Below are 56055 nucleotides of genomic sequence, written 5' to 3'. Positions count from 1 at the left end.
CCGCGACCGTGCGCTCCGCCTACCGCGCCGTTCACCCCGACCCCGCCCGGCGGACGACGACCTCCGCGACGCAGGGCGCGTCACCGGCAGGGGCCGGCTGGTTCGACCACCGACCAACCCCAGCCCGCTCGGTCGTGCCGCTGAGGGGGTTGTGATGGCGAGGCAGATGGGGAGGCGGTGGGCGGTGGTGACCGCGGCGGGCGGGACGGTGTTCATCGCCGCGGGAGCGTTCTGGCTGTCGTTCACCGCTCTGGCGGACCTGGCCCGCCGCTCCGGGATCGAGGAGGGGCAGGCGTGGGCGTGGCCGCTGATCGTGGACGGCATCATCGTCGTCGCAACCGTCGCCGTGGTCGCCCTGGCCGGGCACCGGCAGGCCTGGTACCCGTGGGTGCTGCTGGCCGCCGGCGCGGTGGTGTCGGTGACAGCGAACGCGATCCATGCCGTCGTCGCCGCCGACGCCGACGTGCCGGCGGTGCTCGCCGCGTCCGTCGCGGCGGTGCCCCCGCTGGTATTGCTGGCGATCACCCATCTCACCGTCATCCTCACCCGCCCCACCCCTGCGCCCGCATCCGATCTGCCTGTCGAGCCGCCGACAGCGCCTGTGGCCGGCCCGGGCCACGCGGTGGTGGCGTCCGTCCCGGTGGCGACGGCGGCGGTGTCGCGGGGTGAGGGGCGTGAGGCGGCGGTGCTGCTGCGGGAGGCAGAGGGGTGGTCGAACAAGCAGATCGCCCGCCACCTGGGCGTGCACCCGTCCACGGTGGGCCGCTGGTTCGCCCGGCCGGCGCTGACCGGCCCCGACTCGGAGGAGAGAACATGAACGACGACAACCAGACCCCTGCCACGCACGAGCAGCATCCCGTTCCCGTCCGCCAGGGACACCGCGATGAGCCGGCGGCGCCGACCGAGGAGCCGAGGCGAGGCGGGGACGGGGAGGTGTCGGAGCTGGGCCGGCACGGCGACCCGTCCGTGACGAAGCCGAAGGCGGGCGCGGGGGCGGGGTGGCGACGATCGGGGGTGGAGTGGGTGCGGCCCACTGATCTGCTGGCGGCGCGGACGGGCAGGGTCGCCGGGCAGGGCATCGACTTCCATGCCGAGCTTGCCCGTCGTACCCGCCAAGCACCCGGGCAGGCATACCGGGGTGCGCGCACCGTCGCCCGCTCAGGGGCACGGGTGGTGAGCGAGCGGGCACGCCGCCTGCCTCCGGTGACCGCGTTCGGTCGCGGCGGGAGCCCCCGGCACTCGTGGGTGTCGCGGTCCGGGATCGGGTTGGGGTAGCCGTGTCCGCCCCGGATCGGTCAACGCGTCGATCCCCGCAGCGAGGAGCTCTTCGACGTCCTGCCAGCGTTTGTCGTTCTTCGATCCGGGCGCGTTGGTGTGCGCGAGCTCGTCGACAAGGGCGATCTCGGGGCGACGGTCCAGCACCGCCTGCAGGTCCATCTCCTCGAGCGTGACGCCGCGATGCTCGCTGCGTGTGCGCGGGACGGCCGGGATTCCCGCGGTCATCGCCGCCGTTGCGGCGCGGCCGTGGGTCTCCACGATCCCGATGACGACATCCTTCCCGCTCCCGAGGAGGCGTCGCCCGTCTTCCAGCATGGTGAAGGTCTTGCCGACGCCGGGGGCAGCGCCGAGCAACACCCGAAGCTGCCCCCGTTTCGGCATGATCAGCCCTCCAACTCGTCCAGGGCGAGGTTCAGTTCCAGAACGTTCACCCTCGATTCTCCCAAATACCCGGCGTCCGGGCCCTGGGTGTGTGCCGCGACGAGCTCCCGCACCTGCTCCACGGGGATCCCGCGCGCGTCGGCGACCCGCTGGATCTGGATCTGCGCGTAGGCGGGGCTGATGTGCGGGTCCAGTCCCGACGACGACGCGGTGACCGCGTCCGCGGGGACTTCGGCCTCGGTGACGCCGTTGAACTCCGCTATCTGAGCCTTACGCTCGGTGATCGCCGCGATCAGGTCTTCGTTCTCCGGGCCCCAGTTCGTTCCGGACGAGGAGCGCCCGTCGTAGCCGTCTCCGGCAGCGGAGGGCCTGCTCTGGAAGTACTCCGGCAAGGGGTTGCCGTCGGAGTCGGTGAAGGACTGGCCGATGAGCGAAGACCCGACGACATCGCCCTCATTGTTCGTGAGGGATGATCCGTTGGCCTGGGCGGGGAATGCGAGTTGTCCGATCCCGGTGATCAGCAGGGTGTAGCCGATGCCGAGGACGGCGGTGAACATGAGCAGCGCACGGGTAGCGACCCACAGGGTCCGTCCGCTGCTGCGAGTAGCAGTGTTCATGGGGTGTGTTCCTTTTCGAAGGTCAGAATCCGGGGATCAGGCGCACGAGGAGATCGATGAGCCAGATGCCGATGAAGGGGGTGATGATGCCGCCCAGGCCATAGACGGCGAGGTTGCGGCCGAGGATCTTCGACGCGTTCATCGGCCGGTACTTCACGCCGCGCAGGGCGAGGGGCACAAGGAACACGATCACGATCGCGTTAAAGATCACCGCGGACAGCACCGCCGATGCGGGCGAGTGCAACCCCATGACGTTCAGCACCGACAGGCCCGGGAACACGCCCATGAAGATCGCCGGGATGATCGCGAAGTACTTCGCGATATCGTTCGCGATCGAGAACGTGGTCAGCGCGCCGCGAGTGATCAGCAACTGCTTGCCGATCGCGACGATGTCGATGAGCTTGGTCGGGTCGGAGTCCAGGTCGACCATGTTGCCGGCCTCTTTCGCCGCCGACGTGCCGGTGTTCATCGCGACGCCCACGTCGGCCTGCGCGAGGGCGGGTGCGTCGTTGGTGCCGTCACCGGTCATCGCGACCAGGCTGCCGCCCTCCTGCTCCTTGCGGATGTAGGCGAGCTTCTGCTCGGGAGTGGCCTCGGCGAGGAAGTCGTCCACGCCGGCCTCCTTCGCGATCGCCGCTGCGGTGAGCGGGTTGTCGCCGGTGACCATCACGGTGCGGATACCCATGGCGCGCAGTTCGGCGAACCGTGTGGTCAGGCCCTCCTTGACGACGTCCTTGAGGTGGATCACCCCGAGCACCCGGTGCTCTCCTGTTCCGGTCTTGACCGCCACCACGAGCGGGGTGCCACCGGAGGAAGAGATGTGCTCGACGTGCTCATCCAACTCGGCCAGTTCGCTGCTGGGAAGGCGTGTGCCGTCCTCTTCTAGCCAGGCGGTGATCGCCGAGCCGGCGCCCTTTCGGATCTGTGTCCCGTCGGGAAGGTCCAGTCCGGACATGCGGGTCTGCGCGGTGAACGGCACGATCTCCCCGTTTCCCGCGGCTTCCGCGTCGACTCCCTCGGCGTGGGCGAGATCGACGATCGACTTGCCCTCCGGGGTGGGGTCGGCCAGGGACGAGAGTGCGGCGGCCTTGATGAGCTCCTGCTCGCGGACGCCGTCCAACCGGACGAACGCGGTCGCGCGGCGGTTGCCGTAGGTGATGGTGCCGGTCTTGTCCAGCAGCAGCGTGGTCACATCTCCGGCCGCTTCCACGGCCCGCCCGGACATGGCCAGGACGTTGCGTTGCACGAGACGGTCCATGCCCGCGATGCCGATCGCGGACAGCAACGCTCCGATCGTGGTGGGGATGAGGCAGACCAGCAGCGCCACCAGTACGGTGATGCTCGCCGGGCTCGCCGGGTAGGAGGCGATCGGGTTCAGCGTCAGCGCGACGACGACGAACACGATCGACAGCGACGCGAGGAGGATGTTCAACGCGATCTCGTTCGGGGTGCGCTGCCGGGCCGCGCCTTCCACGAGCGCGATCATCCGGTCCACGAACGTCTCGCCCGGCTTGGAGGTGATCCGCACCACGATCCGATCCGAGAGCACCCGGGTGCCGCCGGTGACGGCCGATCGGTCACCACCGGACTCGCGCACCACGGGGGCCGACTCGCCCGTGATTGCGGACTCGTCCACGCTCGCGATGCCCCACACGATGTCCCCATCGCCGGGGATGAGCTCACCGGCGGACACCACGACGATGTCGCCCAGCCGCAGATCCGCCGAAGATACGTCCGCCGCCGGGGTCTGCTCCGCTGCCGGGTCGGTGCCGGGGTGGTAGCTGACCACCCGGTGCGCGGTGGTGCTGGTGCGGGTCTTGCGCAGCGTGTCGGCTTGCGCCTTGCCGCGGCCTTCGGCGATCGACTCGGCGAGGTTCGCGAACAGCACCGTCAACCACAGCCAGACGGCGATGATCCAGGTGAACGACCAGGGCACGCTCGTGCCGCCCGACTCCGCGGGGCCGCCGAGGAAAGGCTCGGCGACGGCGAGCAGAGTGGTGAGCGCGGCGCCGACCCACACGATGAACATCACCGGGTTGCGCCACTGGGCGCGAGGGTCGAGTTTGCGCAGCGCACCGGGGAGCGCGGCCTGGATCTGCGCCCAGGTCAGGGTCTTGCGCCGTGCGGGCGCCGACGATTTCGGCGCCTCGGGAACAGGGGTGTGTGTGAGAGTTGACATGGTTTACAGCAGCCCTTCCGCCAGGGGAGCCAGCGTGAGAACGGGGAAGAAGACGAGTGCGGTCACCAGGACTGCGGTGCCGACAGTGAGCCCGACGAACAGCGGTCGGTGCGTGGGCAAGGTTCCTGCGGTCGCGGGGATCTTGTCCTGCGCGGCGAGGGAGCCTGCCAGGGCGAGGACCAGCGCGATCGGGATGAACCGGCCGAACAGCATCGCGACACCGATCGCGGCCGTCAGCCACGGGGTACTGGCGGTCAGTCCCGCGAACGCGGACCCGTTGTTGTTCGCGCCCGACGCGAACGCGTAGATCACCTCGGACAGGCCGTGCGATCCGGTGTTCGTGAGCGACTCGTTGACGATACTGTCTCGCAGCGCGGGGATCGCGAAGCTGAGCGCGACACCACCGAGGACGAGCAGCGGCATCACCAGGATGTACAGGCTCGCCAGCTTCATCTCCCGCGGGCCGATCTTCTTGCCCAGGTACTCGGGAGTGCGTCCCACGAGCAGTCCCGCGACGAACACGGCGATTACCGCGATGATCAGCATCCCGTACAGACCCGCACCGACACCGCCGGGAGCGATCTCGCCCAACAGCATGTTGACCATGGGCATCATCCCGCCCAGAGCCGTGTACGAGTCGTGCATGGAGTTCACCGACCCTGTGGAGGTGAGGGTGGTCGTGCCGGCGTAGATCACGGACTGCGCGAGCCCGAAACGGGCCTCCTTGCCTTCCATGGCGGCGCCCGCCAACTGCGGGGCGGTGCCGTTGCCGGCGAACTCGAACGCGGCCAGCGCCGTGACCGAGGCGAGGTAAAGCGTGCCCATCGCGGCGAGGATGGCGTACCCCTGCCGGTTGTCGCCGACCATCTTGCCGAAGGTACGTGGCAGCGAGAACGGAATCAGCAGGATCAAGAAGCACTGGAAGAGGCTGATCCACCCGGTCGGGTTCTCAAACGGGTGTGACGCGTTCGCGTTGTAGAAGCCACCGCCGTTAGTGCCGAGCTCCTTGATGACTTCCTGGGACGCTACCGGCCCACCCGGAATCGTCTGCGTGCCCCCGGTGATGGTGGTGACATCGACGTAGCCGTTGAAGTTCTGCACCACGCCGCCGGCGATCAGGACGATCGCCCCGACGATCGAGAGCGGAAGAAGAATACGGAAGGTGCCTCGGACCAGGTCGACCCAGAAGTTGCCGATGGTGCCCGAGCGGCGGTACGCGAACCCGCGCACCAGTGCCACGGCCACGGCGATACCCGTCGCCGCAGAGACGAAGTTCTGCACCGCCAGGCCGGCGAACTGCACGGTGTACGACAGGTCCTCACCGGAGTACGCCTGCCAGTTGGTGTTGGTGACGAACGAGATGGCCGTGTTGAAAGCCACCCCCGAGTCGATGTTCTCGTTCCCCAGGGAATACGGCAACCACTGCTGCGTGCGCTGCAGCAGGAACAGCAGCAGCACGCCGACGACCGAGAAGTACAGCACCGACCGCAGATAGACCTGCCAGGACTGCTCCTTCGACGGGTCAACGCCGATGACCTTATAGATCCCGCGTTCGACCTTCCAGTTCTTCCGGGTCGTGAACACCCAGGCCATGTAATCGCCGACGGGCCGGTACAGCAGACCCAGGGCGAGGGCGAGCGTTGCGGCGCTCGCGATCAGCATCCACCACTCCATCAGAAACGCTCCGGCTTCACGAGAGCGAACACGAGATACACGATCGCCGCGACCCCGAGACCGGCGGCGAGAAGTTCAAAAACGATCACAGCTTCTCCACCGCCTTCCCCAGCAGCCCGACGACGACGAACAAGGCGATCACGCCGAGCACGTAGACGATGTCAAGCACAACAAGCTCCATTCGGATAACAAGCGACAGCAGGACCACTAGCCGCGCAACCCGAAACAGCGGGCGCAACTCACGATCAAACACCCACCCACACCACCGAAACAGGTGTCCTAACAGAACCCATACGAGGATCGGGCGGACTCTGACGGACCGCTAACACGACAGGCCCGCAAAGCGCGCCGAGGGCACGGACGCGGGTCGCTACCCTCCTCTGCGTGGTGCTGTTAGCGGCAGGCCGGGAAGGCGCATGAGTTCCGTGAGGGGCTGTTCCCTGCCCGGTGGTTGCCGCGTAGAAGTGGAGGCATGACCCTCACCGCCATCCTCCCCACCCTCAGACGCAGCATCCCCGACTCTCTCCAACCCCGACATTGGCCCGAGCACACCGTCCCCACGGTCTCGGATGTCGTGATCGGCGGAGTGTCCCTGAGGCGACTGGTGGAGATCAGCGGCACGCCGGCGCTCCTCACCGGGGACCTGCCGCACCCGAAACCGGCCCAGGCGCGCGCCCAGGGGATCGGCAACGATGTCACCGTCCTCGTCTTCCAGGTCACCCTCCGCATCGACACTGACAGCGATAAACGCGTTGCCCTCACCGACTGCGGATTTGACCGGGTAACACCGTACTGGGACGAGTGCCGACTCATCGGCCGCACCTCGACGGCGAAGAACACCACCATAGAACTCATCCCGGGCGAAACCGGGTCTGCGCCCTGGCCGTACCCGATCGTCATCCTTCCCGCAGACATCCACCAAGGCGACCTTCTCACCGTCCCCTGCGCCGGAGCGGTCACACTCAGCGATGTGCGCCCGCGTCCGCAGGAAGCCTTCGTACCCGCAGAACAGGCACGGGAACTCGCGGTGGCCAGATGAGCATCATGCACACCTTGATCTCTTCCCGTGCGATGGCGCTTGCTGCCCTGTACGAGGACTGCGCACCCTGGCCCGCAGACACGACGTTCGCCGACCGCGACATCAGCATCGGCGCGCAATCACTCACCACCCTCGCCGCACAACGCGGCACCCCCTGCCTCCTGATCGCGCCCAGCAGCGCGTCGGCGCGAGGAGAGGATTACCGCAGCGTCGTCATTACGGCAATCCTCGCCCGCACACCGCGCCGCGGGCTGCGGCATCCCATGAAACTGACGGTCGACTGCGACCTGTCCGCCCTCGATTCCCGCGTCCTTGACGTCCTGCCCGCGCAGTGCCCGAACGCGCGGCACCGCAAGACGACCCTGCTGCGCTCCCCGCACACGCAGACCGCCATCAGGGTGCTGCTTCCGCAGACCTGCGCCCCCGGTGACCTCCTCGCCCTCACCTGCGATGGCACCATCGCCCTCGGACAAAACACCAGCCGCCACGCCCGCATCCGCCCGGGCAGTGAGGACGAGCAGTGGCAAGGCAGGTGCCTCAAATAATGGACACCATCCGACACGCCACACGCTCGATCCCGGTAGGCCCGCAACCTGGGCCGGGTCGTTTGCTCCTCTACGGCGACTCACTCGACAGCCTCGAGTACCTTGCCGTACCGGTCCCTCACGAGCACGGCACACTCGACGACCGGAGGGCGCGAACCAAGATCGTGGGCATCCGCGTGCCCGACACGAACCACCCTCGGCAAACGCTCAGGTCGGTGGCTGACGCACCTGAAGCATGCGTCGATTATCGGCGCTGGTACACGTCGGGGATACCGCCTCCGTCCTCGTCTACGACTTCGGCCTGCGCGATCCGGCGGTAGCGGCGATTTCGGCTGGTGAGCAGGATCGACGCGATCGCGGCGGCAAGCACGGAGGCGAGCAGGATCGCGACCTTGGCGTGATCGTGGTGCGGATCGGCCGCGGTGAAGCTGAGCTCGGTGACCAGCAGCGACACCGTGAACCCGATACCCGCGAGCAGACCCACACCGACCAGGTCGATCCATCGCAGGGCCGGGTCGAGGCGGATGCCCCGGATGCGGGTGGTCAGCCAGGTGACCGCCACAATGCCGACCGGCTTCCCCACGACCAGCGCGAGAACGATGCCGATCGTGACCGGGTCAGTCAGTGCCGACAGGAACCCCTCGAGGCCGCCGAGGGCGACGCCGGCGGAGAAGAACGCGAACACCGGGACCGCGAACCCGGCCGACAGCGGCCGGAACCGGTGCTCGAACACCTCCGCCAGTCCCGGCTCGGTGTCGGCGACACCGTCGCGGCGGCGGTGCAGGACGGGGATCGTGAAGCCGAGCAGAACCCCGGCGATGGTCGCGTGGATGCCCGAGGCGTGCACGAATGCCCAGGCGACGCCACCGAGCGGCAGCAGGATCAGCCACGCCGCGGCGGGCTTGAGGCGGAAGAACTGCCGATACCGCTGGGCGAGCACCGCATACACCGCGACCGTGAGAAGGCCCAACAGTATCGGGACGATCTCGATCGTGTCGGTGTAGAAGACGGCGATGATCGTGATCGCGATCAGGTCATCCACGACGGCGAGAGTGAGCAGAAAGATCCGCAACGAGCTCGGCAGGTGCGAGCCGATCAGCGCGAGCACCGCGACGGCGAACGCGATGTCCGTCGCCGTGGGAATCGCCCATCCACGCATCAGCGCCGGGTCCTGCCCGACGACCGCGAGGTAGAACAGCGCCGGCACGGCCACCCCGCCGGCCGCGGCCGCGACGGGGACAATGGCGGTGGAGAAGCGGCGCAGGTCCCCGGCGACGAACTCTCGTTTGAGTTCGAGGCCGACGAGGAAGAAGAAGACCGCGAGCAGCCCGTCCGCCGCCCACGTCCCCAGGCTCAACCGCAGGTGCCAGGGCTCGTACCCGATCTCCAGGTCACGCAGCGCGAAGTACCCGTCCGCCCAGGGCGAGTTCGCCCAGACGATACCGATCACGGCCATGAGCACGAGCAGCCCACCGCCAACGGTCTCCTTGCGCAGCAAGGACGCGATGCGCCGAGCCTCAGTGTAGGTTCCGCGGGCGGGGAATGTGGCACGCTCCGGCGTGCGGCGGGCAGGTCGACGAGAAGTCATAGGCAGGTCCGATCAGGGTCGACAAGAGACAGAATGTGTCGACCAGACTTCCCGACGCGCCACACCCAGCCTACCGTGCTGTGGCCCACCGCACCTTGGGCGGCCGCTCAGATGTACTCGCTGCTTGCCGCGTTGCGAATGCTCTCGTTGCGGATGTCGTTCCAGCCCAAAGCGGCAGCTCCGGCGAGCCCAGCCGGTTGCCGCGTCATCTCCTCCAGACGTTCCCGCAGAAGTTCCTGGTCGTCGAGATCAGAGATGTCGAGAAGAACGACATCGACATCGCATCCCACCCGTAGCTCGATCTCCGTGTGCAGCCGGATCGCGACCGACCCAGCAAGACGCTGCAAGGCCAGGCTCATGGCCGGCTCGGCCCGGTACGCCAGAAGCAGGTGGCGGATGCCCGGCCGGCCCCGGCAGGCATCGAACGCCACGCGGGCTGCGGTCTTCAACGCCGCCCGTGCGGCACGTCTGCCGCCCGTGTCGCGAAGATCGCTCACCCACACGATCGTTCGGGCCGGCTCCGACCGCCAAGGTTTGACGACGGGCGGTGGGAGGAACGAATCACCCAGAAACAGAACGGCGCCCGTCACGACCCACCCGTACTAGCCGTGATCCGGGCAATGACGGCGGCGGCTGTGGCTGGGCCGTTCTCGGCGCGCATCCGCTCGGCGACACGGTCGACCACTGGTCGACGATCGGCCGCATCGGCGATCGCCGCGTGCACCCGGTCCGCGGTGAGGCGATCTCGATCAAGTGGTAGACCGGTGAGCCCGAATCGGTGCAGAAGCCGAGCCCAGAACGGCTGGTCCGCGAGAAACGGGACCAGAACCGAGGGTGTGCCGGCGCGGGCGGCAGCGTGCACGGTGCCGGCTCCACCGTGGTGGATCGCGACCGCCGCCCGAGGAAGCACCACGTCATGCGGCACCGACGACACGACCAGCACGTCGCCCCCCAGACACCGCTGCGGAGGCTCCAAGCCACCCCAGCCCGTCGCCAGCAGAACCCTTAGCCCTGCCCGCCGTCCGCCGTCGACGATCGCTTCGGCGCGTGTCGCAGCGTCCCCGCCCCGCATCGACCCGAACCCGGCATACAGGTACGGGGCCTCACCGGCGGCGAAGTCCCGTACCGCCGTATCCAGGTTGCCCTCAGGAGACGGCTGGCGTGGCCAGTCGCCCGTGAGATGGGCCGTGGCCGGCCAGTCCGCCGGACGCGGCAGGAGCGTCGGGCTCACCGCGACCAGCGACCCCGAAGGCGGAGCGAGGTTCTGCGTGCCGGAGAGGCCAAGGCGCTGCCGCGCCGCGCGGATGTCCGCCCTGAACATGCGCTCGCCCACCGCGGCGGCCCGGTAGCTGAGCCGGTTGATCGCCGGTCCGAAGGAGCGGTTCAGCACCCCGGCGGCAGGGAACTCACCCGTCGGAGTCAACACAGGGGCCAGCTCAACCGTGAGATACGGGACTCCCAAATGCTCGGCCACGACGGGCACCGTGAGGAGCTTTGGGTGGGCGACAATCACATCCGGCTGCCAGTTGACAGCCTCATCCACCACGCGCCCCAGCATCGTGCGCATCGCCGGACGGATGTGCTCCCGAAACGCCCGCATCCCGCCGATATCGGCAACAGCCCGCCCGAGTTCAGCGAAGCTCACCCCGAGACTCACCACGTCAACATCGCGCCCCGCGTCCGGGTCCTCGGGCGCGGCGACCCGCACAACGTGCCCAGCTTCACGCAACGCCGACGCCAGCGAGAAGAAGGGCTCCACATCACCACGACTGCCGGCCGTCGCCAGGAGAACGCGCATTGACCGTCCCTCTACCAGCGCCTCAGCCATCGCAGTTCTCTCTGAGGCACCGAGCTGCCAAGCGCTTCGTCCATCCTCCGGAGGAGGAGCGAAGACAATGCGGTTCTACAGCGGTATTGCACGTCATGGTTCTCCTCTGGAAGTACCGCCGACCCGACAGGCCGGCGTCGATGTCGACCAGACTTCCCGACGCGCCGCCGCCAGCCTACGCCAACAGCACCCCAGATTCGGAAGCCGTCTTGACGGCGAGTCGAGCCCGAGGGCACGACGGACCGGTATCTCGTCGCAGAACGCGGGTCGGCCGAGGGTGGCGGTGTAGCGCATCGCAGTTTCGATGCCAACGCCGAACAGATCGCAGATGCGGCGGCCGTCGCCGCCGGTGGCGTGGCTCTCCGCAAGGATGCGGTCGGCGCGCAGGGACTGCGGGTTCAGGCCGGCTTTCCTCCAAGGGAAGGAATGGCCGGGGCTGCGAGGCGGCGCGCGGTGTCCTGGAAAGCGCGGGTCTGCGCGTTGGTGAGGACGCGAAGCATCGACACTCGATCTTCCCAGCCTCGCGAACCCATCAGCCTGGTGGCACGGCGCACCTACCCCACATGAGGACGCCGGAAGAATTCGTAGCCGTAGAGACAGAACCGCGAAAGGTCATTGAGGCTGACGAACCGTCACCCTCACCGACGGTTCCAGCGACGGATGGTGAGGCATGATGGCCCGCCCCCGCTACAAGCGCACCACCCCCGACCGTGGCCGCGAGAGCGAGACACCGCCGGTCCCGGTCGTGCTCCCGCAGGTGGTCATCACCGTCGCCGCCACCGGGACGATGACGGTCACCGTGGACGGGGAGCAGGTGGAGCCGGAGCCGTTCGCGCCGGCGTGGCGGCGGGAGGACTTCGCCCGTGTCCTCGACCAGCTCACCGACACGCACCGTTCGGCGGTGCGGGTCGAGGTCCGTGAGGCGGACGGGACCGTGTTCACCGACATCATCACCCCCAGCACTCGCCGCCGCCGTCCCGCACCAGAACCCGCCCCCGACCGCCCCGCACGGCGGATGATGCCAGAGCTGGTCGTGATGCGCGGCGAGGGGTTCGTGCCCGGTGAGGATGTCGCGGTGGCGGTGGTGATCGCGCACGGCGATGCCGCCCCGGACGGCACCATGCGTGCTCTGCTCACCGCCGAGCAGGCCGGCGCGAGTCCGACCCGCGAGGTGGTCCTGCTCGGCCGCGTCTCCGGCACCCTCACGATCGGGCACCCCGAATGAGCGCCCCCAGACCTACCGGGTCCCTCGGCGACGAGCTCAGCAACCTCGGCATCGGCATCCTCATCTCCGCCGCGATCCTCGCCGGCCTCCTCCGCGGCGCCGGGTCCGTCGCCGCATGGATCACCGGCACCACCCAACCCGCCGGTGGTGTCGAAGCCGGCCTGGGCGTGCTGCTGAACCCCGGCGACCCGGCCACCGCACTCGACGCCCCAGGGCTGGGCACGGTCGCGTACTGGATCACCGCGACCGTCCTCATCCTCGCTGCGGGTGCGGTCGGGTGGTGGGTGTGGCGGCTGCTGCGCGAACACGGCCGGCAGGTGAAGACCGACCCGTACCGGATCGCCGGGATCGCCACCCGCGCCGAGGTCGCACGCGCCGCCTCCGAGAAGGCACTGCTACGCCGCGCTGGGCACCTGCGCCCCTCCCTCGACACGCCGCAACCCGCAGACGTCGGCTACCGCATCGGCGCGTCCCGTGGACACGGAGTATGGGCGTCGGTGGAGGACTCGATCCTCCTGCTCGGCCCGCCGCGATCCGGCAAAGGCGCCCATATCGTCATCAACGCCATCCTTGACGCACCCGGCGCGGTGGTGACCACCAGCACCCGCCCGGACAACCTCACCGCGACCCTCCGCGCCCGTGAGCGCCGCGGCGGGCCGGTGGCGGTGTTCGACCCGCAGCACCTCGCCGAAGGCGTCCCCGCCGGGCTGCGCTGGTCACCCATCCGCGGATGCGAGGACCCGCTGACAGCGATGATCCGCGCCACCGGACTCGCCGCCGGCACCGGCCTATCCGCCGGCGGCGTCGAAGGCGGCGGATTCTGGGAGGGGAAGACCCGCACCGCGCTCCAAGCGCTACTCCATGCCGCCGCGCTGGATCGGCGTCCGCCGGGTGAGCTGTTCCGGTGGACGCTGGACCCCTCCGCCGCAGCGGACGCGGTCGCGATCCTGACCGCGAACCCGAACGCTGCGGTCGGGTGGGCGGAGGGCTTGCAGGCGATGATCGACTCCGACCCGAGAACTCGCGACTCCATCTGGCAAGGCGTCTCCCTCGCCCTCGCCGCCCTCGCAGACCCCCGCGTCCTCGACGCCGTATCGCCACGAGAGGGCGAGGACTTCGATCCCGAAGCGTTCCTCCGCGCCAAAGGCACCCTCTACCTCCTCGCGACCGGCGCCGGGGCGAACAACTCCGCCGCGCTCGTCGCGGCGTTCGTAGAGGATGTCGTGGAGGCCGCACGGCGGATCGCCGCGACCAGCCCCGGCGCACGCCTGGACCCGCCGCTGCTACTCGCGCTGGACGAGGTCGGCAACCTCGCCCCGCTCCCGTCGCTGCCGACGCTGATGGCCGAAGGCGGCGGCACCGGGATCACCACCATGCCCGTCCTGCAAAGCCTGGCGCAGGCCAGGGAGAAGTGGTCCGAGAACGCCGCCGGCGCGATCTGGGACGCCAGCATTGTGAAGATCATCCTCGGCGGCGCATCGAACTCCAAAGACCTCCACGACCTCACCACCCTCATCGGGGAGCGCGACGAGGTGACCGACTCCACCACCATCGGCGACCACGGGTCCCGCACCGCGCAACGCTCCATCCGGCGGGTGCCGATCATGCCACCCGACGCGATCCGCACCCTCCCGTTCGGCACAGCGCTGGTGCTGCTCCGATCCGCCCCACCCATCGTCACCAGGCTCCGCACCTGGACCCAGCGACCCGACGCCGCCAGGCGGCACGCGGACCGCACAGAGGTCGAGGCTCTGCTGCAACAGCGACCGTAGCGGGGGTGGGCGGGTGCACCTGCCTGGCATGGAGGCCCCGGACTCTCGGGGCCGTTGATGTCAGGAGGAAGTCTGATGGCTGTCCGCACTCACCAGTCCTTGTCGGGGTATGTCGCCACCGAGCCGTCCACGGACCCGACCCGTGACGGCACGCCCCGCTTCTACGCCCGCGCCGGTCAGCGGCAGGGCCGCCGCGAACCGGACGGCAGTTACACGAAGCTGCCCACCGAGTATGTCCCCATCGTCGCCTACGGTGACGCCGCCGAGGAAGCGGCCGCACTGTTGTCCAAGGGTGCCGGGTTTGTCGCCGAGGGCCGGTTCCGCCCGGTCCGGGACCGCACCGATCCGACCGCGGTCATTGGGCAGGAGTTCGAGATGTGGAAGGTCGGACGCCGCCCCACCGCCACCGAGCAAGCCGCCGCCGTCCACGACGCCCCGAGCGACCAGCCCGCCCGGCACCGGGACCTGCCGGCGCAGTTCACCGCACCACGCAGCACCCGCCCGTCCGCGCCCGCACCGGCGCTGTGAGGCCGTGATGACCGGGCACACCGCTGCCGCGCCTGCACCCGACGACGCGCCAGAGCCGCCCGCCGACATCAACGCCGAAACCGAGGACGCCGCGGAGGCGGGTGAGAGCAGCGAGGGAGAGGGGCTGCCGGAGCCGCCGCATCCGGTCAACTGGAACCTGCTCACCGCCGACGAGGCGAAGATCGAGTGGCGGGAGCTGAACAAGTGGGTGAACTGGTTGCGCCGCACCTACGGGCTTCCCGCCAGCGTCCTCCCGCCGTTCTGGCACCGGCACCCCGAGCTGGTGTGGGAGCTTTCCGCGTTGCATCTGCATTGGCTGTGCGCGTATGACCCGGAGGAGAACGGGTCCGCGCCGCTGGGCTGGCACCGCGACTTCGCCGAGGCCCGAGGGCGGCTGCGGGAGTGGGTCGCCGCGTCCGGTACCCGCCTGGACCGCGACCGCCCCACCCGGCAGACCGCCTGGCCCGGTGAGAAGCCCGCCCCGCCGGTCGAGGACATCGTCATCGCGAACCGCGATGCGGACTTCGCACAGTTCACGGGGGAGGATGTCGCCGCCCGCCGTCAGGCCGAGGACGACTTCTACGCCGGCCTCAACCCGGACACCGGAGAGCTGCCATGACCACCACACGACGGCCCGAGCGCCGCCCGGACACGAGCCCGGACGGGGCTGGCCCGGCCCCGCATACGCCGGCGCTGGCCGGGGACTTCGATGTCCGGGAGTGGACGCGGCAGGCGTGCGAGGCATCCGGGGTGTCCTTCGCCGTCACCGACCCGGTGGCACTCGACCGGCTCCGCGCCCTCGTTGCCCACCCCGGATGATGCCCGCCCGCCCTGCGCGGGCGGCTGCCGGTCAGGCTTTGAAGGTGAGCTGGACCCGTCCGGGCCGGAACCGGGAGCCACTGTTCGGGTCGGGGAGGACGACGAGCGTGTCGACCAGCGCGTTCAGGATCGCCCGCTTCTGCCCGACCGTCCACTCCTCGTACCAAGCGTGCCGCAGGGCGGCCTCGTCGCCGATGGGGAGCCCTTTGAGGGCGTCGCCGCGGTTCAGGGTGCCGAGGGTGGTTTCGGCGTCTCTGACGGCATTCTGTGCCGCGACACGGCCCGCGTGGTACTCGCTGCGGGCCAGCAGTCCCGCGCCGTAGTCGCGGGCGAGGTCTTCCATCCGGTGCCGTGCCGCCATGATCCGCCCCATCGCTTCCGCCACCTGGCCGCCGGTCGTGCTGTCATCGGCGGGCAGGGTCGTTGCCGCGAGCCGGGCGATCACCGCCTCAGACACCACCGTCTCCAACCCGCTCGCCGTCACCGACAGGCCGCCGCGTTCCGGGTGGCCGGGGACGGGCATGCAACGGTAGTAGCGGCGCTTCGCATCCGAGGGGCCGCGGCGATTCTTGCCGGAGACCAGCCCGGAGCCGCACTTCCCGCATGTCGCGATCGCCGACAGCAGGTTGATCGAGGACGCCCCGACCCGGCGGTCCGGGTGGGAGAGCATCGCCCGGATACGGGTCGTCTCCTCTGGAGTGATGATCGCCTCCCAGTTCCCCGGACCCAGAATCTCCCGCCCCGCCGGAGCATCCCCAGCCTTCCGCGCCGGCTCATAGGCGCGTTGGCCCGAGATACGCGCGGACACCAGGATCGATTTCACCGTCGTCGCGTGCCACACCCCGAGCGTCTTGCCCGTGTGCGCCTGCGGGGCCGGGAACCCCGACTCCTCGTTCAGCCACGCCGTGATCGACCGCAACGACTGTCCCGCCAGGAACCTGTCGGCCATTTCGCGGATCACCGCCGCCTGCTCCGGGATCAGCACCCCGCCGGTGCCGTACCCGAACTTCGCCGCCCCGTGCCAATCACCACGCTCGGCCTTCTGCCGGTTCGCGCGCCTGATCCGGTCGGCCTTGTGCCCGGACTCGTACGCAGCCATCGCGACGAGCTGGCGGGCCATCAACCGGCCCTCGTGCGTGTTCAGATCGAACGCGCCACCCATCACCGCCTCGATACGGATCGGGTGAGACTCCACCAAGTCGATCAGGTCTTCCAGCTCGCGGGGACGGCGGTAGAGGCGATCCACATGCCACACCACGACCCGCGACGGACCCTGCCGCACCCGAGCCAGCATCTTCTCGAACTCCGGACGCTTCTTGTTCAGATACGCCGACGTGTCGTTATCCATGAACACGTCCCCCGCGGCCACATCGAGGCCGAGGCGACGGCACAGGGCCAGGCAGTCATCACGCTGCCGCTCGACGCCGGCCTCTTCACCCGTCCGGTCTTCGCTGATCCGCAGATACACCAGCACCTGCTCCGCGACACCAGCAATCTCGCCCGATCTGGGCCTCTCCAACACACTCATCGCCATCTCGACACCTCCACTCGACAGGTGCGTCATTCGCACCAAGTGGAGAAAACCACCCTGTTGGGGTCATTGCTTGCTGCCTGTGCTGAGACACAGCGCATCATCACGGTAGAAGAAACCTTTGAACTGGCCATTGACGCCCCCGACATTGTTGCGCTGCAGGGAAGGCAGGCGAGCCTCGAGGGCACGGGTGAGATCACGCTGCGTCGACTGGTAAAAGAAGCGCTGCGCATGCGACCCGACCGCATCGTTGTTGGCGAGGTGCGTGACGCTGAAGCCCTCGACCTTGTGCTGGCACTGAACACGGGTGTGCCCGGGGCAGGTACAGTGCACGCCAACTCGGCGCAGGAAGCGCTCGAAAAACTCTGCCTTTTGCCGCTGCTGGCCGGACGAAACATTGACCGCTCGTTTATTGCTCCCGTACTGGCCTCTGCCGTGGGACTCGTTGTTCACTGCGTGCGCGACCACACCGGGCGGCGCTGGATCTCTGAGATTATCGAACCCACAGGAGAAGTTGTTGACGGCCAGATTATGTGCCGCCATGTATACCGCGCACCCGATCACGGCTACGCGTCACCACGCCTGCATCCGGCGCTGGCAGGAGGCGCGGCGTGACAATACTGCTCGGTGCGCTTCTTGCCGCAGGGCTGACGCTCACACTCTCGCCGTGGCTGTGGCCACGCACAGAGAAGACATCATCGTCGCTGCCGCGCTCCGGTCGGCTCGAGAAACTTCTCGCTGAATCCGGCTACGCCAGCACCACACAGCCGCGAGCCTTGGCCATCATTGTCGCCGCGACACTGTGTGCAGCCTCGATCGTGTGGCTTGTCACGCAGCATCCGGTATTGGCACTATTGGCCGCCCTGGTGGGAGGCAGCGCACCGATCACCTATCTGCGTGCCCGCCGCCTGCGGCTGCGCAAAGCACGCCGCGCGCTGTGGCCTGACGTGTGCGATTTGCTGGTCGCTTCTATTCGAGTCGGACAATCACTGCCCGATGCGGTTGCGGGTCTAGCCACTACCGCGCCGGTGAGTATGCGAGAAGCATTCGCGCAGTGCTCGCAGCACATTCACTCCACAGGACGCTTCGAAGAAGCCATCGATGCGCTCAAACACGACCTTGCCGACCCCGCCGCCGATCGCATTATTGAGACACTGCGCATGGCCCGTCAGGTGGGCGGAACCGAGCTCACACACGTTTTGCGCTCACTATCAGAATCGGTGCGAGCCGAAGCCACCCTGCGCGCCGAAGTTGAAGCCCGACAATCGTGGATTCGCGGTGCCGCGGTTCTCGGCGTCACCGCGCCCTGGGTCATCATCGGCATGCTCGTCACCCGCCCCGAAGGAGCAGAAGCGTATAGCTCGTGGGGTGGCATCGGTCTCATCCTTGTGGGTGCCGCCGTGTGCGTGATCGCGTTCCGCATCATGCTAAGAATTGGCCAGCTGACAGAGCCCGAACGGTGGTTCGCATGAGCACGTGGACCGACCTGTCTCTCGCCATCATCGTGGGTATCACGCTGGCGGCCGGGTTGTACGCCATGGCAGGTGCACTGCCACGCTGGCGGGCAGCGTCCTTGAATGAACGCGTCGTTCCGTTCATTCGCGACATCGTACCGCTGCACACCACCGCCGACCTCATAGCGGCACCCCGCTGGTCACTGCGCAGCACACTACGCGACCTCCGCACACAGGCCATCACCGCACTCGGTGCCGGTGAGGCACTCCAACGCCGACTCACACTGGCCGGCAGCACACTCGAACCGGCAGCGTTTCGAGCACAACAACTCGTATGGGCAATCACCGGAGTCATCGGAGGCGCAGGCTTTGTTGTGCTCCTCGCCATGCAGGGGCGAATGACACCGCCCACCATCATCATCCCCGTGCTTGCCGGAACCGCAAGCCTCGTGCTCCGCGACGCCCTGCTCACCCGCCAAGCAACACAGCGGCGTGCACGACTGGGCGAAGAGCTCCCCACAACACTCGAGTTCATTGCCCTGTGCCTCGCCGCCGGAGAAACACCACTTGCCGCGTTCGAACGCGTCGCCGACGTCGGCTCCGGCGAACTCAGCCGCGAACTCGCCGCCGTCGTCGTTGCCGTACGCACCGGATCCCCCCTCGAAGACGCACTGCGCAGTATGGCCCGCGCAATCGACCTACCCGCGCTCTCGCGCGCCGTCGACCAGCTCACCGCAGCGATCGAGCGCGGTGCACCGCTAGCGGCCGTGCTTCATGACCAGGCAGCCGACTGCCGTGAAGAAGCCCAGCGCTCCCTCATCGAACAGGCCGGACGCAAAGAACTCCTCATGATGCTGCCACTGGTCTTCCTCATCCTCCCGCTCTCTGTCCTCTTCGCCATCTACCCCGGAGTGCTCATGCTGCGCCTCGGACTCGGATAGCGCCCCGATCGTAACCATCCACTTTCTATTCCCCCGAGAAAGGACCCCCTCATGACAACGACCCACACACCAGGCATCCGGATGCCACGCCTCGCCCGCCGTACCGAACACCTACACACTCCGCCCACACTGATCGAAGACGAACGCGGCGACGTACCCGGGTGGGTGCTCGTGACACTCATGACAGCCGCGCTCGTCATGGTCGTGTGGGGCCTCGCCGGCCCTGCCCTCACCCGTCTTTTTGACCAGGCACTCACAAGCGTTTCAGGAATCGGTTGACCGTGAACGCTTGCGCTCGCAGCGGGGCGCTGGCACCGAACGACCGCGGAGCAAGCCCTGTTGAATTCGTGCTTGTTGGCGCTCTGCTCACAGTGCTCACGCTCGCGGTCGTGCAGCTGGCGCTCGTCGTTTATGTACGCAATGTGGTGCATGATGCCGCTGTCGAGGGCGTGCATCGGGCAGCGCTCGCCGATGCAGAACTAGCAGACGGCGTTGCTCGCACCCACAGCGTTATCGCCCGCGCTGTGGGAGAAAGCTTCGCAGACGACGTCGTCGCATCGACGACGATGAGCCTGGGCGTGCCCACCGTCGAGGTGACAGTAACAACAAGCTTCCCCCTCGTCGGACTACTGGGAGTGCCGAGAGCCTGGGAGGTGACAGGGCATGCGCCACAAGAAACCTTCGCAGGCCAGTGACAAGAGCATCGTTCCAGACGAGAGCACCGACAGCGACGAGAAGGGCGCTGCAGCACTCGAATTTGTGATCGCCGGCGTCATCATGCTCGTACCACTGGTGTACCTCATCATTGCCCTCGGTACCGTGCAGCAACAGACATTCGGTGTTGAACAGGCCGCGCGGCAAACCGCCAGACTACTCGCGCACGACGACCCCGCCGTCAGTCAGCACGCCGACGCCGTGGTATCGACCATCGTCAACGAATACGGCATCGACGACAGCACCATGACGGTGGCCATCTCGTGCATCCCTGCAGGAGTAGGCTGCCCGGCACCGGGAACCCTGGCACGTATCACCGTAACCGCACAGGTGTCACTGCCCCTCGTGCCGCAGTGGGTAGGCAGTTGGGCGACGGTACCGGTCGAGGCCTCGGCGGTGCACAGCATCTCACAGACAGGGCAACAGTGATGCACAGCCCACCACCACTCTGCGCCCGCGGTGACTCCACCGAACGCGGAAGCATCCTGCCCCTCGTGCTCGGATACGCCCTTCTCGCCATCGCACTCATTGTGGTGAGCGTATGCGCCACTGATCTCTACATCGCCCAAAAAAGGCTCGACTCTGTCGCCGATGCTGCAGCGCTCGCAGGAGCCCAGGGCTTTGACTCGGTCGAACGGGCAGCTGATACCGCGCGTATTGTGTTGTCCGACAGCGCCGTCGCCCGCGAAGCCAGCTACATCGTTGAGGCTTCGAGCGTCGCTGCGGTGCTAGAAGCAGCCTTCACCCTCGACGGAATCTCTGCCGAGGTGCAGGTGAGTACTGTTTGGAACCCGCCGCTCGTGAGCGCTTTTGTTCCCGACGGAATTGTGCTGTATTCGAACGCTGTCAGTCGCACGGCCCTGTGGTAGCGGAGCACACCGGATGCTACGGCCCGGGTGTGGGCTCGTGCCCTGGCCGCGGCACATAGCGCGGTATATAGCGAATAAAACCGATTGCTCCGGCAAAACCGATGATGCCCACGGCAGCCGACGCTACGGGCAGAGAAAGCAGTGTCGACAGCAGCGACACCAGCAGAGGCGCTGCGGCACCACCGGCATCCGTCAGTGTGCGCCACGAACCCAAGAACGGTGCCGGATCACGCCACGGAGCAAGGTCGGCCCCGAGCGTATATAAGATTCCGCTGGACAGACCGTTGCCCACACCGAGCACGGCCGCCAGCATGCCAAACCACAGCATGGCTGCCGAGGTGTCCTGCGTGAAAGCGAGCACGAAAAACCCTGCACCCATAAGGCCGATTGCCGGGAGAGCAGCCCACAGTCGCCCGAAACGATCCATGACCTGGCCACTGGCATAAAACAGCGCAAAATCAATCGCACCCGAAACACCCACGACGAGTGCAATGGTCGAAGAATCTAGGCCAAGAGAAACTCCCCACAGGGGGAGGATGACTTGCCGGGCCGAGCGTACGGCAGAAAGAGCTGACGCAGACAGCCCCATACGAGCCAAAACTGCGCGGTGCTCCCACATGGTGCGAAAGACTCCCTGGCGTTGCAGCACAGGGATAGCGCCCGAAACAGCCTCGCCCGAATCGTCGGCAACCATATCGGCTGCACGAGTCGAGGAGCGCTCGGCAGCGGCAGCTTTTTCTTCTGGATCAGGACCAAAAGTGACCAGCACAATGAGTGCGACCGTGCACGCAGCAAAAAACCACACCGTCGACATCTCGGTGCGAAAAATTGCGAGAAGCCCGGCAGCAAGAAAAGGGCCCGTAAACATTCCTAACCGGTAGGCGCCCCCAAGAAGTGACAGGGCGCGCGCTCGAAAAGTCAGCGGAACCCGAGTGGTCATGAATGCGTGGCGGGCTAAACCGAACGCCGCCGCTGCGAGACCAATAACAAAAACGGCGACTGTGAGCAGCGCAAGGTTTTTTGACAGTGCCATGCCCACCGCCGCCAGCAGCGCAACGGCCCCGGCAACGATCATGGTCACTCGTTCACCGAGACGGGCAACCGCGTAACCGGCAGGAATATTGCCACACAGTTGACCGACAACAATCGCCGATGCCACAAGCGCTGCAAGGCCCACATCGGCACCCATGTGGGTGGCGATAACAGGAATAAGGGGGAGTACGGCACCCTCACCCACCGAGAACAGCAGGGTGGGTAAATAAACCATGGGGCCGTACTGACCCAGCACCTTGCGGGCAGTTTCGGGCATTCCTTCACGTTACCGTGCGACACGAACGTCGGTGATCACGGCGCGGCGCGCTAGGCTAGACGAGCCATGCTCGAACTCGATCTCTCCGAAGATATCCACGCCCTCCGCGTCACCTACGGTGACATACGCGAGGTTGTCAATGTGCCTGCGCTGCGCGACGAGATTGCGCGTTTGAGCGAAGAAGCGGGAGCCCCCGATCTGTGGGACGACCCCGAACAGGCGCAGAAAGTCACCAGCGCGCTCAGTCACCGGCAGTCAGAACTCAACCGGGTTGAAGCTGTCGCGCAGCGACTCGACGACCTCGAGGTGCTCATTGAATTAGCCAATGAGATGGGCGATGAAGATTCCGCTCACGAGGCCCGTGCCGAGCTGACCGCGTTGACCGACGTCATTAACCAGCTTGAGGTTCAAACGCTGCTCGATGGCGAATACGATAATCGCTCCGCGGTCATCACGATCCGGTCGGGTGCTGGCGGCGATGACGCTACCGATTTTGCCGAGATGCTGTTGCGCATGTACTTGCGTTACGCCGAACACCACAGCTATCCCGTCAAAGTGCTCGACACCTCGTACGCCGAAGGCGCCGGTATTAAGTCGGCAACTATCGAGATCGACGCACCCTACGCTTTTGGCACGCTGTCGGTAGAGGCAGGAACACACCGTCTCGCTCGCATTAGCCCCTTTGGCTCAGCCGATAAACGCCAAACGTCTTTCGCAGCCGTCGAAGTCTTGCCCGTGATGGAAGAAGCGACCGAGGTAGAAATACCCGAAAACGATATTCGAGTCGACGTTTTTCGATCGTCCGGACCCGGCGGCCAGTCGGTGAACACGACAGACTCTGCCGTGCGCATCACCCACATTCCCACCGGCATCGTTGTTTCTATGCAGAACGAAAAGTCGCAGATTCAAAACCGTGCCGCGGCGCTCCGGGTCTTACAGACACGGCTGCTTCTTATGCAGCGCGAAGAAGAAGCGGCAAAAAAGAAGCAGCTGGCTGGCACGATTACTGCGAGCTGGGGCGACCAGATTCGCTCCTATTTCTTATACGGCCAGCAGCTGGTAAAAGATCTGCGCACCGGTTACGAGTCGACACAGCCCGATCAGGTGTTTGACGGCGACCTCGAAGGGTTTATTTCGGCTGGCATCCGGTGGCGTAAACGCAAAGACGAGGAGTAAGTCGGTGACACTGGCCGAGCAGTTCGATGCCATCACGGTAGAAACCCTGCGCGAGCGTGGCAGCTATAAGTGGACGGCATACCCCAACTCCATTGGCATGTTTGTCGCCGAAATGGACTTTGGTACAGCCCCCGTTGTTGATCGCGCACTGCGGACAGCGCTGGATAACAACCAGTTCGGCTATATTTCGGCACCCATTGCTCGCGAACTGAGCCGTGCCACAGCCGACTACCAGCAGCGGCGTTTTGGGTGGTCTATCGCGCCGCAACGAGTGCATCCCATTGCCGATGTTTTGCGTGGGCTCGAAGTCGTCATCGAACATTTCTCGGCACCGGGTACGCCCGTTATCGTGCCGACCCCCGGTTACATGCCTTTTCTTACTGTGCCGGGGCAGGTGGGGCGCGCTTTTATCGAAGTGCCGCTGCTGAACACCGGCGGGCGTTACGAGTTTGACCTCGACGCTATTGACGCGGCTCTTGCGCAGCATCCGGGAGCCCTTGTGGTGCTCTGCAACCCGTACAACCCGACCGGTCGCGTGCTCACAACACAAGAACTGCTCGCATTCAGCGAGGTTGTTGAGCGCCGCGGTGGGCGCGTGTTTGCCGACGAAATACATGCTCCGCTCGTGTACGAGGGGCACCTGCACGTGCCGTATGCCTCGGTTTCTGAGGCCGCTGCAGCGCACAGTGTCACCGCTGTTTCGGCGTCAAAAGCATGGAACTTTCCCGGACTCAAGTGTGCGCAACTGGTGATTACGAACGATGCCGACGCGCAAATCTGGTCAGAGGTGAAAGGGCGGCTCAACCACGGGCCGAGCACTATCGGCATGATCGCGAACACCGCGGCATACGATCACGGCCAGCCGTGGCTCGACGAAGTGACGGAGTATCTGCAAGGCAACTGGCAGCTCATGCAATCGTTTGCCGCGGAACACATGCCTGCGCTGCGCGTGACACAACCCGAGGGCACGTACATCGGTTGGCTTGACTGGCGTGGCTATGACCTGGGCGACACACCGGCAACACTGCTGCGCGAAAAAGCAGGCGTTGCACTCACCGCTGGCACATCGTGCGGGCAGGCGGGTGCAGGGTTCACCCGCATTATCTTCGCCACACCACGCCCCATTCTGCAAAATGCTCTCGAACAGCTTGCCGATGCCGTTTCGGGGTGTCGCACCGCATAGACCGTCGGTGCACGCCTAGGCTCAAAACGCCATGATCCGATTCGAAAACGTCACCAAGCACTATCGCGGAACACGCCGACCCGCCCTGTCTCAGGTCTCTTTTGACGTGCAGCGCGGTGAGTTTGTGTTCCTCGTGGGGGCTTCGGGCTCCGGTAAATCATCGTGTCTGCAGCTCATTCTGCGCGAAGAGAACCCCACGGCGGGCCGTGTGGCTGTGCTCGGGCACGACCTGCGTACGCTCAGCAACCGCAAGGTGCCGTATTTTCGGCGCAATATTGGGTCGGTTTTTCAAGATTTTCGGTTGTTGCAATCGAAAACCGTCTTCCAGAACGTTGCTTTTACCCTGCAGGTGATTGGCGCTTCGCGCGGGTTCATTCAGCAGGCTGTTCCCGAAGCGCTCGAGTTGGTGGGGCTCGAAGAAAAGCACAAGCGTTTGCCCCACGAGCTTTCCGGTGGTGAACAGCAGCGGGTGGCCATTGCTCGGGCTATCGTCAACCGGCCGCAGGTACTACTGGCCGATGAGCCGACCGGTAACCTCGACCCCGCAACATCCATCGGCATTATGCAGCTGCTTGCGCGTATTAATGCCGGTGGCACGACGGTGCTGATGGCAACGCATGAGGCCGCTTTTGTTGACCAGATGCAGCGGCGTGTGATTGAACTGCGCGACGGTGAGCTTGTGCGCGATGACGCACAGGGCGGTTATGGTGACCGCTCAACGCTGCCGCAGCTTGTGCCCGAGAGTGAACGAGGCGCTGCGGCCACGGCGGCGCTCGGGCAGGTTCGCCGCCTGCACGAAGAGACACTGACAGAAGAATCTGTGGCGCCCTCTGCTGAAGAGCCTGCAGAACCGGATGCTGGCGCAACGCCGACCCCCCGGGCACAGGCGGTGCCCAAGCATCCGATCACTGTTGCCGATGTTGACGTGGCCGAACTGGGTGTTGCTGACAGGCTGGGGCTTGCTGAGACGAATGAAGACGACGAAGTGGGGCCGACATCATGAGGGCCGGGCTCATTCTTTCCGAGGTCTTTACGGGTCTACGCCGCAATGCCTCGATGGTTATTTCGGTGATCTTGGTCACCTTCGTGTCGCTCACTTTTGTGGGGGCCGCGATTTTGATGCAGATGCAGATCAGCACCATGCGCGACTTTTGGGAAGACCGTGCACAGGTGGCCGTATATCTGTGTTCTGAAGTTTCTACGGCCGAAACGTGTCTGGATGGTGCTGCGTCGCAGGAGCAGATCGATGCCGTGCAGGAACAGTTGGAGAGCGATACGCTTGCCCCGCTCATCTCGCAGGTACGTTTTGAAGACCGCGAGGAAGCCTATGAAAAAACGCTGGAGCTGGTGGGCGAAGACTACGCCGACATCATTACTCCCGAGCAGATGAACGAGATCTTCTGGGTGAGTATGGATGATCAGACTCGCTCCGATGTGATCGTTGAGGCTTTCGCTGGGGTTGATGGGGTAGAAGAAGTTCGCGATCAGATGGAATACCTTGATCCGCTCTTTGCTGCGCTCACCATCGCGACCTATATTGCGGTGGGTATTGCCGGGCTCATGCTTGTCGCGGCGGTTTTGTTGATCGCCACGACCATTCGTCTTTCGGCGTATGCGCGGCGGCGTGAAATTGGGATTATGCGTCTCGTGGGTGCTTCGAACCGGTTTATTCAGACGCCGTTTGTGCTGGAGGGCGTTTTTGCTGCCGTGATTGGTTCACTGTTGGCGAGCGGTGCCGTACTGGCGGGTGTGCACTTCGGCGTGCAGCAGTATTTGCGCGACCGGGTGGCTTTTATTAGCACGTGGATCACGATGGGTGATGCGCTGCTGGTGGTGCCCGTGCTCATCGTGATCGGTGTGGTGTTGGCAGCGCTGTCGGCGTGGTTCGCGATTCGCCGCTGGTTACGCACCTAACGCCGTGCACCGTGCACCGAGTGCCGAATCGGTTAGACTGTGGGGCTGCCTGAGTGCTGATAGGCGGCTCAAAGATGGCCGAGACGAGGAGAAACCATGGTTCGCGAACGGGGCGAGAAAGTTATCGCCACTAATCGTCGCGCACGCCACGACTTTAACCTAGAGAAGTCGTATGAGGCGGGTCTGGTGCTCACGGGTACCGAGGTGAAGTCGCTGCGTCATGGGCGGGCGAACCTGACCGATGGTTATGCCTTTGTCAAAGACGGTGAAGCTTTTCTCGATGCAGTGCATATCCCCGAGTATTCGCAGGGGCACTGGACGAACCACTCGGCAAAACGCGTGCGCAAACTGCTGCTGCATCGCGAAGAGATTGCGCGGCTCGGGCATGCTGTAGCTGCTGGCGGATACACGATCGTGCCGCTGCGGCTTTATTTTAAAGATGGCCGGGCCAAGGTTGAGATCGCGCTGGCAAAGGGTAAGCGTGAGTACGATAAGCGTCAGACTCTTCGCGAACGGCAAGATACTCGCGAGGCTGAGCGTGCCATGCGGTTGCGTAACCGCATGGGTGAGTAGCCGGGTTTTTGTCTTTGGCAGCAGGTTTCGGATGCCGCGGTACTCATCCGTTATTCAAGCTCGGGCGTAAACCCAAAGACGCCGCCAAGGAACGTTATCTCTGCTTCAGTGGCCGCGATGATCGTTTCGGCACGACGGAAACCGTGCCCTTCGTGCGGAAAGACAATCATTTCGTGCGGAATGTTGCGTGCGGCCAGCGCGTCGCGAATCGCTTCTGATTGCGATGGTGGCACGACCGCGTCGTCTTCTCCCTGCAGTAGCAGGACGGGCACGGTAATGCGGTCGGCGTGGGTGAGGGGCGAGCGCTCAATATAGATGTGCTCGGCTTCGGGCAGCGGGCCCACGAGCCCGTCGGTGTAGTGCTTCTCAAAATCGTGGGTGTCGGCGGCCAGCGAGCGCAGGTCGGCTACGCCGTAGCGGCTGATTCCGGCAGCAAAGACTCCGCCTCGTACGAGCGAGCACAGTACGGTCCAGCCTCCTGCCGAGCCACCGCGAATGGCGATGCGGCGGGGGTCCGCGGCACCGGATGCTGCGAGCCCTTCGGCTGCGGCGAGCACATCGTCGACGTCGGCAACGCCCCACTGCCCGCTCAGGCGTTCGCGGTATTTTCTGCCGTACCCCGTTGAGCCGGAATAGTTCACATCGAGCACGCCGATTCCGCGGCTGGTGTAGTAGGCAATCGCCAGCGATGCGGCCCCTGCTACGTGGGCGGTGGGGCCGCCGTGAACGAGCACGACATATGGCGGCAGCTCATCGTCGGGCGCGGTTGCTTCGGGGTTGGTTGGCGGATAGTTGAAGGCGTGTACGGGTCCGTGGGGGCCGGGATAGACAACGGGTGTTGCGCGCGGCATCCAGGCGGAGTCCACGCGGTCGCCGCCGCGCAGGGCGACAAAGGTTTCTTCTCCTACATCGATGCACCAGAGTCCGGCTGATACGGTGGCACCCGATCCGGTGACGAGCACACGGCTGCCTGCGGCGTCGGCAATGCTGATGTCGGCCGAGAGCGGCACGGTGAGCACTTCGACGGTGGATGGCTCGGCGGCCGTGTTTTCGTTGTCGGGCTGCGACGCGGTGGGTGTGATGACGGCGAGGGTGTCGGTGCCCTGTGTGCGGACGGCAATAATGCGTCCGTCGTCCAGCGGCCGGTACCAGCGCTGGCCGAGCACCCATAAGCCGCCGCCAGTATCGGCCTGGGCTGGGGCAACCGGACGGGTGTGGTTGATTACTTCGATGCCGTCGTCACCGTCGCGTATCGTCGCGCGGTACAGGTTCCATCGTCCGTTCGGATCATCAATGTAGAGCAGCTCGTGGTTGCTCACCCATTCGGGCTGCAGTCCTGCCTGGGTGGGGAGAGACGTGCTGTAGGCACCCTGATTGTTGCCGATGACGATGGTGGCATGCTGCCACGGCATGCTGGTGGGTTCCCACTGCACCCAGGCCAGTCGCGTGGCATCCGGTGACAGTGCAGGATGCGCAACGAATCCTGCTGTGCGGACCCATGTAGTCAGCGTGTCGTCGCTGGTTGCGGCCGAGGCATCGAGGGGAATTTCTACTATCGAACGCTCGTGCGGTTCGGAGCGCAGGTCTTCCCGTACCGCGAAGAGTCGACCCTGCTGCACCGTGAGTCCGCCGTATCGTGCGCCGGCAGACGTGAGGGCTACGGGATCAGCCTCCGGATGCTGCGCATACACGCGCTGGTCGCTCGCTTCGACGAACAGCAGCGTGCCGTCGGCAGTGGTTGTCCACGATGCGCCGCCATACTCATGTACACGTGAGCGTGCATTCCACGGAGCCCGCAGGATGTCTTCGACGGCGCCGTCGTTGCGAGCGCGGCGCACTGCGTTGCGTCCGCCCTCATGCGGTATCGACTCTGCCCACCACACCTCGTCGCCCACAAAACGGGCACCGTCAATGCGGGAGCCTCCCGCGGCAAGATCCGATGCCGAGAAGGGCGACGACCAGGTTCCGTAGGGCTTCTGCTGCATACCTTGAGCCTACGTGTGACGCCATGTTTCGTGCGTGTGTGCATCACACTCCCGCGTGTCTTAGCGTTGTCGTCAGACACCCGGTTATGAGCCGGGACGGAGCGACAGCCGAGCCCGGCACCCGCCCGCGCGGGCCACACGATGTGGTCGGCACGGTCGATGATCTGCTGTTTTCCGGGAGTATCCATGTCGAGCGACGCATCTCACACTGATGGTCCGTGTACCACCAAGCCGGTGCCGGTTTCTTTTGAGCTCTATCCGCCACGTCAGGCGTCGTCAACGCACGCCCTGCACGAGACTGTGCTGCGTCTGGCCAAGGTCGACCCGCAGTTTATTTCCGTCACCTATGGCGCGGGTGGTTCGACCGGTGGGCGTTCGCTCGAGGTTTTGAAGTTCATTCGTGAAAACACGCACGTCGAGCCGCTGGCGCACCTGACCTGTGCGGGCAACACCTATGCGGGCGCGACGCGGTTGATCCGTGAGTTTCTTGACGCCGGCATCCGGAGCTTTCTTGCTCTGCGGGGTGATCCCCCCATCGGTCACACCGAACCGTTTCTGGGCGATCTGGAATCGTCGGCGCAGCTGGTGCAGCTGATCGATCGCGTGCAGGCTGAGCGTGCCCCCTACCACGAGCAGCCGGTTCCGGGCGTTCCTGGTGCCGCAGTTGTTTCGCCCCGCGAACACGTGAGCATTGCCGTGGCTGCTTTCCCCAACGGACACCCACGCTCTGTACACCGGATGCAAGACGTCGAGGCACTCCTGGCAAAACAGGCCGCCGGTGCAACCGTGGCAATCACACAGCTGTTCTTCCACGCTGACGACTACCTCGCCTTTGTTGAACGTGCACGACGTGAAGGCGTAACGATCCCCATTCTTCCTGGAATTATGCCGATTACTTCTCCTGCGCGCTTACGTCGAGTGCTGGAACTCACAGGAGAAGAGCTACCCGGAGAACTGGCGGTGTCTCTCGAAATCGAACCGACACCCGAGGGACGACGCAGTGTCGGTATCGAATGGGCTGCTCGCCTGTGCCGCGAGGTTGTTGATGGAGGCGCGCCTGGCGTGCACCTGTACGCCTTCAACCAGCACGACACGGTGCTCGACGTTCTGCGACAGGCCGAGCTTCTTCCTGTGCTGCACGGCTGATTCGACTTTTTACACTCCTCACACTTGTCGCGCTGCGGCACCAACGAAAGGAACAACGACCATGACCGCTTTTCCCGCCGGAACAATTTTGGGATACCCGCGGATTGGCCCGCGCCGCGAACTAAAGAAGGCCGTGGAAGCTTTCTGGGCAGGAAAGGTGAACCTGCAGGCGCTCGAACAGACGGCTGCGCAGCTGCGTTCTGCCGTGCGTGCTCGGCTCGAACAGAACGGGCTTCAGCGTCACGACTCATCAATTCCGGAGTCGTTTTCTTTCTACGACCAGGTTCTTGATGCAGCCGTCGCCGTCGGTGCGATCCCGGCGCGTTTTGAGCGTTTGCGTGAAGCCGACGGCTCGATTGGGCTTCCCGCATACTTCACGATTGCCCGCGGTGAGGGCGACGACGCTCCGCTGGAGATGACCAAATGGTTCGACACGAACTACCACTATCTTGTTCCCGAGATCGGGCCCGAGACGGTCTTCTCACTCAGCAGCGAACGCTACGAACAGCAGGTGCGCGAGGCCGCTGCAGAAGGCTTCGCCGTGCGCCCGGTTATCGTTGGCCCGGTCACGCTACTGGCCCTGGCAAAGGCTTCCGATGAGGCGCCCGAAGGGTTTGACCCGCTCTCGCGCCTCGCCGACCTTGTTCCTGTTTATCAGCAGCTGCTGGCACGTCTTCGTGCCGCTGGCGCCGAGTGGGTACAGCTCGACGAACCTGCACTGGTGAGCGAGTCACTGCCTGCCACGACCGAGCAGCTGGGTGCCGCAGCGAAAGACGCCTACACGTTGCTTGGCGAAGCAAACGACCGCCCCGCGATCTTCGTTGCCGCGGCCTATGCCGCGCTCGGCGACAACCTCGCTGCGCTGGCAGCAACGCCCGTGGAGGCCATCGGTCTTGACCTCAGCCGTGGCGCGGTGCCCGCCGCCGTCGCAGGTCTGGAAGGCAAGACACTCGTGGGCGGTGTTATCGATGGCCGCAATATTTGGCGCGGCGACCTGGCCGCTGCCTTCGACAAGCTGGAGCAACTGCGCGGACTGGGTGCGAACGTTGCGGCAGGCACGTCGACGTCACTGCAGCACGTTCCCCACGATGTACGCGATGAAACCGCACTGAGCGAGCAACTGGTGTCGTGGCTGGCTTTTGCCGATCAGAAGGTGCAGCAGGTTGTGACCCTTGCCCAGGGACTGGCTGAGGGCCGAGACAGCATCGCGGCAGAGCTCGGTGCAGCCACCGCTGCCCTGGCTGATCGCAGCAGCGCTCCCGGTGTGCGTGACGGTGCCGTGCGCGAGCGCGCGGCGCAGCTCTCGGCGGATGACTTTGTGCGTGGTGACTACGAAGACCGCCGCGTCGCGCAGCAGGAGCGTCTGCAGCTTCCGGAACTGCCGTTGACCACGATCGGCTCCTTCCCGCAGACCGGAGACATTCGCCGCGCTCGTGCACGCTTCGGCAAGGGCGAAATCACGCAGGAAGAATATGACGCGTTCTTGCGTGCTGAAATTGACGGTGTCATTGCTTTGCAAGAAGAACTCGGCCTCGACGTACTGGTGCATGGCGAACCCGAGCGCAACGACATGGTGCAGTACTTTGCCGAAAACCTTGATGGTTTCGATGTGACCGAACACGGCTGGGTGCAGTCATACGGCTCACGGGCAACACGGCCGTCCATCCTATGGGGAGACGTGTCGCGCCCCGCCCCCATGACGGTGGAGTGGTCGCGCTACGCGCAGTCCCGTACCTCCGCACCCGTCAAGGGCATGCTGACCGGACCGGTAACGATTCTTGCGTGGTCGTTCGTGCGTGATGACCAGCCCCTGGCCGATACGGCAAACCAGGTGGCACTGGCATTGCGCGACGAAATCTCCGACCTTGAAGAGGCCGGAATCGGCGTGATCCAGGTTGATGAACCGGCACTGCGCGAACTACTGCCGCTCAAGAGTGTCGACCAGCCCGCGTACCTCGACTGGTCTGTCGCATCGTTCCGACTGGCGACGGCCGGTGCACACACCGATACCCAGGTGCACACTCACCTGTGCTACTCGGAGTTTGGCGTCGTGATCGATGCCATCCGTGCACTGGATGCCGACGTCACCTCGATCGAGGCAGCACGCAGCCGCATGGAGGTCGTGCACGACATCGCAGCATCCGGATTCAACCACGGAATTGGCCCCGGCGTGTACGACATCCACTCACCCCGCGTGCCCAGTACAGAAGAAATCCAGTCACTGCTAGAAATCGCGGTCGCCGATATTCCTGCGGCACAGCTGTGGGTCAACCCCGACTGTGGGCTGAAGACCCGCGGCTACGAAGAAACCACCGAGTCGCTGCGCAACATCGTCGCGGCAACGCGCGCGGTACGTGAAAACGTGACCGCGGCCGTATAACTCACGGCACATGGTGAAGGCGGTGGCCACGGAACACTCTCATTCCTTGGCCACCGCCTTCGTGCACGGCACTGGTGCGCCTGTTTCGCCTCGTGGTGTGGCTATACCGCGCGCAGTACGGCAACAACCTTGCCCAGTACAACAGCCTCATCGCCCAGGATCGGTTCGAACGCTGAGTTGCGGGGGAGAAGCCACGTGTGCCCATCGCGCTGACGGAAGGTTTTTACCGTCGCTTCGTCGTCAAGCATGGCAGCCACGATCTCGCCGTTCTCTGCTGTGTGCTGTGCGCGCACCACAACCCAGTCCCCATCACAAATAGCGGCATCGATCATCGAATCGCCCGAAACCCGCAGCATAAAAAGTTCGCCATTGCCGACGAGCTGGCGTGGCAGGGGAAAGATTTCTTCTACGTGCTGCTCGGCAGTGATCGGAATCCCGGCCGCAATACTGCCCACGAGAGGAACCAACGCTGCATCTGCTCGGGGAACGACCGTATCGGCGGGGCTTTCGGTGGCCGTGCCCGGCAGATCGATCAGCACTTCGATGGCACGCGTTTTGCCCGGGTCGCGACGAAGATAGCCGCTGAGTTCGAGTTGACCCAGCTGATGAGTCACGCTCGATAGTGATTTCAGGCCGACGGCGTCACCAATTTCACGCATGCTCGGCGGATATCCATATCGCGCAATCGACTGCTGAATCACCTCAAGAATTGCCATCTGCTTGGCGCTCAGGCTCTTGCGGCGACGTGCCCGCGGCGCATCGGCATCCGAAGAGATCGGGACTGGCTCGCTCATGATGCTCCTTCGTCGCGGGAATGTCAGTGGTCCGTGATGAGGTACCCGCATGGTTACCGTATCGGAATCGCCGGGACATTCGGAATATCTGTTCGAGCGTGTCGATGATTTTCGAGCGGAAATTTCGAAAATCAGTTGACTTCGACCCTGATTCGAAGATAAGTTCGGAACAGACGTTCGCACTGCGGGTAGATCTCCACCACCACCGTGTTGCGAACCTAAGAACGCAGGAGGCCAAGATGAGCACCACCACCATGAGCATCGCTGCTCCCCACAGCGCTGAGTCGAGCGCTGTTGCCTCGACGACGCGTCTTCGCCTCACGCAGCGGGGTCGTCGGGTCGTTGCCGCTCTCATCGCGCTTCCGCTCGCGGCGGCACTCGCGGGCTCGGTGCTTGCCAGCGGTGCAGCTCTCGCGTCGGCAGACAGTACCGGTGAGCCTCGCGAGTTCGCCACTCTCACGGTGGTGCCCGGAGACACCCTCTGGGGGATAGCAACAGAGATCGCCCCCGAGCGTGATCCGCGCGACGTGGTCGATGAGATTCGTCGACTCAACCTCTTGCCCTCGGGCGTGCTCACCGTGGGTCAGACAATCTCGATTCCGGTGGAGTAGCGTTCTATTCGCCTCTACCATGGGCAGAGTGAGTATTTCTCTTGACGACCTTCCTCTCCGTGATGACTTAAAGGGCAAGAAACCCTACGGCGCTCCGCAGGCCCCGCTGCCCGTCGCTCTCAACGTTAACGAGAACACGCATCCGATACCCGAAAGTGTCATCCGCGACATCGTCGGCGACATCACCCACGTTCTCGGCGACATCAACCGTTACCCCGATCGCGAGTTCACCACTCTTCGCGAATCCTTCGCTCACTATCTCGGTCATGACCTCACGCCCGACAACATTTGGGCGGGTAATGGCTCGAATGAAGTCCTGCAGCAGATTCTTCAGGCCTTCGCAGGGCCAGGCCGCACCGTGTTCGGGTTTGGCCCCACGTATTCGATGTACCCGCTGCTGACGCAGGGGACAGGAGCCGTATGGACTGAGGGCACGCGAGACGCTCAGTTTCAGCTCACCGCTGAGCACGCAGCGCAGCAGGTGCGCGATGCCCAGCCCGACGTGGTGATCCTGTGTACGCCGAATAACCCGACCGGTACGCCTTTAGCCATTGATGTCATCGAAGCGGTGTACGACGCAGCGCCCGGCATTGTCGTTGTCGATGAGGCCTATCAGGAGTTCGCACCGCACGACGCTGTCTCGGCACTCACGTTGCTCCCTGGCCGTGAGCGTCTCATGGTGTCACGAACGATGAGTAAAGCCTTCGCATTCGCTGGGGCGCGAGTGGGCTATTTGGCGGCGCACCCCGCAGTCATCGATGCCTTGCGGCTGGTGCGGCTGCCGTACCACCTCAGCGCACTCACACAGGCTGCAGCAACAGCTGCTCTACGACACGCGCCGACTATGCTGGCCATGGTCGACCACATCGTGCAGCAGCGTGACCGTATATCGACGACGCTGCGTGAACTGGGTTTTACGCCCTATGAGTCATGGTCGAACTTTGTGCTTTTTGGTGGTGTCGTCGATACCGCACAGACCTGGCAGAAGCTGTACGATCGCGGAGTCTTGATCCGTGACGTGGGTATCGCTGGACATTTGCGAGTGTCGGCCGGTACCGAAGCGGAGACCTCCGCATTTCTTGACGCCCTCGCATCGATAGAATCAGGACTATGACTGCCCGTATTGCCCGTTGCACCCGCTCCACCTCTGAGTCGACCGTTGAGCTTGAGATCAACCTGGATGGAACGGGTCAGAGCACCATCTCTACTTCCGTGCCCTTTTTCGATCACATGCTGACGGCTTTCGCTAAGCACTCGCTGAGCGACCTGACCGTGAAAGCAACCGGTGACACGCATATCGATGCGCACCACACCGTAGAAGACACTGCCATTGTGCTGGGTCAGGCGATCCGTGAAGCACTGGGCGATAAATCTGGTATCTCGCGCTACGGAGACGCCCTGGTGCCACTGGACGAGTCGCTTGCGCAGGCAGTGGTCGACATCTCGGGGCGACCTTTTCTCGTGCACGAGGGCGAACCCGAAGGTTTTGAGTTTCACCTAATTGGTGGGCACTTCACCGGCTCGCTCGTGCGCCACGTTTTTGAAGCCCTCTCGTTCCACGCCGGGCTCACCGTACACGTGCGGCTTCTGGCCGGTCGCGATCCTCACCACATTGCCGAGGCCGAGTTCAAAGCCTTCGCCCGTGCTTTCCGCCAGGCGAAAGCTCTCGATCCTCTCGTGCAGGGTGTTCCCTCCACAAAAGGGGCGCTATGACCGATGCGCCGCGCATTGCGGTGCTCGACTATGGCTCAGGCAATGTTCACTCGGCCGTCAAAGCACTGCAGGCTGCAGGTGCGACGGTACAGCTGAGCGCCGATACCGAGGTCGTGCTGCACGCAGACGGCCTGGTTGTGCCCGGCGTCGGTTCTTTCGGTACGGTTATGCGTGCTTTGCGCGCTCGGCGCGGTGACGAGCTCATTGGCCGCCGACTCGCGGGGGGCCGCGCCGTGCTGGGTATTTGTGTTGGCATGCAAATACTGTTTGAGCACGGCACCGAATCGGCCGAGACTGATGAGGGCATGGGGGAGTGGCCTGGCGATGTGCAGCGCCTGCGTGCTCCGGTGCTTCCCCACATAGGGTGGAACACGGTCGCAGCGGCAGCCGAATCACGCCTCTTTCGGGGTATCGAACAGGAACGCTTCTATTTCGTGCACTCCTATGCTGCAACGCAGTGGACGCTTGATGTTATGCCGCCTTTTCCTGAGCCTGCGGTGACCTGGGCCACTCACGGCGAAAAGTTTGTCGCCGCTGTCGAAAATGGGCCACTGACTGCCGTGCAGTTCCACCCCGAAAAATCGGGAGCCGCCGGAATAGCGCTGCTACGTAACTGGATTCAGTCTCTGCCGCGCACGCAGCGATAAACGCCCATCACTATCTGTATTTGAAGCCGGGGCACAGGCGGACTAGTGTCGAAATCTGTGCCGTAACCGGCGTCTTACTTCTCACCTGAGGATGACATGAACGACTTTACGTCTACACCCGCTCTTACCCTGCTGCCCGCCGTTGATGTTGCCGATGGCAAAGCGGTCCGCCTGACTCAGGGCGAGGCCGGCACGGAAACCAGCTACGGCGACCCGCTCACAGCAGCAGCAGAGTGGGTAGACCAGGGTGCCGAATGGATTCACCTGGTTGACCTCGACGCGGCGTTTGGTCGCGGAAACAACACCTCGATCCTGCGCCGTGTTGTCAAGCAGTTCCGCCACGTCAACATCGAACTTTCTGGTGGTATTCGCGACGATGCATCGCTAGAAGCAGCCTTGGAAAGTGGCGCGGCGCGTATCAACCTGGGTACGGCAGCGCTCGAGAACCCAGAATGGGCTGCCGACGCCATCGCACGTTTTGGTGAGCGCGTTGCTGTAGGCCTTGACGTTCGCGGTACCACGCTGGCCGCGCGGGGCTGGACAAAAGACGGTGGAGATCTGTGGGAGGTTCTCGAGCGGCTAGAAGCTGCCGGATGCAGCCGCTATGTCGTCACCGATGTCACGAAAGATGGCACTCTTCGGGGTCCGAACCTTGACCTGCTGCGTGAGGTGACTGCGCGCACACCCAAGCCTGTGATTGCTTCGGGCGGAGTCGCGAACCTCGACGATATCGCTGCGCTGCGCGAGCTTGTGCCGCTGGGGGTCGAGGGCGCCATCGTCGGTAAAGCTCTGTATGCCGGTGCTTTCACTCTCGCTGAAGCCCTCGACGTCGCCAGCGACTAGTGTCGGCACACCACGAAGCTGCTGAGCCGGGTCATCCGCTGTCTACGGGCGACTCGGCCGGTGTGCCCTGGGAAGGACGCAGCTTTGAAGATAATCCGCATGCACAGGACGACGGCTCTGCCGATCCGGCGCTGTTAGCAGCGCTCACCCGATTTGGTGCCGAGCAGGGCAGCGAAAAAGAGGTTGTTGATGCCTTTCGTGCTGCTCGCGTGCTGATTCCTCTCGTTGCTGAGAAAGGTGACGAGGGGGTCGGTCCCACGGGGCTGCGGGTAGATAAAACCCAGGAGCTATCGATTGTTACTGTATCGGCCCCGGATGGCCGCACAGTACAGCCGGTTTTCTCCAGTGTTCAGACGATGGCAGCGTGGGAGCCCACAGCGCGGCCCATACCGGTTGAGGCTGTGCGTGCGGCGCTTGCAGCGTCGTCGGAGAACACCGATCTGATTGTTCTCGACCCGGGGTCGCCCACGGAATTTGTTGTGCGCCGACCGGCTGTATGGGCCGTGGCGCAGGGAGAACCGTGGGAGCCTAGCTATCTTTCGGCCGAGGTGTATGCCGGACTGCACGAAAGTATTGGCACAGAACTGGCAGTTGTCGATGTGACTGTGGCAGCAGGCGACCCTCGTGCGCGACTGCGCGGGCCTGAGCTTGTTGTGACGCTCGAACTCGTTGCAGGGCTTGAGAAAGAGACGCTCGACGCTGTCCTAGCGCGCCTGGCGCAGCGTTGGTCGGCCGATGAGCGCATTGCCACGCTGGTCGACTCGCTCGCCGTCAAACTGCGGCGTGCAGGCGCCTAGCGCAAGCATCCGGAAGCCACTGATGTAACGAAGAATATCGCCGAAGTTCTCGAGAAACCTCGGCGATATTCTTTGCTCGCTGACGCTGCAGACGCTTAGGTGACAGGACCCGTCCACTTTTCGCCCGGGCCCTTGCCTACCGGGTCGGGAATGGCCGACGCCTCTCGAAACGCCAGTTGCAGTGACCGTAGTCCGTCACGAATAGAGCGGGCATGCACATCACTGATTTCGGGGGCTCCCGCGGTGACCAAGCCGGCAAGAGCGTTGATGATTTTGCGCGCTTCATCCAGGTCGAGCTGGGTTTCGGGGTCGTCGGCGAGGCCAACTTTCACGGCTGCCGCACTCATGAGGTGCACCGCTGTTGTGGTAATAATCTCTACCGCAGGCACATCAGCAATGTCTCGCGTCGCCGCTGTCGCGGCTTCTTCTTGTTCTGCCCAGGCGCGGTGTCGAGGGTCATGTGATGCGGCCGAAGCGGTGGGGAGCGGTTCCTGGGTCGTCACGGGCTGCGCTTTCTGTTAGACTTCTGCGGGCTCTGAAGCATTGTGCTTCGGTACGAAAGAGGATTCCATCCCACCCGCGCTTGCCGCTCTAGGCTACCGGGTCTTACGCTCCGCCGGCGGCAACGCCGGTAGATAGGGCGAACGTCAGTAGCTGATGCTGGCACGGGGGGATTGAGCACTCTTTTGCCCGAACGTTTCACGTTCGGTGGCTCTCCCACTTTTCGTCTAAGGAGCTCCGTATCAGCGATCCCCGCACCAATGAGCGCATCCGCGTGCCCGAGGTCCGCCTCGTAGGGCCAGCGGGTGAACAGATTGGCGTTGTCCCGATTCAGACAGCGCTGCGCCTTGCGCAAGAAGCCGATCTCGACCTTGTTGAGGTCGCCCCGAACTCTAAGCCTCCCGTGGTCAAGATCATGGACTACGGCAAATTCAAATATGAGGCTGCCCAGAAGGCTAAAGAAGCCCGTCGCAACCAGGCCAACACGATTCTTAAAGAGGTTCGTTTTCGCCTGAAGATTGAGGGTCACGACTACACGACCAAGCTCAAGCGCGCCGAAGGCTTCCTCAAGGGCGGCGACAAGGTCAAAGCCATGATTCTTTTCCGCGGACGAGAGCAGTCCCGTCCGGATCAGGGCGTTCGTCTTCTCCGGAAGTTTGCCGAAGACGTGGCTGAGTTCGGAGTCGTCGAGTCAAACCCGACTATCGACGGCCGCAACATGGTGATGGTGATCGCTCCGCTGAAGAACAAGTCTGAGGCAAAGGCCGAGCAGAACGCGCAGCGTGTTGCGCACAAGCAGGCTGCTCGTCAGGCCCGGGCTGATGCACATGCTGATGACTCCTCGACGACAACAGACAGCGCGGAGTAATCCGCGATACCAACTCCCGCGTGATGCGGGTTGCCACCGTCGCCCGTGAGGGGCGCACTACGAAGGAAGAGAAGATGCCGAAGCAGAAGACCCACTCGGGCAGCAAGAAGCGCTTCAAGATCACCGGCACCGGCAAGATCAAGAAGCAGCAGGCGAACATGCGCCACAACCTGGAACACAAGTCGAACCGCCGTCGCCGCCGTTTGAACCAAGACCAGATTGTTGCCGATAGCGACGTCAAAACCATCAAGAAGCTTCTCGGACGCTGACGCGCACCGAACGTAGGAATAGGAATTTACGAAAATGGCTAGAGTCAAGCGCGCTGTCAATGCGCACAAGAAGCGTCGCGTCACCCTGGAACGGGCATCGGGCTACCGTGGGCAGCGCTCACGTCTGTACCGCAAGGCGAAGGAGCAGGTCACTCACTCGTTCGTCTACTCATACCGTGACCGTCGCCAGCGTAAGGGCGACTTCCGTCGCCTGTGGATTCAGCGCATCAACGCTGCCGCACGCCAAAACGGCATGACCTACAACCGCTTCATCCAGGGCCTGGGCCTTGCCGGTGTTGAGGTTGACCGCCGGATGCTGGCAGAACTGGCCGTCAACGACCAGGCCACCTTCACCGCTCTGGTTGATGTTGCTAAGAAGGCTCTTCCTTCCGACGTCAACGCTCCCAAGACTGCAGCATAAGCATTCTTCTTCACGGCAGCGGGCGCTTCAATTATGGGGCGCCCGCTGCCGTTGTTTGTGCTTCATAACTGTCGAGGCCAGAACGGCTCAACGGCGCGACCGCCTAGAATAGGTGTGTGCTGGAGAATCCTCGATCACCCCGCGTCCGTGCTGTTGCCAAGCTTGCTAAGCGCTCCACACGGCAAGATACGGGGCTTTTTTTGCTCGAGGGGCCGCAGGCCGTGCGGGAGGCACTGCACTATCGGGCCGATGCGATCGTCGATCTGTACGCCACGCCCACGGGCTGGGAGAAGCATCCGGATGTCCGTGAGCGTGCCGAGCAGACGGGGCATGAGGTGCAGTTTGTCACCGAAGACGTTCTGCACGCCATGGCCGACACGGTCACTCCGCAGGGAATCATTGCGGTGGCGCGGCAGTTTCCCACCGGTATTCGTGATGTCTTTGCGGCGGAGCCTCGGCTCTTGGCTATCTGTGAAGAGGTTCGTGATCCCGGAAACCTCGGCACGATTATTCGCGCCGCGGATGCAGCGGGTGCCGATGCCGTAATTTTATCCGGGCGCACGGTTGATCCGTATAACCCGAAGGTGGTTCGTTCAACCACCGGCTCACTGTTTCATATCCCTATCGTGGTGGGAGCCGAGCTCAGCGACGTTGTTGATCGAGCACACGCTGCAGGGCTCCACGTGATTGCTGCCGATATTAATGGGGATGACCTGCTGCAGGCACGCGCACAGGGCGTGCTTTCTCGTCCGACAGCGTGGCTGTTCGGTAATGAAGCACGAGGTCTCGACAGCGAAGCTCTCGCGCTGGCCGACCAGGCCCTCAAGCTACCTATTTATGGGCGTGCTGAATCACTCAACTTAGCCACTGCGGCGAGTGTATGCCTGTATGAGAGCGCTTTTTCACAGCGCTAACTGCGCGGTGCTTTTGTGCGGGCCGGGGCTTTATCTCATTACAACTCGGTAACACCCTGTGGAGGATTCCCCGAATTGGTCGCGGACTCATAAAGTGTCCTCTATGGCACAGAGCAATGAAGCGGTGCGCGAGGCCCGTCAGCCCCTTGTGATCGTTAAGGACGTTCAGAAGCACTACGGTGATTTTCAAGCTCTCACCGACGTGAATCTTACGGTGGGTGCTGGCGAGGTCGTCGTCATTATTGGCCCGTCTGGTTCCGGTAAATCGACCCTGTGTCGCACGATTAACCGACTGGAAACCATTACGAGCGGTTCGATCAGCATCGACGGTAAAGAATTACCGGCCGAGGGGCGAGGCCTTGCCCAGCTGCGTGCCGAGGTGGGAATGGTGTTTCAGTCATTCAACCTGTTCTCGCATTTGACGATTCTAGAAAACGTCACGCTCGGACCCATTAAGGTTCGCGGTATAAAAAAGGCCGCGGCCGAAAAAGAAGCCATGCAGTTGCTGGAGCGGGTGGGTGTAGGCGCGCAGGCGGCGAAGCTCCCGGCTCAACTGTCTGGTGGCCAGCAGCAGCGTGTCGCTATTGCTCGGGCGCTGGCGATGCGGCCCAAAGTAATGCTCTTTGATGAGCCCACGAGTGCGCTCGACCCCGAAATGATTAACGAGGTGCTCGATGTGATGGTGCAGCTGGCCAAAGATGGCATGACCATGATTGTCGTGACACACGAGATGGGCTTTGCCCGCAAAGCGGCTGATCGCGTGGTGTTTATGGCTGATGGCCACATTGTTGAAGAAGCAGAGCCAGAAGAGTTCTTCAGCAACCCACAGAGCAACCGAGCCAAAGACTTCCTGTCGAAACTGCTCACACACTGAGCAGCGCAACACTGTTCTTTCCACACCAAGAACATCACAGAAGGAGAATCACATGCGACGCACACGCACACTAGCGGGGCTTGGCATTGCAGCCGCCGCGCTTCTCGCGCTGACGGGGTGCAACAGCGGTAGCCCCAGCAACCCGAGCGGCGACACGGGCGGCGATACAGGAGACAGCGGCGATAACAGCGCTCTCTTCGAGGTGGCCGACGACGTTCAGCTTGATGGCAGCCCGACGTTTGATGCGATGACCAAGCGCGGCAAGGTCGTTGTTGGCGTGAAGGAAGACCAGCCGGGTCTGGGCTTTTTGGACGTCACTTCGGGCGAACGCAGCGGTTTCGATGTTGATATCGCGCGGTGGGTTGCGGCATCGCTTGGCTTTGACGAGAGCAACATCGAGTACAAGGCAATCGCCTCGGCCAACCGTGAGCAGGCAATTGTCAACGCCGATATTGACTACTACGTGGGCACCTATTCGATTACCGATAAGCGTAAAGAACTGATTGATTTTGCTGGACCCTACTTCATTACGGGTCAGGGTATTCTCGTCGGCGCCGACAGCGGCATTGATGACGTCAGTGACCTTTCGGACCTCAATGGCAAGAAGGTATGTTCGGCAACCGGCTCGACTCCGATTCAGAACATCAAGGCAAACTACCCCGAGATTGACACGGTGGAGTATGACCTGTATTCGGCCTGTGTCGAAGATCTGCTGAACAATGCTGTTGATGCCGTCACAACCGACCAGGCCATTCTTATTGGTTATGCCGCGCAGTACCCCGACGAGCTCAAGGTCGTCGGTGGCCTCTTCACCGAGGAGCGCTATGGCGTGGGTCTGCCCAAGGGTGACACGGTGTTGCAAGACCACATCAACCAGCTCTTTACCGACGGCGGTTCGGTGTGGCAGGCGATCTTCGATAAGAACCTCGGTTCTTCGGGAATCACTGTCGATCAGCCCGCTGTCGACTAGTTACTCATGGTGAGGCAGTTCCGGATGCTGCGGGGCTGCCTCACCCCCTCGTGATCAACGACGATTAACCAGAAGGGGAGGGTTACGTGGACGTCATCTTCGGCAACCTTGACCTGTGGGGAGAAGCGCTCGGCAATACGCTGATTGTTTTCTTCGCGGGCGGGGTTATCGCCCTCATTGTGGGCACGCTGGTGGGTGCGATGCGAGTCTCTCCAGTGCCTATCGCGCGAGCTGTGGGTACGGCCTACGTCACTCTTATTCGCAATACACCGCTGACGCTCGTATTTTTTATTTTTGTTTTTGGTTACCCGCAGCTGGGATTACCCGAGCTATCAAAATTGGCTCTGGGTATTTTGGCGATTGGTATCTATACCGCCACGTATGTTGCCGAGGTGCTGCGGGCGGGTATTAGCACGGTGCCGACGGGGCAGGCGGAGGCGGCTCGGGCGATTGGTCTGCCCTTTGGCCAGGTCATGACGCTTGTGGTGTTGCCGCAGGCTTTTCGCTCTGTTGTGCCGCCGATGATGAGCGTTTTTATTGCACTGCTCAAGAACACCACGGTTGCCGCGGGTTTTGCTATTGCCGAGCTTGCTGCATTGCGGGCAGCAATCTACGACGGCCATGATCGGCCGGGTAACCCGATGGAAGTTTTGCTGTGGGTTGCGGTGGTGTTTGTGGCGCTGGTGATGCTGCTCAGCTGGGCGCAGCGCGGTCTTGAGAACAAGTGGAGGATCACACGATGAGTACGTCTGTTCTCTATGATGTTCCTGGCCCTCGCGCGATTTTGCGCAACCGGATGCTGGCGGTGCTCACCGTTGTGGTGGTGCTGGGTGCGATCGGGTTTGTGGTCTACCGGTTCTGGGTAACCGGACAGTTTTCTGCCAGCCGCTGGTATGTCTTTACCTTCACGAGTGTGTGGGAAGGCATTTTCGGTGCGCTGGGTAAGACGCTGGGGGCCTTTGCGCTGTCGGCAGTGTTGAGTCTTGCGCTCGGCTTTATTCTTGCCGTTGGTCGTCTGTCTGACCACGCATGGGTGCGTGTTCCGGTGACGGTGATTACCGAGCTGCTGCGTGCTGTTCCTGTGCTGGTCATGATGATGCTGCTGTACTACGGACTTCCCGTGCTGGGCGTGAAGATGACTCCGTACTGGGCTGTTGTGCTCGCCCTGATGGCCTATAACGGATCGGTGCTTGCCGAGGTGCTTCGCGCCGGAATTGAGGCGCTGCCGAAGGGGCAAAAAGAGGCGGGTTACGCGATCGGTCTGCGTAAGAGTGGCGTTATGCGGCTGATTCTGCTGCCGCAGGCTCTGCGGGCTATGCTGCCGGTTATTGTGGCGCAGCTGGTTGTCACTCTGAAAGACACCGCGCTCGGGTTTATCATCACGTATCCCGAACTTTTGTACTACGCCAAGCAGCTCACGTCGCAGCAGGGCAGGCCGATTTTGCAGTCGGCGATTGTTATCGGTGCGATTTACATCGTGCTGTGCATGATTTTGTCGGGCTTTGCGCGGTGGTTAGAGATTCGTACGCGACACTCCATTAAGGTGCGTGTCACCGATGGTGATGAGCAGCCTGCCGATGATGACGACCCTCGTTTTCACGGCGGAACAACTGNAGATTCGTACGCGACACTCCATTAAGGTGCGTGTCACCGATGGTGATGAGCAGCCTGCCGATGATGACGACCCTCGTTTTCACGGCGGAACAACTGTCACCGAGGTCATCGCACTGCAAAAAGACACCAAAAAGGCAGGAAAACCTCTGCCATAGATTGCCAGTTGTCGCCGGCGCGCTTAGCCATAGAGGCGGGCGCGCCGGTAGACTCGGTTCTCGTGTCTGAGCAACCACAAATCTCACCCGAAGCGGTACAGGCCGCTGTCGATGCCGCTGTGGCGGCAATCACCGCTGCGCAGGACTCCGCGCAACTGAAGCAGGCCCGCCACGAGCACCTGGCCGAGGGGTCTGCCCTCGCCGTGCTGAATGCGTCGATGCGGCACGTGGCCCCCGAAAACAAAGCGGAGTTTGGCAAGCTGATCGGCCAGGCACGAGGCCGAGTTAATAAGGCCTTTGTTGCTCGCGAGGTCGAGGTTGCCGAGGCCGAGCTGGCTGCTCGCCTTCAGAGCGAGACGGTCGACATGACCGCCGTTGCTACGCGTAATCGCGTGGGTGCGCGGCATCCGTTGTCGGTTCTACAAGAGCAGATTAGCGACATTTTTGTTGGTATGGGTTGGGAGATTGCCGAGGGACCCGAGCTTGAGCACGAGTGGTTCAACTTCGACGCGCTGAACTTTGATGAGGACCACCCGGCGCGACAAGAGCAAGATACGTTCTACGTCGACCCGGTGGCTCGGCACCTGGTAATGCGCACACACACGAGCCCCGTGCAAGTGCGTTCGATGCTTGACCGCGAGTTGCCGCTGTATGTTTTGTGTCCGGGTCGCGTGTACCGCACCGATGAGTTTGACGCCACGCACCTTCCGGTGTTCACCCAGGTCGAGGGGCTTGTGGTCGACCGTGGGATCACCATGGCGCACTTGAAGGGCACGCTCGACCATCTGGCGCGCCAGCTGTTTGGCGACGAAGCGAAAACTCGTCTGCGCACCAACTATTTTCCGTTTACCGAACCTTCGGCCGAGTTCGATCTGTGGCATCCGACGTTTAAGGGTGGTGCGCGCTGGATCGAGTGGGGCGGCTGCGGAATGGTAAACCCCAATGTGTTACGTGCCGCCGGAATTGATCCGGAAGAATACAGCGGTTTTGCCTTTGGAATTGGCGTCGAGCGGGCATTGATGTTCCGCAGCGACGTGCAAGATATGCGAGATATGGCTGAGGGCGATGTGCGTTTCAGTGAACAGTTCGGGATGGTGGTGTGATGCGCGTCCCTCTATCGTGGCTGCGTGAATACGTTGAGGTTGCTCCGGATGCTTCTGCAGAAGACATCCTTTCCTCCTTTGTTTCTGTCGGCTTTGAAGAAGAAGATATTCACGGGTTTGAGATTTCGGGCCCGGTCGTTGTCGGCGAAGTGCTCGAATTTGTCGAAGAGCCGCAAAAGAATGGCAAGACGATTCGCTGGTGTCAGGTTGATGCCGGCGAAGATGAGCCGCGTGGAATCGTGTGCGGTGCGAACAACTTTGCCGTGGGCGACCGGGTGGTTGTTACTCTTCCCGGTTCAGTTTTGCCCGGGCCGTTTCCTATTGCGGCACGAAAAACCTATGGGCATGTTTCTGATGGCATGATCGCTTCGGCGCGGGAACTGGGACTCGGCGATGAGCACGACGGCATTATCGTGCTGGCCGACTGGGGCGTTGACGCCCCGTCGGGCACCGATGCGATCGCTCTTTTGGGGCTCGACGATGTTGCTGTCGAGGTCAACGTGACACCCGACCGCGGTTATGCTTTCTCGCTGCGAGGATTAGCGCGTGAGTATTCGCACGCTACCGGCGCTCGGTTCACCGACCCGGCAGATCGCGATTTTGTTGAACTGCAGCCGGGCGAGGGGTTCGGGGTGCAGGTTGATGACGCACGGCCGCTGCGCGGACACCAGGGTGCTACGGAGTTCGTCGCTCGTGTCGTGCGTAACGTTGATCCAACCCGACCCACGCCGCCGTGGATGGTCGCGCGGCTGGTGCTGGCGGGCATGCGACCGCTGGGGATCCTGATCGACATCACGAACTACGTCATGCTCGAACTGGGTAACCCGATTCACGGCTACGATCTCGACAAACTGCAGGGCGGCATTACCGTGCGCCGGGCAGAGTCGGGCGAGACGCTGACAACACTCGACGGGCAGCAGCGCACGCTGCATCCGGAAGACCTGCTTATTACTGACGAATCAGGCCCCATTGGCCTGGCAGGTGTGATGGGCGGGTCAACGACAGAGATGAGCGACACCACGCGTAACGTGCTCATCGAAGCCGCGACCTTCGACTCGGTGACCATTGCCCGCACCGCGCGACGCCATCACCTGCCCAGCGAAGCTTCGAAGCGTTTTGAACGAGGAGTGGATCCCCTCATTCCCTTTGCTGCCGCGCGGCGCGTAGCCGATCTGCTGGTGGAACTCGCCGGTGGTGAACTCACCGACGAGGGCGGTGCGCTCTACAGCGAGGTCACGATTGCCGCGGTCGCGCTACCGCCGACCTTTGTCTCGGGCCTTGTGGGTGTGGAATACACCGATGACGAGATCGTGGGCGCCCTGCGCACAATCGGTGCAGAGGTATCAGACGACGGCGACGGCTGGCTGGTGACTCCGCCCAGCTGGCGACCCGACCTGACCGATAAGTGGACACTGGCCGAAGAAGTTGCACGAATCCACGGGCTCGATCGCATCCCGTCTGTTTTGCCCACCCCGCCCTCGGGCCGAGGTTACACACCGCTCCAGCGCGGGCGCAGGCGCGTGGCCGACGCCCTGGCCGCTGCGGGATTCGTTGAAACACCGTCGTTCCCGTTCGTATCAGAGCGCGACAATGCTGTGCACGGCTCCGACACCGGCGAGAAAGTCGCCTCGGTGCGGTTAGCCAACGCTATCGATAGCCAGGCCGCCTTTTTACGCCGCTCACTTCTGCCCGGTCTGCTGCACACAGCGCACCGCAACGAGTCGCGCGGAATGACCGACCTCGCCCTTTTTGAAGCAGGACTCGTTTTTCTGCCCGAGCACGGCATCTCGTACGGTACCGATGAGGTGCCGCCTTTGGGAGTCCTTCCGAGCGACGAAACTCTCGCCGAACTGAATGCTGCTATTCCGCCGCAGCGGCGCCACCTGGCACTGCTCGTCACGGGCAACGTCACAGCACGCCAGCCCGGGCGTGGGGCAGAGGCATCCGGTGTGGCCCAGGTGATTGATGCTGTTCACGTGATCGCTACCGCGGCCGGTGCCGAAATCGAGGTTCAGCAGGCGCAGCGTCCGGCGCTGCACCCGGGCCGCGCAGCAACCCTGCACGTGCGCACGGGCGAGAGCGAAACCGTTGTTATCGGCTATGTGGGTGAACTGCATCCCGATGTTGCGCGCGATGCCGACCTGCCGGGACGTGTCAGCGTGCTAGAAATCGATCTTGATCTCTTGCTCGAACATGCCGGGCATCGGGTTATGGCCGCATCGCTGTCGGGGTATCCGGCAGCAACGCAGGATGTTTCTCTCGTTGTGCCGCAGAGCATTGCTGCCGCCGAGGTCCGTGCCGCTCTGGTTCGAGGGGCGGGAGAACTTCTTGAGCATGCACGCCTGGTCGATGATTATCGGGGTGACGGTATTCCCGAGGGAACAAAGAGCCTCAGCTTCGCGCTGCGGTTCCGCGCGCCGGATCGAACGCTCACCGCTGCCGAGGCCTCCGAGGCCAAAATGGCGGGCGTCGCGGTGGCCGCGCAACTGTGGGGTGCCACGATCCGCGAGTAGAGTGGCTGCGGCTATTCCGGCCGCGGCTCAAAGGCTGTTTCACTTCGAGCGTTAAGGTAGAAGAATGACGTATACCGTCGCCGTCTCGGGCGCATCAGGCTATGCGGGAGGCGAAATCCTGCGGTTGCTTGCTGCGCACCCGCAGGTAGAGATCCGTACGGTGACCGCGCATTCGACCGCGGGGCAGCCGCTTATTCAGCATCAACCGCATTTGCGCACGCTGTCACACATGACGCTGCAAGAGACAACGCCGCAGGTGCTTTCTGGGCACGACGTGGTTTTTCTTGCTCTGCCGCATGGGCAATCGGGGCAGTACACCGACGCGCTCACCGACGCCGCGCTGGTTATTGACGCCGGGGCTGATCACCGTTTGCAGTCGGCGCAGGCCTGGGACGCCTTTTACGGTGGTGTGTTCCATGAACCGTGGAGCTATGGGGTTCCTGAGCTGACAGTGGCCGGAATCAAGCAGCGCGAGAATCTGCGCGGTGCGACACGAATTGCTGCCCCCGGATGCAACGCATCCACCGTCAGCTTGAGTCTTGCCCCGGGCGTTGCGGCCGGGGTGATCGAGCCGTCCGACATTGTCTCGGTGCTCGCGGTTGGTCCTTCGGGGGCAGGTAAGGCAGTCAAGACACACTTGCTGGCCAGTGAGATTCTGGGTACGGCGAATCCCTATGCTGTGGGCGGAAGCCACCGGCACATTCCCGAAATTCGACAGGCTTTGGCGGCTACGAACCCTGAGCGTTGGGGTGATGGTAGCGGCATCCGGATCTCGTTTACACCGGTTATTGTGCCGATGGCGCGCGGGATTCTGGCCACCTCGACAGCCCCCATTGCGCAGGGTGCGAGCGATGACGACATCGTTCAGGCCTGGCACGATGCCTATGCAGACGAGCGTTTTGTGCACGTGCTTCCCCCGGGGCAGTTCCCGCGCACGGCCGATGTTGTTGGCGCAAATACAGCGCTCATGGGCGTTGCTATTGATCGTGCTGCGCAGCGCGTGACGGTGGTTGCCGCCGTTGACAACCTTGTTAAGGGTACGGCGGGGGCCGCTATCCAATCGATGAACCTTGCGTTGGGTCTTGATGAAGACCTGGCGCTACCGGTGAACGGAGTTGCACCGTGAGTGTTACCGCCCCGCAGGGGTTTGTTGCGGCTGGTGTCGTGGCGGGCCTGAAATCAACGGGTAAGAAAGACGTAGCGGTTGTTGTCAATCGTGGGCCACGCCGCGTGGGTGCCGCTGTTTTTACCAGTAACCGCGCAAAAGCTAATCCTGTGCTGTGGTCGCAAGATGTTGTGGCCGACGGCACGGTGGCGGCGGTTGTACTCAACTCGGGTGGCGCGAACTGTTTTACGGGCGACTTTGGGTTTGAAACCAGCAGACTCACGGCGCAGCGTGCTGCCGAGTTGCTCGAGGTGGATGCCCATGATGTTGTTGTGTGCTCGACGGGCCTCATCGGCACGGGAGACGAAGATTTTCGCCAGCGTGTGCTGCATGGCGTGAGTGAGGCAACGGCGCAGCTGAGTGCTGATGGTGGCCGGGCTGCTGCCGAAGCAATTATGACCACCGACACGGTGGCAAAAACCGCGGTCGTGCAGGGCGCCGGATGGTCGATTGGTGGTATGGCTAAGGGTGCAGGAATGCTGGCGCCCGGGCTTGCGACCATGCTGGTTGTCATTACCACCGATGCCGTGCTTGAACCAGAACAGGCCGCGGAAGCTCTGCGCGCAGCAACGGGCGTCACCTTTGACCGTTTGGATTCGGATGGCTGCATGTCAACGAATGACCAGGTGACTCTTATGGCTAGCGGTGCAAGCGGTGTTGTGCCCGACTCGGACGAGTTCGTCGCGGCACTGCGTGAACTCAGCGCCGATCTGGCAGGGCAGCTGCAACGCGATGCCGAGGGTGCCAGTCACGACATTACGATCGAGGTTCGGGGCGCCGCCAGCGAGCCGGATGCTGTTGTGGTGGGCCGTTCAGTGGCTCGCAATAACCTGTTTAAGGCAGCGATTTTTGGCAATGATCCCAACTGGGGGCGCGTGCTGGCGGCGATCGGCACAACGGATGCGGAGTTTGATCCGTACAACGTCGATGTGGTGATGAACGGTGTGCGCGTGTGCACAGCGGGTGGGCCAGACCGACCGCGAGAAGAGGTTGATCTGACTCCGCGGGCAACCCACGTGATCATTGACCTTCTTGTGGGCGAGCACACGGCTACTATTTTGACCAACGACCTCACCCACGACTATGTGCACGAGAACAGCGCTTATTCCTCATGACTGATTTACAGCACACTGATCCGGCTGAGGCCGCGGTCAAGGCAGCAACGCTTATTGAGTCTCTCCCGTGGCTGAAAAAGTTTCGTGACCGCATTGTGGTTGTGAAGTATGGCGGCAACGCCATGATCAGCGATGAGTTGCAAGACGCATTTGCACAGGACATCGCCTATTTACGCTATGTCGGTGTGCAGCCTGTTGTCGTTCACGGTGGTGGTCCGCAGATTTCGAATATGTTGGATCGCCTCGCTATTCCGAGCGAGTTTAAGGGCGGCTATCGCGTTACTTCGACCGAGGCGATCAGCGTTGTTCGCATGGTGTTGACCGGTCATATTAATCCGCAGCTGGTTGCCAAGATCAACAGTCATGGTCCGATCGCAACGGGGCTGAGCGGTGAAGATGCGGGGCTGTTTGGTGGGCGCCGTCGCGGAGTGGTTGTTGACGGCGAAGAGGTTGATCTGGGCAGGGTCGGCAATGTCGTTGAGGTTGATCCCACTCCGGTGCTTGATCATCTCGCTGCCGGTCGTATTCCGGTTGTTTCGAGTATTGCGCCCGATTTAGATAATCCGGGCGCTTCGTTGAATGTTAATGCCGACGCCGCAGCCTCTGCTCTGGCGCAGGCTCTGGGCGCTGAAAAGCTTGTTGTTCTGACCGATGTGCCAGGGCTCTATGCCGATTGGCCCAATCGTGACTCTCTGGTGTCGCATTTGACAACCACGCGTCTGCGCGAGCTTTTACCGAGTTTGGAGTCGGGCATGATTCCTAAGATGCGAGCGTGCTTAGACGCTGTAGAGTCGGGCGTTCGTGCCGCGGCAATTATCGACGGCCGGGTTCCCCACTCGGTGTTGGTCGAACTTTTCACAAGTGAGGGGATTGGCACGGAGGTGGTGTCGGGATGACCGTCTGGCAAGAAACAGCGTCGCGCGATCTGATGTCGCTGGGCGGGAGGCTCGCGCTTCTCACCCGCGGCGAGGGGTCGTGGGTGTGGGATGACGAGGGCAACCGGTACCTTGATTTCCTCGGCGGTATTGCCGTCAACTGCCTGGGCCACGCGCATCCGGTGTTTATTGATGCTGTCACCGAGCAGGCCAAGACTCTTGCGCATGTGTCGAATTATTTTGCGACGCAACCGCAGCTTGATCTCGCTGCTCGTCTGAAGCGTCTGGCTGGTACGGGCGACTCGGGCCGGGTTTATTTGGCGAACTCGGGCACCGAGGCGAATGAGACGGCGATTAAGCTGGCGCGCCTGCACGGCGCAAAGACGGGGCGCACCACGATTCTTGTGGTCGAGGGCGCGTTTCATGGCCGCACGATGGGGGCGTTGTCACTGACACCCAAGGCGGCGTATCGTGACCCGTTCGAGCCGGTGCTGCCGGGAGTCCGCGTGGTAGAGCGCGATGTGGATGCCCTTGACGCCGCCTTTGATGAGTCGGTGGCAGCGATCATTGTCGAGCCTATTCAGGGTGAGGCAGGCGTTGTCGAACTACCCGAGGGCTTCTTGGCGCGTGCTCGTCGACTCGCAACTGAAAACGACGCGCTGCTCATCCTTGATGAGGTGCAAACGGGGTCGGGTCGTACGGGGGAGTGGTTCGCTTTCCAGCGCGCGGGTATTGTTCCGGATGCCGTGACCCTGGCCAAGAGCATTGGTGCTGGTTTCCCGCTCGGGGCACTCGTAACCTTTGGTGCTGCCAGTGAGCTCTTTTATCCGGGTACGCACAACTCCACTTTTGGCGGCAACCCCTTGGCCAGTGCTGTCGCGAATGCTGTGCTGGAATACATAGAAGATAACGATGTGCTGGCGCATGTTCGTGCGCAGGGCCAGCGGCTCCGCGATGCGGTGGTTGGTTTACCGCTGGTATCAGGGACTCGGGGCGCTGGTTTGCTGATCGGTATCACGCTTGCGCGGCCGGTTGCGGCGGCGGTGCGTGAGGCGGCTCATGCTCGTGGCCTGATCGTGAACGCACCAACAGACGACGTTATTCGTATTGCTCCGGCCTACACGATCGGTGATGAAGAAGTTTCGGCTTTTGCATCGCTGTTCGAGCAGGCGTTGGTGGAGGTCGATGCTGCGACAGCATCGGAGTACGAAGATTCTGAGACCGGAAAGGTCAGCGCATGACCCGTCATTTCCTTCGCGATGATGACCTCACTGCGGCCGAGCAGGCCGAAGTTCTTGATCTTGCGGTCGAACTGAAAAAAGATCGCTTTGCCAATAAGGCGCTTGCCGGCCCTCAGACCGTGGCCGTCATTTTTGACAAGTCGTCGACACGCACGCGAGTTTCTTTTGCCGTGGGCATCGCTGATCTGGGTGGTTCGCCGCTGATTATCTCGACGGCCAGCAGTCAGCTGGGAGGTAAAGAGACGCCCTCAGATACCGCTCGGGTGCTCGAGCGGCAGGTGGCTGCGATTGTGTGGCGGACCTATGCGCAGTCGGGGTTGGAGCAGATGGCAGAGGGAACACGTGTTCCCGTGGTCAATGCGCTCTCCGACGACTTTCATCCCTGCCAGCTGCTCGCCGATCTGCTGACGATTCGTGAGCATAAGGGTGAGCTTGCTGGTTTGACGCTGGCGTTCTTTGGTGATGGACGCAGCAATATGGCGCACTCTTATGTTTTGGCCGGTGTTACCGCGGGGATGCACGTGCGGGTCGTGTCTCCGGCCAGCTACGCTCCACGTGCCGATATCGTCGAGGCTGCCCGCGCGCGGGCAGCCGAAACGGGCGGCTCTCTTACCCTGCTCACGGAGGTTGCTGACGCAGCATCCGGCGCTGACGTCGTGGTGACCGACACGTGGGTGTCGATGGGGAAAGAAGAAGAAAAGGCTACTCGTCTGCGTGATTTGGGTGGTTATAAAGTAACAACGAGCGTTATGGCGCAGGCTCGCACCGATGCCATTTTTATTCACTGTTTACCGGCCGACCGCGGTTATGAGGTCGATACCGAAGTCATTGATGGTCCGCAGAGTGTTGTGTGGGATGAAGCCGAGAATCGGCTGCACGCACAGAAAGCGCTTCTCGTCTGGCTGTTGAACAAGCAGGAGGCGAAGGCGTGAGTACTTCTGAGGGTGGCGGAACAACCAACGAGGGTGCTCTGTGGGGCGCCCGATTTGCCGGTGGTCCGTCACCGGAGCTTGAGGCACTGAGTCGTTCTACGCATTTTGATTGGCTGCTTGCGCCCTACGACATCGCTGGTTCGCATGCGCATGCGCGAGCGTTGGCGGCTGCGGGCTATCTGGAGCCCGAGGAAGAGCGCCGCATGCACGAGGGCCTCGAAGCCATTGCCCGCGGCGTTGCCGATGGCAGTGTGCAGCCGAACCCGGGTGACGAAGATGTGCATGGGGCTTTAGAGGCAGCACTCATTCGTGAGGTAGGCGCAGAACTGGGCGGTCGGCTGCGTGCTGGGCGTAGCCGTAATGATCAGATTGCCACGCTCGTGCGGCTCTATATGATCGACCACGCACAGATTATTGCGCGTGAACTGCGGCGATTGATTGATGCGCTGGTGGCACAGTCCGAGGCGCATCCGGATGCTATTCTGCCGGGCCGTACGCATTTGCAGCATGCGCAGCCGGTGTTGCTCGCTCACCATTTGCAGGCTCATGCGTGGCCACTTGTGCGCGATGTCGAGCGCCTGGTTGACTGGCGTGCGCGCGCGGGAGTTTCGCCGTATGGCGGGGGAGCGCTTGCCGGCTCAACGCTCGGGCTTGATCCGGCGTTGGTGGCAGAAGACTTGGGTCTTGATCGACCGGCCGAGAACTCGCTTGATGGCACGGCGTCGCGTGATGTGGCGGCAGAGTTCGCTTTCATTCTTGCGATGGTGGGTATTAACCTTTCGCGGTTGAGCGAAGAGGTCATTCTGTGGAATACGCGGGAGTTTGGTTTTGTCACTCTTGACGATGCGTATTCGACCGGGTCGAGCATTATGCCTCAGAAGAAGAATCCGGATATCGCGGAGCTTGCCCGGGGCAAGTCGGGGCGCTTGATCGGTAATCTTTCTGGGCTTTTGGCCACGCTGAAGGCATTGCCACTGGCCTATAACCGTGACCTTCAAGAAGACAAAGAGCCGATTTTTGATTCGGTGCAGACGCTGGAGCTTGTGCTTCCGGCGTTTACGGGCATGATTGCCACGCTGCGTTTTGATACTCAGCGCATGGCTGATTTGGCGCCACAGGGCTTTTCCTTGGCGACTGATGTTGCTGAGTGGCTGGTAAAGCAGCGGGTGCCGTTCCGGGAGGCTCACGAGATTTCGGGTGCCCTGGTGCGTGAGTGTGAGGTGCGCGGTATTGGTCTCGAAGATGCCTCTGATGCGCTTTTGGCCGAGGTCTCTCGGCATCTGACACCGGCCGTGCGTGAGGTGCTGTCGATTCAGGGTTCTGTTGCGAGCCGTTCTGGCGTCGGTGGTACGGCACCGGAGCGTGTGGCCGAACAGCGATCGGAGCTTGTGGCTCGTATCCAGACGGCGACGGCCGCGCTCGGAGTGTAAGCGCGGCCGTTGCTGTGCTGGTTATGTGCTTGGTTGTTCGTGCACATCGGTGTCTGCTGGGGTCAGTTGCCAGTGCTGGAATGTGGCGTTGAGCCCTTCGCGCAGCGGTGACGCCGCATAGGGACCAGCATGCACGGGGGCCGAAGGATCGGTGGCGAATGGCGCAACGCGAACGAGTCGCCATGGTTCAGCCGCGGCTTTCGCGCGCACAATTATGCAGTCGGCCCAGCGACTGATGCGCAGGCTGACGGTGGATGACAGCCATTCGTCAACAATGCCCGTTGACCAGTCCGAGTGTGGCTGGGTAACGACGGCTCCGAGGCCGAGGTGACCATCGGCATATTCGAGCCCGGTCTTGATCCAGTGGTCGGCGCCCGCTCGAATGAGAAGGCCGGCTTGGTCGAACTGACCTTCCCAGGGTGCAGTGACGTCTATCTGCATTGCTTCCCCGACAGCGATCGGATGCAGCAGCGCGTGCGCCGTGTCGAAGACGAAGCCGTAGGCCGTATCGCGCCAGGCGTCACTGCCTTTCGCTGTTGTCATGGTCAGTGACTGGTCATGCGGGGTGACTGTGTGCGTCGGGGGCTCGTTGAGCCATGTGCCCGTGTTCCAAGCAATCATGCCCCCACCCTACAGAGAGTGAGACAGGTGCGACACGCCCGGAAGGAGGTGTGGATTTGCTGCCTCGCCGGAAAGTGCGTAACTTATTACTTGTTCGCCCCAAAGGGTTGAGCGAGAGGCCGAAAGGCCTGGCTCCCCTCAAGCAGTGAACATAACCCCTCAGACAAAGATGTGACTTGCTAAACAGCAAGTCTTGTTTTAGTCTGGGGATCCTCACCTCTCAGGTTCACCGCAAGGTGCAGCGGGAGGTGAGCAAGTCAGAAGCCCCATTTGTGAAGCCTTCGGGTACAACTGTGGGAGCATCCGATCCTTGAGAACTCAACAGCGTGCACTTGTCAAATGCCAATTTTTCTCGGCCATTTTGTGGTTGGGGTTTTTGGATCAATTTCATGGATTGTCAGTGATGGCATTCTGTTTTTGG

At 63.2% G+C, this 56055-nt stretch carries 59 protein-coding genes and 1 pseudogene (1 of these 60 only partly in view); 45 read left to right on the top strand and 15 right to left on the bottom strand.

What is annotated here, in order from left to right; translation table 11 throughout:
• Both ACQUSW_RS12050 and ACQUSW_RS12045 read left to right on the top strand, forming a co-directional pair.
• Positions 1–155, top strand: partial view of a bifunctional DNA primase/polymerase gene (locus ACQUSW_RS12050; RefSeq protein WP_428932551.1) — the 3' portion only. It extends 778 nt beyond the left edge of the window; 155 of the gene's 933 nt are visible here — the last part of the coding sequence; the start codon falls outside the window, past its left edge; the stop codon is at positions 153–155.
• On the top strand, positions 155–817 hold the full coding sequence (locus tag ACQUSW_RS12045) for a DUF2637 domain-containing protein (RefSeq protein WP_428932550.1): 663 nt from the start codon (positions 155–157) through the stop codon (positions 815–817). The genes ACQUSW_RS12050 and ACQUSW_RS12045 overlap by 1 nt, the downstream gene beginning before the upstream one ends.
• A gap of 476 nt (positions 818–1293) precedes the next feature.
• Here ACQUSW_RS12045 and ACQUSW_RS12040 read toward each other — a convergent pair.
• The 6 genes and pseudogenes from ACQUSW_RS12040 to ACQUSW_RS12015 form a co-directional block, all read right to left on the bottom strand.
• Positions 1294–1659, bottom strand: a pseudogene (locus ACQUSW_RS12040) (histidine kinase); the annotation flags it as partial.
• 2 nt (positions 1660–1661) lie between these two features.
• Positions 1662–2276, bottom strand: a complete 615-nt coding sequence (gene kdpC, locus ACQUSW_RS12035; RefSeq protein ID WP_428932549.1) for a potassium-transporting ATPase subunit KdpC — start codon at positions 2274–2276, stop codon at positions 1662–1664.
• 22 nt (positions 2277–2298) lie between these two features.
• The gene (gene kdpB, locus ACQUSW_RS12030) at positions 2299–4455 is read right to left on the bottom strand and encodes a potassium-transporting ATPase subunit KdpB (protein ID WP_428932548.1); all 2157 of its coding nucleotides are present in this window, start codon (positions 4453–4455) and stop codon (positions 2299–2301) included.
• Positions 4456–4458: 3 nt separating this feature from the next.
• Positions 4459–6129, bottom strand: coding sequence for a potassium-transporting ATPase subunit KdpA (gene kdpA / locus ACQUSW_RS12025; protein ID WP_428932547.1), 1671 nt, complete (start codon positions 6127–6129; stop codon positions 4459–4461).
• Positions 6129–6218 (bottom strand): potassium-transporting ATPase subunit F, encoded by a 90-nt coding sequence (locus ACQUSW_RS12020; RefSeq protein WP_035731468.1) that lies wholly within the window; start codon positions 6216–6218, stop codon positions 6129–6131. The genes kdpA and ACQUSW_RS12020 overlap by 1 nt, the downstream gene beginning before the upstream one ends.
• Positions 6215–6382, bottom strand: a complete 168-nt coding sequence (locus tag ACQUSW_RS12015; RefSeq protein WP_156198513.1) for a hypothetical protein — start codon at positions 6380–6382, stop codon at positions 6215–6217. Before ACQUSW_RS12015 ends, ACQUSW_RS12020 begins: the two co-directional genes overlap by 4 nt.
• 219 nt (positions 6383–6601) lie before the next feature.
• Between ACQUSW_RS12015 and ACQUSW_RS12010 the strand changes: the two genes are divergently transcribed.
• On the top strand, positions 6602–7168 hold the full coding sequence (locus tag ACQUSW_RS12010; RefSeq protein ID WP_428932546.1) for a hypothetical protein: 567 nt from the start codon (positions 6602–6604) through the stop codon (positions 7166–7168).
• Positions 7165–7713, top strand: coding sequence for a hypothetical protein (locus ACQUSW_RS12005; RefSeq protein ID WP_428932545.1), 549 nt, complete (start codon positions 7165–7167; stop codon positions 7711–7713). Before ACQUSW_RS12010 ends, ACQUSW_RS12005 begins: the two co-directional genes overlap by 4 nt.
• A 244-nt stretch (positions 7714–7957) precedes the next feature.
• Here ACQUSW_RS12005 and nhaA read toward each other — a convergent pair whose 3' ends face one another.
• The 3 genes from nhaA to ACQUSW_RS11990 all read right to left on the bottom strand — a co-directional run bounded on the left by nhaA (position 7958) and on the right by ACQUSW_RS11990 (position 11129).
• Positions 7958–9301 (bottom strand): Na+/H+ antiporter NhaA, encoded by a 1344-nt coding sequence (gene nhaA, locus ACQUSW_RS12000; protein WP_428932544.1) that lies wholly within the window; start codon positions 9299–9301, stop codon positions 7958–7960.
• A gap of 107 nt (positions 9302–9408) precedes the next feature.
• Positions 9409–9798: a hypothetical protein gene (locus tag ACQUSW_RS11995; RefSeq protein WP_428932543.1), complete on the bottom strand. Its 390-nt coding sequence runs from the start codon at positions 9796–9798 to the stop codon at positions 9409–9411.
• Between the two features lie 89 nt (positions 9799–9887).
• Positions 9888–11129 carry a glycosyltransferase gene (locus tag ACQUSW_RS11990; RefSeq protein WP_428932542.1) on the bottom strand — a complete coding sequence of 414 codons (1242 nt, stop codon included), beginning with the start codon at positions 11127–11129 and terminating at the stop codon, positions 9888–9890.
• Positions 11130–11799: 670 nt separating this feature from the next.
• Between ACQUSW_RS11990 and ACQUSW_RS11985 the strand changes: the two genes are divergently transcribed.
• The 4 genes from ACQUSW_RS11985 to ACQUSW_RS11970 all read left to right on the top strand — a co-directional run bounded on the left by ACQUSW_RS11985 (position 11800) and on the right by ACQUSW_RS11970 (position 15273).
• Positions 11800–12354: a hypothetical protein gene (locus tag ACQUSW_RS11985; RefSeq protein ID WP_428932541.1), complete on the top strand. Its 555-nt coding sequence runs from the start codon at positions 11800–11802 to the stop codon at positions 12352–12354.
• A complete protein-coding gene (locus tag ACQUSW_RS11980; RefSeq protein ID WP_428932540.1) occupies positions 12351–14126 on the top strand; it encodes a type IV secretory system conjugative DNA transfer family protein in 1776 nt (591 codons plus the stop codon). Before ACQUSW_RS11985 ends, ACQUSW_RS11980 begins: the two co-directional genes overlap by 4 nt.
• Before the next feature lie 75 nt (positions 14127–14201).
• On the top strand, positions 14202–14654 hold the full coding sequence (locus ACQUSW_RS11975; RefSeq protein WP_428932539.1) for a single-stranded DNA-binding protein: 453 nt from the start codon (positions 14202–14204) through the stop codon (positions 14652–14654).
• A 7-nt stretch (positions 14655–14661) separates the two neighbouring features.
• A complete protein-coding gene (locus ACQUSW_RS11970; RefSeq protein ID WP_428932538.1) occupies positions 14662–15273 on the top strand; it encodes a hypothetical protein in 612 nt (203 codons plus the stop codon).
• Between the two features lie 231 nt (positions 15274–15504).
• Here ACQUSW_RS11970 and ACQUSW_RS11965 read toward each other — a convergent pair whose 3' ends face one another.
• Positions 15505–17007, bottom strand: a complete 1503-nt coding sequence (locus ACQUSW_RS11965; RefSeq protein ID WP_428932537.1) for a recombinase family protein — start codon at positions 17005–17007, stop codon at positions 15505–15507.
• 21 nt (positions 17008–17028) lie between these two features.
• On the opposite strand from ACQUSW_RS11965, the gene ACQUSW_RS11960 reads away from it, so the two are divergent.
• From ACQUSW_RS11960 to ACQUSW_RS11930, 7 genes are all read left to right on the top strand, one after another.
• Entirely contained in the window at positions 17029–17619 is a 591-nt protein-coding gene (locus ACQUSW_RS11960; protein ID WP_428932536.1) for an ATPase, T2SS/T4P/T4SS family, read from the top strand.
• A complete protein-coding gene (locus ACQUSW_RS11955) occupies positions 17616–18476 on the top strand; it encodes a type II secretion system F family protein (protein ID WP_428932535.1) in 861 nt (286 codons plus the stop codon). The genes ACQUSW_RS11960 and ACQUSW_RS11955 overlap by 4 nt, the downstream gene beginning before the upstream one ends.
• Positions 18473–19399 (top strand): type II secretion system F family protein, encoded by a 927-nt coding sequence (locus ACQUSW_RS11950; RefSeq protein WP_428932534.1) that lies wholly within the window; start codon positions 18473–18475, stop codon positions 19397–19399. Before ACQUSW_RS11955 ends, ACQUSW_RS11950 begins: the two co-directional genes overlap by 4 nt.
• Before the next feature lie 81 nt (positions 19400–19480).
• Positions 19481–19678: a hypothetical protein gene (locus ACQUSW_RS11945; RefSeq protein WP_428932627.1), complete on the top strand. Its 198-nt coding sequence runs from the start codon at positions 19481–19483 to the stop codon at positions 19676–19678.
• 2 nt (positions 19679–19680) lie between these two features.
• On the top strand, positions 19681–20094 hold the full coding sequence (locus ACQUSW_RS11940) for a TadE family protein (protein WP_428932626.1): 414 nt from the start codon (positions 19681–19683) through the stop codon (positions 20092–20094).
• Positions 20063–20542 carry a TadE/TadG family type IV pilus assembly protein gene (locus ACQUSW_RS11935; protein ID WP_428932533.1) on the top strand — a complete coding sequence of 160 codons (480 nt, stop codon included), beginning with the start codon at positions 20063–20065 and terminating at the stop codon, positions 20540–20542. The genes ACQUSW_RS11940 and ACQUSW_RS11935 overlap by 32 nt, the downstream gene beginning before the upstream one ends.
• Positions 20542–20982, top strand: coding sequence for a pilus assembly protein TadG-related protein (locus tag ACQUSW_RS11930; protein ID WP_428932532.1), 441 nt, complete (start codon positions 20542–20544; stop codon positions 20980–20982). Before ACQUSW_RS11935 ends, ACQUSW_RS11930 begins: the two co-directional genes overlap by 1 nt.
• 16 nt (positions 20983–20998) lie before the next feature.
• Here ACQUSW_RS11930 and ACQUSW_RS11925 read toward each other — a convergent pair whose 3' ends face one another.
• Positions 20999–22291 (bottom strand): MFS transporter, encoded by a 1293-nt coding sequence (locus ACQUSW_RS11925; RefSeq protein WP_428932531.1) that lies wholly within the window; start codon positions 22289–22291, stop codon positions 20999–21001.
• 66 nt (positions 22292–22357) lie between these two features.
• On the opposite strand from ACQUSW_RS11925, the gene prfB reads away from it, so the two are divergent.
• The 5 genes from prfB to smpB all read left to right on the top strand — a co-directional run bounded on the left by prfB (position 22358) and on the right by smpB (position 27137).
• Entirely contained in the window at positions 22358–23467 is a 1110-nt protein-coding gene (gene prfB / locus ACQUSW_RS11920) for a peptide chain release factor 2 (RefSeq protein WP_428932530.1), read from the top strand.
• Positions 23468–23471: 4 nt separating this feature from the next.
• Positions 23472–24650, top strand: coding sequence for a MalY/PatB family protein (locus tag ACQUSW_RS11915; RefSeq protein WP_428932529.1), 1179 nt, complete (start codon positions 23472–23474; stop codon positions 24648–24650).
• Between the two features lie 31 nt (positions 24651–24681).
• Positions 24682–25653 carry a cell division ATP-binding protein FtsE gene (gene ftsE / locus ACQUSW_RS11910; protein WP_428932528.1) on the top strand — a complete coding sequence of 324 codons (972 nt, stop codon included), beginning with the start codon at positions 24682–24684 and terminating at the stop codon, positions 25651–25653.
• Positions 25650–26564 (top strand): permease-like cell division protein FtsX, encoded by a 915-nt coding sequence (gene ftsX, locus ACQUSW_RS11905; protein ID WP_428932527.1) that lies wholly within the window; start codon positions 25650–25652, stop codon positions 26562–26564. The genes ftsE and ftsX overlap by 4 nt, the downstream gene beginning before the upstream one ends.
• 96 nt (positions 26565–26660) lie before the next feature.
• On the top strand, positions 26661–27137 hold the full coding sequence (gene smpB / locus ACQUSW_RS11900) for an SsrA-binding protein SmpB (RefSeq protein WP_428932526.1): 477 nt from the start codon (positions 26661–26663) through the stop codon (positions 27135–27137).
• Between the two features lie 50 nt (positions 27138–27187).
• Here smpB and ACQUSW_RS11895 read toward each other — a convergent pair whose 3' ends face one another.
• A complete protein-coding gene (locus tag ACQUSW_RS11895) occupies positions 27188–29122 on the bottom strand; it encodes an alpha/beta hydrolase family protein (protein ID WP_428932525.1) in 1935 nt (644 codons plus the stop codon).
• A 186-nt stretch (positions 29123–29308) separates the two neighbouring features.
• Here ACQUSW_RS11895 and ACQUSW_RS11890 point away from each other — a divergent pair, with 186 nt between their 5' ends.
• Together ACQUSW_RS11890 and metE are read left to right on the top strand one after the other, a co-directional pair.
• Positions 29309–30268, top strand: coding sequence for a methylenetetrahydrofolate reductase (locus tag ACQUSW_RS11890; RefSeq protein ID WP_428932524.1), 960 nt, complete (start codon positions 29309–29311; stop codon positions 30266–30268).
• Between the two features lie 61 nt (positions 30269–30329).
• Positions 30330–32648 (top strand): 5-methyltetrahydropteroyltriglutamate--homocysteine S-methyltransferase, encoded by a 2319-nt coding sequence (gene metE / locus ACQUSW_RS11885; protein ID WP_428932523.1) that lies wholly within the window; start codon positions 30330–30332, stop codon positions 32646–32648.
• A 101-nt stretch (positions 32649–32749) separates the two neighbouring features.
• On the opposite strand, the gene lexA is transcribed toward metE, so the two are convergent.
• Positions 32750–33442: a transcriptional repressor LexA gene (gene lexA / locus ACQUSW_RS11880; RefSeq protein WP_428932522.1), complete on the bottom strand. Its 693-nt coding sequence runs from the start codon at positions 33440–33442 to the stop codon at positions 32750–32752.
• A gap of 239 nt (positions 33443–33681) precedes the next feature.
• Between lexA and ACQUSW_RS11875 the strand changes: the two genes are divergently transcribed.
• The 6 genes from ACQUSW_RS11875 to ACQUSW_RS11850 all read left to right on the top strand — a co-directional run bounded on the left by ACQUSW_RS11875 (position 33682) and on the right by ACQUSW_RS11850 (position 38053).
• Positions 33682–34053 (top strand): LysM peptidoglycan-binding domain-containing protein, encoded by a 372-nt coding sequence (locus ACQUSW_RS11875; RefSeq protein ID WP_428932521.1) that lies wholly within the window; start codon positions 33682–33684, stop codon positions 34051–34053.
• Positions 34054–34072: 19 nt separating this feature from the next.
• Positions 34073–35167, top strand: coding sequence for a histidinol-phosphate transaminase (locus ACQUSW_RS11870; protein ID WP_428932520.1), 1095 nt, complete (start codon positions 34073–34075; stop codon positions 35165–35167).
• On the top strand, positions 35164–35766 hold the full coding sequence (hisB, locus tag ACQUSW_RS11865; protein WP_428932519.1) for an imidazoleglycerol-phosphate dehydratase HisB: 603 nt from the start codon (positions 35164–35166) through the stop codon (positions 35764–35766). Before ACQUSW_RS11870 ends, hisB begins: the two co-directional genes overlap by 4 nt.
• On the top strand, positions 35763–36413 hold the full coding sequence (hisH, locus tag ACQUSW_RS11860; protein WP_428932518.1) for an imidazole glycerol phosphate synthase subunit HisH: 651 nt from the start codon (positions 35763–35765) through the stop codon (positions 36411–36413). The genes hisB and hisH overlap by 4 nt, the downstream gene beginning before the upstream one ends.
• 96 nt (positions 36414–36509) lie before the next feature.
• Positions 36510–37256, top strand: coding sequence for a bifunctional 1-(5-phosphoribosyl)-5-((5-phosphoribosylamino)methylideneamino)imidazole-4-carboxamide isomerase/phosphoribosylanthranilate isomerase PriA (gene priA, locus ACQUSW_RS11855; protein WP_428932517.1), 747 nt, complete (start codon positions 36510–36512; stop codon positions 37254–37256).
• The gene (locus tag ACQUSW_RS11850) at positions 37256–38053 is read left to right on the top strand and encodes an SseB family protein (protein WP_428932516.1); all 798 of its coding nucleotides are present in this window, start codon (positions 37256–37258) and stop codon (positions 38051–38053) included. Before priA ends, ACQUSW_RS11850 begins: the two co-directional genes overlap by 1 nt.
• A 95-nt stretch (positions 38054–38148) precedes the next feature.
• On the opposite strand, the gene ACQUSW_RS11845 is transcribed toward ACQUSW_RS11850, so the two are convergent.
• Positions 38149–38556, bottom strand: a complete 408-nt coding sequence (locus ACQUSW_RS11845; protein ID WP_428932515.1) for a DUF1844 domain-containing protein — start codon at positions 38554–38556, stop codon at positions 38149–38151.
• A 239-nt stretch (positions 38557–38795) separates the two neighbouring features.
• Between ACQUSW_RS11845 and infC the strand changes: the two genes are divergently transcribed.
• From infC to argH, 17 genes are all read left to right on the top strand, one after another.
• A complete protein-coding gene (infC, locus tag ACQUSW_RS11840) occupies positions 38796–39422 on the top strand; it encodes a translation initiation factor IF-3 (protein ID WP_428932625.1) in 627 nt (208 codons plus the stop codon).
• 74 nt (positions 39423–39496) lie between these two features.
• Positions 39497–39691, top strand: coding sequence for a 50S ribosomal protein L35 (gene rpmI, locus ACQUSW_RS11835; protein WP_428932624.1), 195 nt, complete (start codon positions 39497–39499; stop codon positions 39689–39691).
• Positions 39692–39725: 34 nt separating this feature from the next.
• Positions 39726–40112, top strand: coding sequence for a 50S ribosomal protein L20 (gene rplT / locus ACQUSW_RS11830; RefSeq protein WP_428932514.1), 387 nt, complete (start codon positions 39726–39728; stop codon positions 40110–40112).
• 116 nt (positions 40113–40228) lie between these two features.
• A complete protein-coding gene (locus ACQUSW_RS11825) occupies positions 40229–41026 on the top strand; it encodes a TrmH family RNA methyltransferase (protein WP_428932513.1) in 798 nt (265 codons plus the stop codon).
• 103 nt (positions 41027–41129) lie between these two features.
• Positions 41130–41900, top strand: coding sequence for an amino acid ABC transporter ATP-binding protein (locus ACQUSW_RS11820; protein ID WP_428932512.1), 771 nt, complete (start codon positions 41130–41132; stop codon positions 41898–41900).
• Positions 41901–41952: 52 nt separating this feature from the next.
• Positions 41953–42870 (top strand): glutamate ABC transporter substrate-binding protein, encoded by a 918-nt coding sequence (locus ACQUSW_RS11815; RefSeq protein ID WP_428932511.1) that lies wholly within the window; start codon positions 41953–41955, stop codon positions 42868–42870.
• A gap of 86 nt (positions 42871–42956) precedes the next feature.
• Positions 42957–43613, top strand: a complete 657-nt coding sequence (locus ACQUSW_RS11810; RefSeq protein ID WP_428932510.1) for an amino acid ABC transporter permease — start codon at positions 42957–42959, stop codon at positions 43611–43613.
• Positions 43610–44509, top strand: coding sequence for an amino acid ABC transporter permease (locus tag ACQUSW_RS11805; protein WP_428932509.1), 900 nt, complete (start codon positions 43610–43612; stop codon positions 44507–44509). The genes ACQUSW_RS11810 and ACQUSW_RS11805 overlap by 4 nt, the downstream gene beginning before the upstream one ends.
• Before the next feature lies 1 nt (position 44510).
• The gene (locus ACQUSW_RS11800) at positions 44511–44639 is read left to right on the top strand and encodes a hypothetical protein (protein ID WP_428932508.1); all 129 of its coding nucleotides are present in this window, start codon (positions 44511–44513) and stop codon (positions 44637–44639) included.
• 62 nt (positions 44640–44701) lie between these two features.
• Positions 44702–45742 carry a phenylalanine--tRNA ligase subunit alpha gene (gene pheS, locus ACQUSW_RS11795; protein WP_428932507.1) on the top strand — a complete coding sequence of 347 codons (1041 nt, stop codon included), beginning with the start codon at positions 44702–44704 and terminating at the stop codon, positions 45740–45742.
• The gene (pheT, locus tag ACQUSW_RS11790) at positions 45742–48255 is read left to right on the top strand and encodes a phenylalanine--tRNA ligase subunit beta (protein ID WP_428932506.1); all 2514 of its coding nucleotides are present in this window, start codon (positions 45742–45744) and stop codon (positions 48253–48255) included. The genes pheS and pheT overlap by 1 nt, the downstream gene beginning before the upstream one ends.
• A 64-nt stretch (positions 48256–48319) precedes the next feature.
• Entirely contained in the window at positions 48320–49381 is a 1062-nt protein-coding gene (gene argC / locus ACQUSW_RS11785; protein ID WP_428932505.1) for an N-acetyl-gamma-glutamyl-phosphate reductase, read from the top strand.
• Positions 49378–50535, top strand: a complete 1158-nt coding sequence (gene argJ, locus ACQUSW_RS11780; RefSeq protein ID WP_428932504.1) for a bifunctional glutamate N-acetyltransferase/amino-acid acetyltransferase ArgJ — start codon at positions 49378–49380, stop codon at positions 50533–50535. Before argC ends, argJ begins: the two co-directional genes overlap by 4 nt.
• A complete protein-coding gene (argB, locus tag ACQUSW_RS11775) occupies positions 50532–51431 on the top strand; it encodes an acetylglutamate kinase (RefSeq protein WP_428932503.1) in 900 nt (299 codons plus the stop codon). The genes argJ and argB overlap by 4 nt, the downstream gene beginning before the upstream one ends.
• On the top strand, positions 51428–52651 hold the full coding sequence (locus tag ACQUSW_RS11770) for an acetylornithine transaminase (protein WP_428932502.1): 1224 nt from the start codon (positions 51428–51430) through the stop codon (positions 52649–52651). Before argB ends, ACQUSW_RS11770 begins: the two co-directional genes overlap by 4 nt.
• Complete coding sequence (argF, locus tag ACQUSW_RS11765; protein ID WP_428932501.1) at positions 52648–53583, top strand: ornithine carbamoyltransferase; 936 nt, start codon at positions 52648–52650, stop codon at positions 53581–53583. Before ACQUSW_RS11770 ends, argF begins: the two co-directional genes overlap by 4 nt.
• Positions 53580–55013 carry an argininosuccinate lyase gene (gene argH, locus ACQUSW_RS11760; protein WP_428932500.1) on the top strand — a complete coding sequence of 478 codons (1434 nt, stop codon included), beginning with the start codon at positions 53580–53582 and terminating at the stop codon, positions 55011–55013. Before argF ends, argH begins: the two co-directional genes overlap by 4 nt.
• 21 nt (positions 55014–55034) lie before the next feature.
• Here the strand turns inward: argH and ACQUSW_RS11755 are convergent, their stop codons facing one another.
• Positions 55035–55634 carry a DUF1349 domain-containing protein gene (locus ACQUSW_RS11755; RefSeq protein WP_428932499.1) on the bottom strand — a complete coding sequence of 200 codons (600 nt, stop codon included), beginning with the start codon at positions 55632–55634 and terminating at the stop codon, positions 55035–55037.
• Positions 55635–56055: the final 421 nt, after the last annotated feature.

This window comes from Microbacterium luticellae, from assembly GCF_050408645.1.
Taxonomy (GTDB): Bacteria; Actinomycetota; Actinomycetes; order Actinomycetales; family Microbacteriaceae; genus Microbacterium.
Note: the sequence above shows the minus strand (reverse complement) of the source record. Positions and strands in the feature narration are given on the sequence as shown.

What these genes read in the sequence shown, in the direction of transcription:
- ACQUSW_RS11980 (WP_428932540.1), top strand. Translation starts at nt 12,351, where the DNA reads ATGAGCGCCCCCAGACCTACCGGGTCCCTCGGCGACGAGCTCAGCAAC.
- ACQUSW_RS11965 (WP_428932537.1), bottom strand. Translation starts at nt 17,007, where the DNA reads ATGGCGATGAGTGTGTTGGAGAGGCCCAGATCGGGCGAGATTGCTGGT.
- ACQUSW_RS11985 (WP_428932541.1), top strand. Translation starts at nt 11,800, where the DNA reads ATGATGGCCCGCCCCCGCTACAAGCGCACCACCCCCGACCGTGGCCGC.
- hisH (WP_428932518.1), top strand. Translation starts at nt 35,763, where the DNA reads ATGACCGATGCGCCGCGCATTGCGGTGCTCGACTATGGCTCAGGCAAT.
- smpB (WP_428932526.1), top strand. Translation starts at nt 26,661, where the DNA reads ATGGTTCGCGAACGGGGCGAGAAAGTTATCGCCACTAATCGTCGCGCA.
- ACQUSW_RS11890 (WP_428932524.1), top strand. Translation starts at nt 29,309, where the DNA reads ATGTCGAGCGACGCATCTCACACTGATGGTCCGTGTACCACCAAGCCG.
- ACQUSW_RS12005 (WP_428932545.1), top strand. Translation starts at nt 7,165, where the DNA reads ATGAGCATCATGCACACCTTGATCTCTTCCCGTGCGATGGCGCTTGCT.
- nhaA (WP_428932544.1), bottom strand. Translation starts at nt 9,301, where the DNA reads ATGACTTCTCGTCGACCTGCCCGCCGCACGCCGGAGCGTGCCACATTC.
- metE (WP_428932523.1), top strand. Translation starts at nt 30,330, where the DNA reads ATGACCGCTTTTCCCGCCGGAACAATTTTGGGATACCCGCGGATTGGC.
- ACQUSW_RS12045 (WP_428932550.1), top strand. Translation starts at nt 155, where the DNA reads ATGGCGAGGCAGATGGGGAGGCGGTGGGCGGTGGTGACCGCGGCGGGC.
- kdpC (WP_428932549.1), bottom strand. Translation starts at nt 2,276, where the DNA reads ATGAACACTGCTACTCGCAGCAGCGGACGGACCCTGTGGGTCGCTACC.
- ACQUSW_RS11820 (WP_428932512.1), top strand. Translation starts at nt 41,130, where the DNA reads ATGGCACAGAGCAATGAAGCGGTGCGCGAGGCCCGTCAGCCCCTTGTG.
- ACQUSW_RS11870 (WP_428932520.1), top strand. Translation starts at nt 34,073, where the DNA reads ATGGGCAGAGTGAGTATTTCTCTTGACGACCTTCCTCTCCGTGATGAC.
- ACQUSW_RS11925 (WP_428932531.1), bottom strand. Translation starts at nt 22,291, where the DNA reads ATGCCCGAAACTGCCCGCAAGGTGCTGGGTCAGTACGGCCCCATGGTT.
- ACQUSW_RS11970 (WP_428932538.1), top strand. Translation starts at nt 14,662, where the DNA reads ATGACCGGGCACACCGCTGCCGCGCCTGCACCCGACGACGCGCCAGAG.
- kdpB (WP_428932548.1), bottom strand. Translation starts at nt 4,455, where the DNA reads ATGTCAACTCTCACACACACCCCTGTTCCCGAGGCGCCGAAATCGTCG.
- rplT (WP_428932514.1), top strand. Translation starts at nt 39,726, where the DNA reads ATGGCTAGAGTCAAGCGCGCTGTCAATGCGCACAAGAAGCGTCGCGTC.
- ACQUSW_RS11975 (WP_428932539.1), top strand. Translation starts at nt 14,202, where the DNA reads ATGGCTGTCCGCACTCACCAGTCCTTGTCGGGGTATGTCGCCACCGAG.
- ftsX (WP_428932527.1), top strand. Translation starts at nt 25,650, where the DNA reads ATGAGGGCCGGGCTCATTCTTTCCGAGGTCTTTACGGGTCTACGCCGC.
- rpmI (WP_428932624.1), top strand. Translation starts at nt 39,497, where the DNA reads ATGCCGAAGCAGAAGACCCACTCGGGCAGCAAGAAGCGCTTCAAGATC.
- ACQUSW_RS11895 (WP_428932525.1), bottom strand. Translation starts at nt 29,122, where the DNA reads ATGCAGCAGAAGCCCTACGGAACCTGGTCGTCGCCCTTCTCGGCATCG.
- priA (WP_428932517.1), top strand. Translation starts at nt 36,510, where the DNA reads ATGAACGACTTTACGTCTACACCCGCTCTTACCCTGCTGCCCGCCGTT.
- ACQUSW_RS11930 (WP_428932532.1), top strand. Translation starts at nt 20,542, where the DNA reads ATGCACAGCCCACCACCACTCTGCGCCCGCGGTGACTCCACCGAACGC.
- argC (WP_428932505.1), top strand. Translation starts at nt 48,320, where the DNA reads ATGACGTATACCGTCGCCGTCTCGGGCGCATCAGGCTATGCGGGAGGC.
- ACQUSW_RS11990 (WP_428932542.1), bottom strand. Translation starts at nt 11,129, where the DNA reads ATGGCTGAGGCGCTGGTAGAGGGACGGTCAATGCGCGTTCTCCTGGCG.
- ACQUSW_RS12010 (WP_428932546.1), top strand. Translation starts at nt 6,602, where the DNA reads ATGACCCTCACCGCCATCCTCCCCACCCTCAGACGCAGCATCCCCGAC.
- ACQUSW_RS11950 (WP_428932534.1), top strand. Translation starts at nt 18,473, where the DNA reads ATGAGCACGTGGACCGACCTGTCTCTCGCCATCATCGTGGGTATCACG.
- prfB (WP_428932530.1), top strand. Translation starts at nt 22,358, where the DNA reads ATGCTCGAACTCGATCTCTCCGAAGATATCCACGCCCTCCGCGTCACC.
- pheT (WP_428932506.1), top strand. Translation starts at nt 45,742, where the DNA reads ATGCGCGTCCCTCTATCGTGGCTGCGTGAATACGTTGAGGTTGCTCCG.
- ACQUSW_RS11935 (WP_428932533.1), top strand. Translation starts at nt 20,063, where the DNA reads ATGCGCCACAAGAAACCTTCGCAGGCCAGTGACAAGAGCATCGTTCCA.
- argF (WP_428932501.1), top strand. Translation starts at nt 52,648, where the DNA reads ATGACCCGTCATTTCCTTCGCGATGATGACCTCACTGCGGCCGAGCAG.
- ftsE (WP_428932528.1), top strand. Translation starts at nt 24,682, where the DNA reads ATGATCCGATTCGAAAACGTCACCAAGCACTATCGCGGAACACGCCGA.
- lexA (WP_428932522.1), bottom strand. Translation starts at nt 33,442, where the DNA reads ATGAGCGAGCCAGTCCCGATCTCTTCGGATGCCGATGCGCCGCGGGCA.
- ACQUSW_RS11815 (WP_428932511.1), top strand. Translation starts at nt 41,953, where the DNA reads ATGCGACGCACACGCACACTAGCGGGGCTTGGCATTGCAGCCGCCGCG.
- ACQUSW_RS11945 (WP_428932627.1), top strand. Translation starts at nt 19,481, where the DNA reads ATGCCACGCCTCGCCCGCCGTACCGAACACCTACACACTCCGCCCACA.
- kdpA (WP_428932547.1), bottom strand. Translation starts at nt 6,129, where the DNA reads ATGGAGTGGTGGATGCTGATCGCGAGCGCCGCAACGCTCGCCCTCGCC.
- hisB (WP_428932519.1), top strand. Translation starts at nt 35,164, where the DNA reads ATGACTGCCCGTATTGCCCGTTGCACCCGCTCCACCTCTGAGTCGACC.
- ACQUSW_RS11770 (WP_428932502.1), top strand. Translation starts at nt 51,428, where the DNA reads ATGACCGTCTGGCAAGAAACAGCGTCGCGCGATCTGATGTCGCTGGGC.
- argB (WP_428932503.1), top strand. Translation starts at nt 50,532, where the DNA reads ATGACTGATTTACAGCACACTGATCCGGCTGAGGCCGCGGTCAAGGCA.
- ACQUSW_RS11875 (WP_428932521.1), top strand. Translation starts at nt 33,682, where the DNA reads ATGAGCACCACCACCATGAGCATCGCTGCTCCCCACAGCGCTGAGTCG.
- ACQUSW_RS11755 (WP_428932499.1), bottom strand. Translation starts at nt 55,634, where the DNA reads ATGATTGCTTGGAACACGGGCACATGGCTCAACGAGCCCCCGACGCAC.